Consider the following 57,671-nt stretch of genomic DNA (forward strand, 5'->3'; position numbering starts at 1 on the left):
ACTGTTGCAGCCACCACTCTGCATGAAATCGTACGTAAGTTGCCGGACGGCGCTCTGGTGACCCTGACTGATGATGGCGCATCCGGGCGCCTCACTGTCGAAGCGGGTCGTTCGAACTTCTCTCTCGCCACTCTGCCCCGCGAAGACTTCCCGGTGATGGCGACCTCCGAATACTCGTCGAACTTTTCGGCGCCGGCACCGGTACTGCGCCGCCTGTTCGACAAATCCAAATTTGCGATCTCTACCGAAGAGACGCGCTATTACCTCAACGGCGTGTACATGCACATCGCCGACAGCGAGGGCGGCAAGGCTCTGCGCTGTGTCGCAACCGACGGCCACCGCCTGGCTCGCATCGACGCCGACCTGCCAGACGGCGCCGCGGAAATGCCCGGCGTGATTGTGCCTCGCAAAACCGTAGGCGAGTTGCGCAAGCTGTTGGACGATGACGATATGGAAATCGCGGTATCGGTCAGCGAAACCAAGGTCCGCTTTGCCACCCCGAACATCACGCTGACCTCCAAAGTGATCGATGGCACCTTCCCCGACTACACGCGCGTTATTCCGCAGGGCAACACCCGCAAATTGGAAGTGGACGCCTCTGAGTTCGCGCAGGCGGTGGACCGTGTGGCAACCGTATCCTCGGAGCGCTCCCGCGCGGTAAAACTGCAGCTGGATGAAGACCGTCTGGTGCTTTCGGTGAATTCGCCCGACAGCGGTGCTGCCGAGGAAGAACTCGCGGTGGCCTATGGCGACGAGCGCCTCGAAATCGGCTTCAACGCAAAATACCTTCTCGAGATCGCCTCACAGGTGGACCGTGAGAACGCTGTCTTCATGTTCAATTCCGCAGGCGACCCGACCTTGATGCGCGAAGGCAATGACACCTCCGCCGTTTACGTTGTCATGCCGATGCGCGTGTGATCGACGCCCTAAGTTTTGCATTCAATAGCCCGGTCGAAAGACCGGGCCACGCGCGAGCCGTACAATGACTCTCGCCTTGAGCCGCCTCACCCTTAGCCATTTTCGCTCTCACAAAAAGGGCACGCTGGAAACGGATGGCCGACCAGTGGCCATCTTCGGACCCAATGGCGCGGGCAAGACAAATATTCTGGAGGCGGTCTCCCTATTTTCACCCGGACGGGGCCTGCGCAGGGCCAGCGCCGAGGACATGACCCGCCGGCCCGAAGCTATTGGGTGGAAACTCGCAGGACATCTGAGTACCAATGGCCAGACCTACGAAGTCGACATCCGCTCTGAAAACGGCAGCGCGCGGCAAATCCAGATCGATGGTAAGGCCGCACCGCAGACGCAACTCGCGCGTATTGCGCGGGTGCTCTGGCTCATCCCGTCCATGGACCGGCTGTGGATCGAGGGCGCCGAAGGCCGCCGCCGGTTTCTGGATCGTACGACGCTCAGCTTTTTCCCCGAACATGCTGAAGCATCTTTGTCCTATGAAAAGGCCATGCGGGAACGTAACCGGCTTTTGAAAGACCAGGTCACCGACGCGCATTGGTACGCCGCTCTTGAAAAACAAATGGCCGAAAGCGGCGCCCAAATCCACGAGGCGCGCTCTCAGGCTCTTTCCCGATTGTCAGAAGCCCAGAAGCAGGCTGAAACAGCCTTTCCGGTGGCGGAACTCGATCTGATGCAATCGGAGGGCACGATGCCTGACTCCGCAGAAGACCTGCGCGAAGCATTCGCCGAGAGTCGGTTCCGCGACATCGCCGCCGGCCGCACGCTGGTTGGCCCGCACCGTTCTGATCTGAAAGGTGCCTACGCCGCCAAGGGTGTCCCGGCCAAGGACTGTTCCACCGGCGAACAAAAAGCTCTGCTTGTCAGCCTAATTCTCGCCAATGCACGCGCTCTGGCCGAAGATATTGGGGCACCGCCCATCCTTCTGCTCGATGAGGTTGCAGCCCACCTCGATCCAAACCGCCGCGCCGCGCTATATGACGAGATTTGCGCGCTTGGCGCACAGGCTTGGATGTCTGGCACCGAAACCGAACTTTTTGACGCTCTCGGCCCACGCGCTCAGTATTTTGAAGTCACAGACGAACAAGGCATTTCCAAGGTCACAGCCGCCAGCTGAACCTCGCTGGCGAAGGCCCGGAAATTTATGCCAATTGCGTGACATCCCCTGCCGAAACGGATATAAATTCCTGAAATCAATAAAGGCGGATTGAATGTCTGACAGCGCGCAAAATCCCGAGCAATATGGCGCGGATTCCATCAAGGTTCTCAAAGGCTTGGAGGCGGTTCGAAAACGTCCCGGCATGTACATTGGTGACACCGACGACGGCTCGGGCCTGCACCACATGGTTTACGAAGTCGTGGACAACGGCATCGACGAAGCTCTTGCGAACCACGCCGACCACGTTCGCGTGAAAATTCATGCCGACAGTTCTGTCTCTGTGTTCGACAACGGGCGCGGCATTCCGGTCGATATCCACCCCGAAGAAGGCGTGTCGGCAGCCGAGGTCATCATGACCCAACTACACGCCGGCGGTAAGTTCGACAGCAACTCTTACAAGGTCTCCGGCGGTCTCCACGGCGTGGGTGTATCCGTTGTGAATGCGCTTTCCGTCTGGCTTGAATTGCGCATATGGCGCAATGGCAAAGAGCACTGGGCCAAGTTTGAACACGGCGATTGCACCGAGCATCTGCGTGAAGTCGCGGACTGTGGCGATCAGACCGGCACCGAAGTTCGGTTCATGGCCTCCGCCGACACTTTTTCCAACATCGACTATTCATTCGACACGTTGGAAAAGCGCTTGCGCGAACTGGCCTTCTTGAACTCCGGTGTGCGCATCATCCTCGAAGATGAACGTCCTGCCGAACCGCTCAAGACCGAGCTTTTCTACGAAGGCGGCGTCAATGAGTTCGTGAAATACATCGACCGACACAAGACTTCCCTGATGGAAGCGCCGATCTATGTGCGTGGCGAGAAAGACGACATCGGTGTGGAAGTGGCTATGTGGTGGAACGACAGCTACCACGAAAATGTCCTGCCATTCACAAACAACATTCCGCAGCGCGACGGAGGCACGCACATCGCCGGGTTCCGCGGCGCCCTGACCCGTACTCTTCAAAAATACGCGCAGGAAAGCGGAATCGCGAAGAAAGAGAAGATCACCTTTACCGGCGACGATGCCCGCGAAGGCCTGACCTGTGTTCTCTCCGTAAAAGTGCCGGATCCGAAGTTCTCCAGCCAGACCAAAGACAAGCTGGTCAGCTCCGAGGTGCGTCCGGCCGTTGAAGGCCTGCTGGGTGAAAAACTGGCGGAGTGGTTCGAGGAGAACCCCCAAACCGCCAAGATGATCGTTTCCAAAATCCTCGAGGCGGCCCATGCACGCGAAGCAGCGCGCAAGGCCCGCGAACTCACCCGTCGGAAAACCGCGATGGACGTGAATTTCCTCGCCGGCAAACTCAAGGACTGCTCCGAAAAAGACCCGTCCAAGACCGAAGTCTTCCTCGTCGAGGGTGACTCCGCTGGAGGATCAGCCCAGACAGGCCGCGACCGGATGACTCAGGCCATTCTGCCTTTGCGCGGTAAAATCCTGAACGTCGAGCGCGCACGTTTTGACCGGATGCTGTCCTCTCAGGAAATCGGCAACCTTGTCATGGCGCTGGGCACTGGCATTGGCCGCGATGAATTCAACATCGACAAGCTGCGTTACCACAAGGTCGTCATCATGACCGATGCCGACGTCGACGGTGCCCACATCCGGACGCTTCTACTGACCTTCTTCTATCGTCAGATGCCAGAGCTGATCGAGATGGGTCATCTCTACATCGCCCAACCGCCTCTCTACAAAGTGGCACGCGGCAAATCCGAAGTGTACCTAAAGGACCAGGCGGCGCTTGACGATTACCTCGTCAACCAGGGCATCGAAGGCGCTGTTCTCAAACTTGGCAGTGGTGCCGAAATGGTCGGGCAGGACTTGGCCCGTGTCGTGACCGAGGCACGCCAGCTGAAGCAGGTGCTGGACGCCTTCCCGACACATTATCCTCGTCACATCCTTGAACAGGCCGCCATCGCAGGCGCATTTGTGCCCGGAGCCGTGGACGCCGATCTGCAGGGTGTGGCCGACAAAGTCGCTGCCCGTCTGGATCTGATCGCACTCGAATACGAACGTGGCTGGACCGGTCGCATCACACAGGATCACGGCATCCGTCTTGCACGCATTCTGCGTGGTGTTGAGGAAGTCCGCACCCTGGACGGCCCGATGCTGCGCTCCGGCGAAGCGCGCAAATCCGGCAGTTTTACCGAAAGCCTGCAGGAAGTATATGAAACTCCGGCAACGCTTGTTCGCAAAGACCGCAGTCAGGTGATCAACGGCCCGTTGGACTTGCTGGCAGCTATCTTGGCGGAAGGCGAAAAGGGCCTGACCCTACAGCGTTACAAAGGTTTGGGTGAAATGAACCCGGATCAGCTTTGGGAAACCACGCTTGATCCGGATGCACGCACGCTGCTTCAGGTGAAGGTCGAGGACATGGCCGAGGCCGACGATCTGTTCACCAAACTCATGGGTGACGTGGTCGAACCCCGCCGTGAGTTCATTCAGAAGAACGCGCTCAGCGTCGAAAACCTCGACTTCTGATCGCTTTTCTTTCTCGATACAAAGCCGGCACTCCTTTCGGGAAGTGCCGGCTTTTTCTTTCGGCGCTATGAAGTCACGCACGTCCGCTCGGGCAGATGGTTTACGAACATCCTGCCGCTTTGTTGGCCAGAGCTCCACCCGCAACGGCACCACCCGCCGTCAGTATGTCTGTGCCTTGTCCGTTTCCAAGCTGGTTGCCTATCAGGCCCCCGACCACCGCACCGGTCACTGTGGCACCCGCACACTCGACGCTGCGTTCAGAGGTCGTGGCACACGCAGGAACCACCGCTATGGCCGCCAACAGGGCCGGAATTGCTGCAAATTTCATTTCTCTGCTCCGTCAGAAAATTTATCTGAGTCGAATATAAGGACGCCAAAAGAAACCGACAGACGCGTACTCGTTTACGGGCACAACCGGCAAGGAACCGCGCACGAACCCGCGTTTTTGAGCTCAAATTTCAGCCAAAAGGGCCAAAGACAGCCTTCTCTTCCCCGGCTTTCCTACCTACAAGGGCGCCGGATCGACCTCCTCCCAGCCCGATAATTCAAGGAAGCCCCATGAACAAACGCATCGCCCTGTCCAGTGACCATGCCGCTATACAATTGCGCCAGGCGATCGCCCGACACATCGCCGACAAAGGCTTTGAGCCTGTCGATATCGGCCCGACCACGACCGAAAGCACCCACTATCCCTTGCACGGTAAGGCCGCCGCGGACCTCATCATCAAAGGGGATTGCGAACTGGGCATCATCCTGTGCGGCACCGGACAGGGTATCATGATGGCCGCCAACAAGGTCGATGGCATCCGGTGTGGCGTCTGTTCAGACACGTTCTCCGCTGCAATGATCCGGCAACACAACAACGCCAACATGCTCTCGATCGGCGCACGGGTCGTTGGTGACAGCCTTGCATTGGCTATCGTTGACGCCTTCCTTGAAGCAGAATTCGAGGGGGGCCGTCACGCCACCCGCGTGGACATGATCGAAGCCTAGGACTCAGTTTTTCTTCCGATCGTCGACAATGTTCATCTGGGCAAGACCGCTCTCGCCCAGATCGACCGCCGAAAACGGCCCGCCGTGACACATCTGCGCCGGATCGGTTGAATCTGCAGGCGGTTCTTTCGCCAAAATCGCGTCCGCAAATTGCTCGGCGTTGTCTTTCGGTCGATACCCGAGAAAAGCAGCCTTGTTGTTGTCCACCGGTGACCGGTCATTATTGGACACACCGTAAACGACACTGAAACCAACCGTGGGAGTATCGACCGCCCGCGTCACTAGCTGGATCAGGTCATCATAGCTGAGCCAGCTGCCCAAAGCCCGGGCACTTGTCACCTGTGCACAGCTCAAAATGCGCAGATGCACCGACTCCAGCCCCCGCTTGTCCCAATACATGCGCCCCAGATCTTCAGCGAAACACTTGGCCAACCCATAGAAAGAATCCGGGCGATGCGCGACTTCTGTGTCGATGCACTCGTTTTTGGCGTGCATTCCGACCGCATGGATGGAACTGGCATAGACCACTCGTTTGGCGCCATGCTGATATGCCGCTTCCCACACGTTGTAAGCCCCGACGAAGTTCGGCCCCAACAGCTCCTCAAAAGGCGCTTCGTCGACAATTGCGCCAAAGTGCACAACCATGTCCGCTCCTTCCAATGCCGCGAAGACTTCGTCGTAGTTCGCAAGATCGGCTTTCACATAGGTTTCGCCGGCATAAAGCGTGCCGATATCGTCGACTAAATCCGTGGACACCAGCTCTTCCGCCATCTTCGACAGCGGTTCCCGCAGATAGGATCCCAGCCGCCCGCCTGCTCCGGTCAACACCAGCTTTTCTATCATCGCGCCTCTCCCTGGCCTGCGGCTCAGATAACCGCTTTTTCTACAAACGGACGCCCCTCGACGATCCGCTCGAACCCGAACGGCGTCAGATCGAGCGACCTAAACTCGCCATAGGCAAGCCACTCGGCCGTACCGCGCCCCATCGCCGGTGATTGCTGCAATCCGTGACCGGAAAACCCATTCAGGAACACAAAGTTCCCAACCTCCGGATGAGCACCCAAAATCGCGTTCTGATCCAGTGTGTTATAAGCGTAGTGACCGGCCCATTCCGTTACGACTTTGATCGCCTCGAACTGCGGAATGCGCGTGGCAATGATCGGCCAGACATGATCCTGCCAGCGATTGTGGTCCATATGAAAATCGTCAAACTCGACCGCCGGATCCGGATCGGCCGGGCATCCGGCAAGATAGCTCTGCGGTCCGTCCTGACGGAAGTGCACCCCGGTTGGGTCGATTGTCAGCGGAAGGTCACGGTCCAGCGGCTGTTCGGCGGCAAAAATCCACGTAAAGCGTTTCCGCGGTTCAACCGGAACCTCAATGCCCGCCATCTTGGCAGTGCGCGCGGCGCGCGGACCGGATGCATTCACAATCTGACCGCAGGCAATCACTTCACCGGACTTCAAAGTCACGCTTTCCACACGCGTACCCGCAGCGTTTTTCGTCATCGCCACCACTTCGTTGGCGACATATTCTACGCCCCTCTCTCGCGAACTGCGGCGGAACCAATCGAACACGCCGCCGCCATCGAAATAGCCTTCGTCCTTGGTGTTGATCGAGCCCAGAACAAGGTCTTCAACGTTATAAAACGGGTACTCGCGCGCGATGTCATCAGGCGACAAAAGGCGCGTTTCGGCTCCGTTATCCAATTGCACCTTCTGATTGGCACGCAACACATTGGCAAAGCCGTCATTGTCCGCGAGGTAAAGATATCCGTAGTTCTGGATATCCATCTCCGGAACGCGTGCATCGCCTCCCATATAGCTGCGCAGGTTTTTCACAAAATCCGCGGCGAACTGGGAAATTCGAACGTTCAAAGGGCTGGAAAACTGCTGTCGCATGCAGGAGTTGGTATGCGCCGTCGAGCAGCTTTCGTAGCTTGGATCGCGCTCAACCACCAACACGGACCCGTTAAAGTCCTTGTTGTCGCTCAGGAACCACGCGGTCGACGCTCCCATGATCGCGCCGCCGACAATGACCACATCATAAGACGATTTGGTTGGTGTGCTCGCAAAACCTGCAACCGCCATCAAAACTCCTCCCCACGTCTGGCCCGCGCCAGCACGTCTTCTATGTCCCGTTGCGCCATACCGTAGTCCGAGGCCGCCGCTTCAGCCGAGATATAGCCAAGAGCGAGATCGCGCCTCACCGCCTCATCTGCCCTCTCCTCGGTCGAGCCATAGCCCGCCCCGCCGGGGAACGCCATGTCAACCCGCCCTCCGTGCGGTACAAATTGCTTGCCCTTGCCTTTCATCGCAGCGCCATCTTCGCGTGCGATCACCGTTGGCGCGCCGGCTCCGCCGCCGCGTCGTCCTCGGGCCGGATGATCCACACGGTCAAACATTGCCTGAATATCAAATTCGTGACCCGCGCGCGCACCGACAGACATGAATTGTCCCAAACCGCCGCGATACTGACCCACGCCACCACTATCAGGCCGCAGTTCCTTGCGCCAAATAACAACAGGGCCGACTTGCTCGGTGGCTTCAACCGGCATTGTCATCACACCAGAGGGAAAGGCTGTTGCGTTCATTCCATCAAGCGATGGCCGCGCACCGGAGCCGCCGGAATTGAAGGTCAGCACCTCGGCGCGTACCGCGTCCGATGGCGCAGGCGCGTCCATTCTGGGCCGCAGCGACACCTGAAAATTGCACAAACATCCGGCGCCCTCAGCGGGCGCGACGCCCGGCAGCAGCTTGTCCAGCGCGTCGTAAACCGTGTCTGGCACCATATGTCCGATCACATGACGGAGTGCCACCGGTGCCGGATGCAACGCATGGACGATACTGTTCTCTGGCGCCGTGATTTCAAATGGCTCCAGAGAAGCCGCATTGTTCGGAATCTCGGGCGCAATGGCACATTTCAGGGCATAGCACGCATAAGCCTTTGTATAGACCAGCGGTACGTTGATGCCCTTCTTGTCGAGCCCGCTGGTGCCCGCCCAATCCGTCAATATGCGGTCCTTCTCGATCGTCACTTTGACGCAAAGATCAATCGGCTGGTCATACCCGTCGATCCGCATGTGACCTTCTGCAACCCCTTCCGGCAAAGCATTGATGGCATCCAACGTCGCTTGGCGAGAATGAGTCAGAATAAACCCGGAGATCCCTGCCAGATCCGGCAGATCGAATTCCCTGACCATCTCGATCAGTCGCCGATGGCCAATCTCGTTGCATGTCGCGAGGGCGTGAATATCACCCACCAGCTGATCTGGCTCGCGCACATTCCCCCGGATGATCGCCAATAGCGTCTTATCCACCACGCCCTTGTCGGCAAAACGCATGATCGGGATGTAAAGTCCCTCTTCGTGCACATCGTTCGCATCCGCGCCAAACCCGCGACCGCCAATATCGGTGATGTGCGCCGTGCAAGCAAAAAAGCCGATCAGCTTCTGGCGATGAAACGATGGTGTGACGACGGTGATGTCGTGCTTGTGACCTGTGCCCTCCCACGGGTCGTTGGTTATGTAAACATCTCCCTCAGCCATGGTCTCGGGCCTGATCCTTCGGATGAAATGCCCGACCGCGTCGGCCATTGCATTCACGTGTCCCGGCGTGCCGGTTACCGCCTGCGCAAGCATCTCTCCGGCCGCGTTGTAAACGCCGGCGGACAGATCACCCGCCTCGCGAACCGAAGTTGAAAACGCCGTCCTGACCAACGCCTGAGCCTGTTCTTCAACGACAGAAATCAAACGATTCCACATCACCTGATATAAAACTTTGGACGGCTCACCCATTGCTCCGCTCCTCCGCAAAAACCTCGATCGTTCCATCCGCGTGAACTTTGGCGGATCGGCTCTTGGGCACCACAACTGTGGTTTCTGCCTCGGTAATAACCATTGGTCCCGCCTTTCGCGCGCCGGCACCAAAGTCCCTGCGCAACACAACATCAGCCTCCAGAACCGCGCCCTCGGCCGGGTCGAACAAAGCCCGCGAGCCTTGGCTGGCCGGCGCCTGAGCAGGAGCGCTACTACAAACACGTTCGGCTGCATCCTGACGGGTAAAGGCGTTTACGGACCAAACCGTGATCTCCACCTCCATACCTTCCACAACCCGCCCGAACAGAGCCGCATATTCCGCCTCAAACAGACGCAGATAGGTGGCTGCATCCGGGTTTGCCGCCTGTTTTGCGGTCAGCGGCACGGGAATTTCCCAACCCTGCCCGGCATACCGCATGTACACACGGTGCTCCGCCGCGATCTTGGCCACTGCATCACAGCCACGCACAAATCCCGTGGCTTCCGCCTCCATCTCGGCAAACAGAGCGGTCACTGCCTCACCGTCAAACGCCGACATGCGCATGAACACGGACCGGTTCGCTTCGAAACTGAAGGGCGCCTTGAGAAATCCGATGGCCGAACCGACCCCGGCGCCCTGTGGTACCAGCAGCCGCGAAACCCCAAGTTTTTCGCACAGACGTGATGCGTGCAGAGGCGCCGCACCGCCAAAGGCGATCATCGTATAGTCTGCAAGGTCTTCGCCGTTTTCCACGGCGTGAACCCGCGCCGCATTGGCCATGTTTTCATCAACCACTTCGGCCAGGCCCCAGGCCGCCTCGGTTGCCCCCATGTCAAGACGTTGCCCGATCACTGCTGTCAGCGCCGACGCCGAACGGTCAGGATGCAACTGAATCGACCCGCCGGCAAAGTTGTCAGGGTCCAGCTTGCCCAAAACCAGATCGGCGTCTGTCACCGCAGGCTTGTCACCCCCGCGTCCATAACAGGCCGGTCCAGGCTCCGATCCGGCGCTCTCGGGACCGACTCGAATTTGGTTCATGCCATCGACATGCGCCAGAGAACCGCCACCCGCGCCGATCTCGACCATATCGATCACCGGAATGGAAATCGGCATGCCGGACCCCTTTTTGAACCGGTACGTCCGCGCGACTTCGAATACCCGCGCTGTTTTGGGCGTCTGGTTCTTGATCAGGCAAATCTTCGCGGTCGTTCCGCCCATGTCAAAGCTCAGGACCTTCTCGACACCGTGCCGTGCCGCGATATCGGCAGCGAAGATCGCGCCGCCTGCCGGACCACTTTCCACCAAACGTACGGGAAACTCTGCCGCACTTTCGAGCGACATGATTCCGCCGCCGGAATGCATGAGGAATACGGGGCAATCCGCCCCTTCATCCGCCAACCGATCTTTCAATCGTCCCAGATAGGACGCCATAAGTGGCTTGATATAAGCATTCGCGATTGTCGTATTGAACCGCTCGTATTCGCGCATCTGCGGGGATACTTCGGAACTCAGCGAAACAAGCGCCTCCGGCATCAGTTCCTTTAGCACGTCCGCCACCAGACGTTCGTGAGCATCGTTCGCATAGGAATGCAAAAACCCCACGGCGACGCTCTCGTATCCGCCTTCTCGCAATTCCATGACGAGCGCTTCCACGTCCTTGCGCTCCAGAGGCAAAAGTACCTGCCCCGTGGCATCCATCCGCTCGCGGATCACATACCGACGGTTACGCGGCAACAGCGGTGCTGGCAGCGTAAGGTTTAGGTCATATTGCTCAAAGCGGCTTTCGGTCCGCATCTCGATCACGTCTCGAAACCCCTCGGTCGTGATCAGCGCCGTTTTTGCTCCGCGCCGCTCAATCAACGCGTTGGTCGCCAAAGTGGTGCCATGAATGATCTGACCAATCTGCTCAGGCGCGATGCCCGCCTTCGCGCAAACCTGATGCATGCCGTCGATGATCGCATCTTCCGGCGCGCCATACGTCGTCAGAACCTTCGTGGAATACCACTTGCCCTCGCGTTCAAGCACCACGTCCGTGAACGTCCCTCCTATGTCGACGCCCAATCGTGTTCCGGCTTGCTGCCCCATGCGCATGTTCCCTTTGCTTCGGCAATACGTCAGCCTAGCCCAAGCGGAACAATTCGATCCAACTATTCTTTTAGATCAAAATGATAATAAAAATTGATCACTCACGGATCACACCGAGATCTGCCCAACTGATCTCGGATGCAAGGTCGGCTGCCTCGCGGACAAAATGCGGCGCGGTGTCTTCAAACCGGGCAAAAAAACGCAGCGCATCGGGGCACCAAAGATACCGCAGCGCTTCTAGCTTGCCGGTCGCCAACTCCTGTCGAACCATGCTCTCGGGAAGGCATGCCACACCAAGACCCTCGATTGTCATCTGGATACAGGCCGACATATTCGTGGAAGGCACGATCCGCGCTGACACGTCAGGGAAACCCTCGACGTGATCTTGAATTTGTTCAAATGGCAGTGTGCCGCGGGCGTGCGTGAGGATCGGAAACCGAGCCAGTTCCGGCCAGTTCAATACCCTGCGCCCGATGTCCAGCACAGGTGCCCCCACCCAGATATACGGAAAGCTTCCAAGGGGCAGCGCCGTGGCTGAGGTCCGGCCGAACGGCCCGCTCTGGAGGGCCAAGTCCAGCGACCGGTCAAACAACGCCTCCGACAGGTTGGCCGACAAATCCACCGTCAGATCGACATCGATGTTGGGAAACCGTTCCTTGAGCCCAGACAGGTAGGGCACCAGCCAGCTGTGCGCGATCATTTCCGTAACCCCCAATCTCAGCACCCCGTCAAACAAAGCGTCGTCCCCGGCGCCGGACACGAAATCGTCCATTGCCGCCAGCACCTGTCGCGCTTTGTCCAACATGCTTTCACCGAACGGTGTCAGCCGCACCGACCCCGCGTCTCGGTCCATCAGTTTGCGTCCCAATTGCGCCTCGAGCGCAGCAATTCGGGCGGACACATTTGGCTGGGTTGTGTTGAGCCGTTCCGCGGCCCGCCGGAACCCACCCAGATCAGCGACCTGAACAAATGTTTCCAGCTGCTTCAGATTAATCTGAGCCAATCGTTACTCCAGTGAACTCAATGCAGGACGCTCAAAACGGCTTAGTGCGTCAAGCACCACATCCCGGCAACGCGCGCCTGCCCATCCATCTTTCAGAACCAGATCGGGCAACGCACCGTGCCGCAGCCGCAACCGCCTCCAATGGTGCAATATGGCCAGACGCAACGCTGTGCGCGCCACCAGATCTTCCGGCAACTCGGCTTTCAAAAGCGGCATGACCACCTCGCGCAAGGCATCGTATTCGCTGCTGATATCTTTCGGCGATAAAGCATCCTGCACCCAGTCCGGCGGTGACGCCTCGTTGTAAGGTGTGCACAGCCAGTTTGAAGGAACACCCTCCGCACCGACAACAAGTCCCGAGCGCGATGTCAGCACGGTGCCATCCTCGGGCATCAATTCCGCGAACTCCGGGGCTGCCATCTGGGGCGGTCCGACAATCAGAAAGACGCCACCCGATCGAGTCGGCGCTTCGCCGTAAACATGCGGCCTCACGCGTTCCGTTTCCGCCCAACCCTTGGCCGTAAGCTGATGCCGCGACCTGCGGCCTTCGCGGTGCGTCTCGATCCAACCATCGTTGCGCAACCTGTGCACCGCCACCCTGAGCGCTTGGTTGTTGATCCCCATCGGGGCCACCAGCGCATCCAGTTGCCGCGCACTCAAAGTGTCTGCGGGTGCCTGCAACAGATCGCCCAGAACTGTCACGACAACCGACCAGACCTTGATCGGGCCGATCTCTGCCACACGGGCAATATTCTGTTGCAGTTCAGAGGCTTCCAATGTGATCACCTGAATTCGTTTTGTGCACCTACACTAAGGGAGCCGCTGGGCCGGCTCAAGCCGACCTGCCGGATGCGTCGCACGTGACGTCACAATTTCTGCGACTTGCCGCGACGAAAAGCACGGCACAAACTGGTTTCAAATATCGGGACGGCGTCAGGAGGAGGACCCAACCCATGTGGACCGGACCAAAGGTCACCTCGGCGGACCCCGCGTTTGCCGGAAACCGCGCTGCTATGCTGGCCGCCATAGACGAGTTGCGCTCGTTGGAAAACCGCACCGCACAGAAATCCGAAGAACGCCGCCCCCGCTTTGAGTCGCGCGGCCAGATCACGCCGCGTGACCGGCTTGCACGTCTGCTCGATCCGGGGCAGCCCTTTTTGCGCCTGCACAGTCTCGCCGGCTACATGGCCGACAGTAAGGACCCCGAAAAGTCCCTACCCGGGTCGACCTTCATTATGGGCATCGGCGTTGTCTCCGGTGTCCGATGCATGATCGTGATCGACGACAGTGGCATCAATGCTGGCGCTCTCAGCCCAAAATCCCTGCAAGCCATGCTGTCCGCTCAGGACATCGCGCTGCGGCAGAAACTGCCCTTCCTGCATCTGGTGGAAAGCGCTGGCGCAAACCTGATGAACTATCAGGTCGAGGACTGGGCGCTCGGAGGAGGCGTCTTCCGCAACCTCGCGAAACTCTCGGCAGCCGGACTTCCGACAATCGCCGTCCTGCATGGCCCGTCCACCGCTGGCGGCGCCTACATGCCCGGCCTGTCTGATTATGTGATCGGTGTGAAGAAGAACGGCATGGCTGCGCTGGCGGGTGCCGCGCTGGTAAATGCCGCAACCGGCGAAGTTGCGAAAGACGCAGACCTAGGTGGCGCCGAAATGCACGCCACCAAGTCCGGCCTTGTCGAATATCTTGCCGACGATGACATCCACGCTATAGCACTGGCCCGCCGTGTCATGGCGCGACTGGACTGGAACCGCGACCTACCACCGTTGGACGCCCGCACCTTCGCGGAACCGGCTCACCCGATCGACGATATCGCCGGTGTCGTTCCGGCCGACTGGTCCACGCCTTATGACGCCCGTGAACTGGTTGCGCGCCTTGTGGACGGATCTGATTTTGACGAGTTCAAACCGGGGTTTGGCGCTGCAACGCTCTGCCTACAAGCGCAGGTGCACGGCCATACCGTTGGCATTCTTGCCAACAACGGCCCGATCGATCCAGCAGGCGCCAATAAGGCGACCCACTTCATTCAGGCCTGCGATCAGGCCGGAACGCCGCTCGTTTTCCTCAATAACACCACCGGCTACATGGTTGGCACCGCCTATGAGCAGGCGGGCATGATCAAACACGGCTCCAAGATGATTCAAGCCGTCTCCAACACCCGCGTTCCAAAGCTGACTTTCTACTGCGGCGCATCTTTCGGCGCTGGCAACTACGGGATGTGCGGGGTCGCATACGAACCGGATTTCCTTTTTGCATGGCCCAATTCCCGTTCCGGCGTCATGGGCGGCGCACAGGCTGCCAAGACCATGAGCCTCGTGGCTCGCGCAGGCGCAGCGCGGAAAGGCATCGAGCTGGACGATGACCGTATGGCGCAGCAAGAAGCCGCTATTCAGGGTTTGTTTGACGCGCAATCCTCGCCCTTCGTGACATCTGGCAAGGTTCTGGATCACGGAGTGATCGATCCGCGCGACACCCGCAAGATTATCGCCTTTTGTCTCGACACATGCGGCGAGGCCCGCCGTCGAACCCTCAACCCCAACGCCTTTGGCGTCGCAAGAATGTAAGACCATGACCCAGCCCCCCACCTTGGCCCAGGCCGACGATTTTCTGTCCGAATCTGAAACCCTCTACGCAGCACTCTCGGGCCTTGATGACACGGCGCTGCGCCAAGTCACTCAGTACAAGCGTTGGACCATCGAAGACGTCCTTGTGCACCTGCACTTCTGGAACATTGCCGCTGATCTGTCCGCAACGGACGAGACCGCGCTTCAGGAGCGGGTTGGCGCTGTCATGACGTCACTCAAGGAAACCGGCTCCATGCGATCGGCAGAAAACGCCGCGATTTCTGAGCGTGGCTCGGATTTGCGTGAAGCATGGATCACCAATGCCCGCGACATGGCGGCGCGTTGGCGGGAAATGGACCCGAAATCGCGATTGTCTTGGGTGGGCCCTTCCATGTCCGCTCGCTCGTCAATCACCGCCCGCCAGATGGAAACATGGGCTCACGGATTTGAAGTCTTTGATGTCCTTGGGCGCTCCCGCAGCGAAACTGACCGGATCAAAAACATCGTCGTACTTGGCGTGAACACATTTGGCTGGTCCCATCAGGTGCATTCGCTTCCGGTCCCCGAAAAAATGCCAAGGCTCAGCCTGACGGCCCCTTCCGGCGAAGTCTGGACCTTCGGCGAGGACACAGAAAACACCATCACGGGCCCAGCCGTAGATTTCGCTGCCGTAGTCACCCAGACCCGCGCCATTGCCGATACCAACCTGACCGTCGAAGGCACCGCCGCTCAGATTTGGATGAACAATGCCCAGTGTTTTGCCGGTCCACCGGAAACCCCGCCCGCTGTCGGCAGTCGTCACAAAAAGGGTGTTTAAATGACCAAGGCCATTCTGACCTGCGCGCTCAACGGAGTGCTAACGGACCCAACCCAGCATCCCGTACCAGTGACTCCGGAACAATGCGCAGCATCCGCCCGCGAAGCGATGGACGCAGGTGCCGCAGTCATCCACATCCACTTTCGCCAACAGGAAGCGGGCAAGGGTCACCTGCCGAGTTGGGACCCCGCCGTCGCAACCGAGATAGTCGACGCCATTCGCGCCAGCTGTCCCGGAATCCTGATCAATGCGACCACCGGCGTCGTGGGGCCGGATTATTCCGGCGCTCTGGACTGCGTCCGCGCCCTCAAACCCGAGATCGCCGCCTGCAATGCTGGATCATTGAACTACCTCAAATTGCGTTCCAACGGGGATTGGGCATGGCCGCCGATGGTGTTCGAAAACACCCCTGCCAAAATCCAAGACCACCTCGACGTGATGTCGCAAACCAATACGCTGCCTGAATTCGAGTGTTTTGACACCGGCATCGTCCGATCCGTGGCCATGTATGTCAAAAACGGAATGACAGATCGTGCGCAATACAACCTCGTCATGGGCGTGGCCTCCGGCATGCCAGTGAGCCCCGATCTACTCGAATTCCTGATGCCCTACATTCTGGACGGAAGCAGTTGGCAAGCGACCCTGATCGGACGGGAGGAAATCTGGTCGACGCACCAAAAGGCCGCTGATTTGGGCGGCATGCTGAGAACGGGTGTCGAAGACACGTTCTATCTACCGGACGGTTCGAAAACACGCTCCAACGGCGAACTGATCGAAGCGCTGGCAACATGCGCCGAGAATGCGGGACGGGGGATTGCCAGCCCGGAAGAGGCCCGGCAGATGCTCGGCATCCTCTGAGAAACGGGACCAAGCCTTTCCACAATCCCCGCCTTGACCCTGTCGCCACCCAAGCCATAGTCGCGGCATGTTGGACCTTTTACCCCCCGACCTGTCTCATGCCGCTGCTCTTGCGTTGCTTGCCACCAGCTTCGCCGGTTCGTTCATTACAGCTGCCTTCGGCATCGGCGGTGGCGTAGCCTTTCTAGGTGCCTGCGCAATTCTGTTGCCGCCGGCTGCCATCATCCCTGTGCACGGAGTGGTTCAGCTTGGCTCAAACGGCATTCGGGCCCTGATGTTCTTTCGTCACATCATGTGGTCCACCTTGCCAGCATTTATTGTGGGCTCGCTGATCGGGGTCGCGATTGGTGGCAGCGTGGTGGTCGCCCTGCCGGGGTGGGTGGTGCAATCCGTGGTCGGTTTGTTCATCCTTTGGGTTGTCTTTTCTCACCCGCCTCGCTGGATGTCCCACATGCCGCTCGTTACCGGTTTGATTTCCAGCTTTCTCACGATGTTCTTCGGTGCCACAGGTCCCTTTGTGGCTGGCTACGTCAAAGCGCTAAATCTTGATCGTCACGCCCACACCGCCGCCCACGCAACACTGATGACAATCCAACACGGGCTAAAGGTCGCTATGTTCGGATTTCTTGGCTTTGCCTTTTCCGATTGGGCACTTTTTATCGCCGCCCTGATCGCCACCGGAGCGATCGGCACATGGGTCGGAAAGCACGTGTTGGGCCGCATGACCGATCTTGGCTTCCACCGCATCCTGAACGTGATTCTGGTGCTGATCGCCTTACGCCTGATCTGGGGTGGAACCAGCGCTTACTTAACGATGCCCTGACGCACGCCAACCCTGATAAACCGTACCGACGTTTTGCAGACGTAACACCGACGTTTTACAGAAAGCCGACCGGATCCCGCCCCGATCCCTCACTCGCGACCAAGCGCATTGTCGCCTGTGCGCCTTGGCCGCAAGCCTGCCAACCTTGAAATGCAGGAAAAATGGGCGTAATGGCCCGCTATGTTTACCGTTTGCGCCCTCTACCATTTCACCCGTTTTGACGACCACGCAGCTCTGCGCCCGCCGCTTATGGAACTGTGCCTGAATGAAGGTATCACCGGCACTCTGCTGCTTGCCCACGAAGGCATCAACGGCACCATTGCTGGCCCGCGCAAAGGCATTGAAGCGGTGATTGCTCATATCAAATCTTTGCCCGGTTGCGAGAACTTCGAATGGAAGCTCAGCACAGCCTCCGAAAAGCCTTTTCCACGCATGAAAGTGAAGCTGAAGAAAGAGATCGTTACCCTCGGTCAACCCAACGTCGACCCGACGGCACACGTGGGCAACTATGTGAATCCGGAAGACTGGAACGAGCTGATCCAGTCGCCGGACGTGGTTACCATCGATACCCGGAACGACTACGAAGTGGCCATCGGTACATTTCAGGGAGCAATTGACCCGGAAACGGCATCTTTTCGCGATTTTCCCGCTTGGTGGGAAGAGAACAAAGACCGCTTCCACAACAAGCGCATCGCCATGTTCTGCACCGGAGGAATCCGCTGTGAAAAGTCTACAAATTTCCTGATGAGTCAGGGCGTTGAGGACGTTTATCACTTGAAGGGCGGCATCCTGAAATACCTTGAAGAAGTGCCACAGGAAGACAGCACTTGGGACGGCGAATGCTTCGTCTTTGACGGTCGCGTCTCCGTAGGCCACGGACTGAAGGAAGGTCCACATCTTCTGTGTCACGCCTGCCGTCGACCCATAATGCCTGAGGACGCGAACCGACCTGAATACGAAGCCGGCGTCAGCTGTCACCACTGCGTCGACGAGTACTCCGAAGCGGACAAAGACCGCTTCCGTGAGCGCCAAAAGCAGATGGAACTGGCACGCAAACGCGGCGAGCAACACATCATCGGCGTGGACTGAACCACACTAATGCACATTTCGATCGGCTTTAACCGGTCTGCGTGAGAGCTTTAGGTTCGGTAGAAGTAATAACGGTCAGGCGCGACTGTTTCCGGCCCACGTACTTGCTCGAACCCGACCAACGGCTGACCAGACACCAGCACGCCATTCGTCGCCATCACAGGTGCAATCATGGCCGACAGGCGGGCTGCTTCAGCCACGTCCTTTTCTTTCACGCCAAAACCGAAATCATAATGCGCGAGTGCGACTTTCGCACCTTGGTCCGCCAGTTTGCGCAACATGTCCTCAGCCTCACCCTCAAGGTAATCTTCCTTTGGAGGGATACAGGATTGGTGACAGTTCAACGCACGATCTATCACCCAGATCCGGCGATCCGGCGCAATCTCTCGCATGTGGTCATAAGTCCGACCATTTCCCAGCCCCATTTCGAGGAAGTCGCCTTCCATACTGCCGATTTGGGCGAGACCCCACTCAAGCCCTTCGGCTTGTGCCGCAAGGCGACGCATCATGCTATTGAGACGGCTCATGAAAACCCCTTTGTGTCATGGCGATAAAGCCGGACCGGCCCGTCGCGCATTTCCTGCATAAACTGCTGTGAAAAATTCCAGATATCGGCGTCATGCACAAGGTGGTGCGTGAGATACCCCAGCGGTTCTGCATTGTCCTGCATACCGAGCCTGCGTGCCTGCAAAAGAGCTACGGTTTGCGCCACAAGGTCTTCCGCTGACACCAGACTTCTCGTCCCACGCCAGAAAATCGGATCAACATGAGTATTTATCTGCGTGATCCCCAACATCGGTTCGGCAGCCTTGCGCGGAAGGTACGTCGACAGCGCATCAAATCCGAGCTCGGCGAGTAGCGGAAGCAACGCTGTATCAAACCTGTTCCAGGGCGGCACAAACATCGGAGCCAACCGATCCCCGAAAAGCGTGCGCAGCCGTGTGATGGCCTGTTCCAGATCTGCCCTGGCCGCATCTGCATCCCGTCCCGAACCGAACTCCGCCTTCTTGCCTTCAAGCTGATGGTTTGCGTGTCCCCAACCATGCACCACAGGTACAAAACAGCTGCTGATCCGCGCAGCGAGAGCCTGCGTCGCATCACGGGGTATGACCGCAAGATGAACCGGCACTCCGGTGCTTTCGCTTATGGACTCAAGCCGATCTAGGGCCGAAGTCGGCTCAATCGCATCGTCATCACGCCACCATAGCGGCAATTCCAACCCGGCCGCACGCCACTCGCGAAATTCCTCGCGCAATGGGCTCCAATGCACTTTCATGAGGGCGACTCCGCCACCATCGACTCTACAATCCGTACGCTTTCCGCAGCACCGTCCATACGCAACCCGCCAACGCTTCGTTTGCCTGACTTCAAAACGCGCGCCACTTCCCGTGACAGGGTGTGCGCCGATACGTCCTGTGCCATGAGCACTTCGAAACCACCCTGCGTCGCCAAAGAGCGACCGCGAAGCGTCTGCTCAACTTCACCGCCGTCATCGAAAGGCACGAGCACAGCTGGCACACCACTTTGCAAAAGGTCCATAGCGGTGTTGTACCCACACATACTCACCGAGGCTGCAGCACCGCTCAACATCTGGCGGAAATCAGGGCGCACTGGCTCAATGGTGATTTGCAAAGTGCCAGCGCGTTTTCTAAGCGCAGCAATCCGATCGTCGCGATCAGTACCGCCCACCAAAATGCGCCACGACAAGGGATGCCCTCGCGCCGCTTCGATAGCGGCTTCAAACAAAGCTTGTCCAACAGAGCCCCCGCCCGCGCTTACAACTACTTCGCCCGCGCCCACACCGTCAGGATGCGCGCCAGCAGGCTCTTGCGCTACGTAGCCGGTATATTTCAACAGCGCGCCGACGTCCGCTGTGACTGGCCAACTTTCCGTCAACGCTGTCACGGACGGGTCGGAATGTACCAGCACACCGTCATAATGTTGCAGCAAAATGTCCCGGGCCCGCATCGCTTTCTCAGGCTTACTCGGAGGCGCGAGAATGTCGCGCACCGAACCAAGCACCACCGGTTTCTTATCCATACTCTCGCATGCCGCGAGCAAGGCTAAAAATTCCGCTGACAACGATCTCCGGCCAAACGGAAAAAGCTCGGTAATAAAAACATCAGGCCTCTGATCTTGCAAAGCCGCAACCATATACGAACTGCGACGCTGCAAATAGTCGGCATCGGCCTCGCGCCCGTCATCGCACAACAGCTTGGTAAAATTGGTGCCGTCCGAGGCCAAAGATGGCGCTTGGATCACCTGAACGCCGGTGGCATCCAAATGCGGGGCTGGCCGGCCACCGGTCAGAACAGCCACATGGTGCCCAGCCTTGGAAAACGCGCGGCCCAGCGTCAAAGCGCGCCCCAGGTGCCCGGTTCCAAGAAGGTGCGTAACGGAAATCAGGATGTTCATGAGGCCACCTTTTCCAGCCGCACAATATCGGGATTCGCCACTCTCAAGTGATCGCCGTCAACCTCTACTACAAACAGCCTGTTCCGCTTAACCGCGAACGGAGCAGGACCGTCAAATTTCCAGCCATGCGCCTTTGCGAGGATCATGCGCATGATTCCGATGTGGCACACGGCGAGGCTGTCGAGTGATAGGTTTTTTAGCCACGGTTCTATCCTTGCCCAAACGTCGCGGGGGCTTTCTCCATTCGGCGGACGAAAGTCCCAACCCCATTCCTCAATGTCACGAAATCCGCTGTTAGGGTCCGCCTTGAGATCAATTCCCTTGCGTCCCTCCCAATCCCCCCAGTCCATCTCGGTGATCGCCTCAACCAACATGGGCTTCCGGTTGGACACAATTTCAGCGGTTTCTGCGGCGCGCTGCAAAGGGCTGCTGTATAAATCCACGTCCCGCCAACCGGAAGGCAACTGGAAGCCGCTCAAATCGGCACGCGCTTGATCATCCAGCGGAATGTCCGTGCTGCCCTGAATCTGTCCTGCGCGGTTCCAGTGCGTGTGCCCATGGCGCAGCATAGCAAAACGGATCATTTGGCCTCCGATATCAATGGGCCGATTGCGTCCCAAAGAGTTTGTCTCGCCGCACCCATCAGATGTCGGCTGGAAATATGTTCGCGCGCTGCAAGGGCCCGCGTGGAATGATATGCGTTGTCATTCAACAGATGCGACACCGCGCCTGCAAGGGCTTCCGGATCATCTGCGGCGCAAAGGCCTTCAGGGGTCACCACTTCGTTCACCCCCGGACGATCCTGCGCCACGACGGGCACACCAACGGCCTGTGCCTCGAGATAGACCATGCCAAAGGCTTCGTTCACGCCAGGCCAGAGAAACACGCGTGACCGGCGATAGGCCTGGTGCATCCCATCTGGATCAAGCGCCCCTAGAAACCGAACGCGACCGCCAAAAGGTTCCATTAAAGCTTCCACTTCTTGTCGCGCGGCACCGTCTCCCGCGATTTCTACACGCCAATCCCCTTTTAGATGGGCCAGTGCCGAGGCAGCTATTTCATAGGACTTGAGCTTGTCGCCACTGCGCATCATACCCGCAATCAAGATCGTCGGCCCGACCGGGTTTGCAACCGCCGGCAGATCCTCCCGCGCAAGAAACGGCGGCAAAGATACTAACTTCTGTTCGTCATTCAACTCGCGTCGTAGAGCCACTGCATCACGGTCAGTGAAGTGAAACAAAATGTCCGCCGCGTCACAGGCAGCAGCAGCTTTGCGTTCAAACCGGTCCCATGGCCCGCCCAACCGCTTGGATGCACGCGTTGCTTCTATGGAAACGTAGGGAATGTCCAAAGCCTTGCTCACATAGGGACCAAGCAGGTCCGGTGCTTTGTAATAACTGTGATAGCTTACCCATGCGTCCCAGTCACCTTTGGCCACAAGCCCGTTTGCGATAACTTCGGCTTCCGCAATAAACGCGGCCTGCCGGTCGGCATTACCCACCTTGTCGAGCGGCCTGAACTCGGACACCAGATCAATCTCGCAGCCGGGACGATGCAGCGATTTCATCAAGTTGCGCGCCAATGTGCGTTCGCCAGAAGCCACGGGGTGATTTGGGGATTTCAACGCGGCGTAAAAGGCGATCTTCGGCATCGGCTCACACCAGAGCGCGCAGGCGCTCGTCCAATTTGGCGATCCCCGGCTGCATAAGGAAATGCGACGTCAAACGCCCATAGGCTGCGTCAGCCAGTGTGGCACGTCTCTCAGGATCTCGTGCGAGCGTTTCCATCGCCTCCGCCAGGGCCTCCGGTGCGTCGCTGCTCAACACACCATGCACGCCGTCATCAATGAACTCGGGAATGGCGCTTACAGCCGTCGAAAGCAGACACAGTTTTTGACTGGCCGCTTCCATCAGCACGTTCGGCAAACCGTCACGATCGCCACTCTCGGCAATCCGGCTTGGAAGGACAAACACGTCGGAAGTGCGCATAGCTTCGATAACTTCCGGCTGATCGCACGCGCCGTGCCAGACAATCCGGTCAGCAACACCGGCCGCCTCTGCCTGTTTCCGGAAGCGGCTATCCGATCCCCCCCCACCAATGTGATCCCAACGCCAGTCAAGATCATCCGGCAGCAATGCCAGGGCCGCAATCAACCTGTCGAATCCCTTTTTCTCAACCAGTCGCCCCACACTGAGGAACTTGACTGGGCCAGCGGTGTCTCGAGTTTCAGGAGGGGGCGGAAAACGGGTTAGATCCAGGCCGTGGTAGATCAACTCGACCCGATCCGGTCGATCGGCCAGTTCTGCAAGGTGCTTCGCACCAACGCCGGTACACGTCGCCAAAAACTCCGCACCATGTGTCGCCGCCTGCAACTTCTCCCGTTTCTCCCATTCTGGAGACGTCCAGATGTCCTTGGCATGAGCAGACACAGACCACGGCATATCCCGCAGGATCGCCGCATAACGTGCCACGGACGCGGGCGTGTGCATGAAATGCGCATAAAGCGCATCAATGTCGTCCGAAAGCTCAGTCGCCAAAACACAAGCCTGCCCGAACCGGCGTACACGGTTACGCGTGAGGTCACGACGCAAGTCCTTGAGCCAAGTCCCGCAAGCTGCCCAAAACCCACGGCGCGCCATGGAGCGAAAAACGCCTTTGGCAACCCGCAAGGGTTCCTGATGCAGATACTCGGGGAGGTATGTCACGCGGGCCGTCAAGCGATCATGCAGCGGATGGGTCTTTTTGTCGGTCGGAAAGCGCAATGACCACAATTCGAGGTCATATCCTGCCTCTTCGAGGGCCACCAACTCTTGGGCAATAAAAGTCTCGGACAGCCGAGGCCAGCCTTTGACCGCAACGGCAAGTTTCGGTCGTGTCACTTCGTTCATGCCACCCCTTGCGAGCGCGTAAGACCCAGGATTTCCAGAGCCCGATCAGACACAACCTCCAAGCCGTCCAACAGGCCGGGAACAAACGCCGATGACGGGCTTTGCTGCGTGGCTAGGCCATGAATAGCCGCCGCCATTGCTGCGGGTGTGTGCTCCCCGCGGCTTTCATCAAGCATCCGAACAAGCCCGAGTTCCTCGGCGCGGCTGGCACGGATAAACTGCTCCAGACGAGGCCGGGTTCGAGGAACAATAACCACCGGCTTGTCAAAAGACAGCACTTCGCAAAACGTGTTGTAGCCGCCCATCGACACGATGCCTTTGGCACCGTTCATCAGGTTCTCCATGCGGCTGTCAAAACCAACTGCGTGAACACGTCCGTCAAGCTTAGCAACGCGCGCCTCGAATTGGGCGCGCACCTCACCAGACAAAAACGGACCATAGACCAGCAATGCGCGTGGGCTGAGCGTCGGATCGCTTTCATAGGCCGACAGCACAAGATCCACCATACCTGCGCCATCGCCGCCGCCGCCGGGAGTCACAAGCACATAAGGGTCGCTCGGCACCTCGCCATCAGGTAGTTCTTCACGCCGAAGATATCCCGTGAACCGAGTTTTTGCGCGGAAAGCCGGCGAGAACTCAAGGCCGGCCGTAGGGTCGTGAATCGAGCGCAATCCATAGACCCAACACTCGTCATAATATTGCTCTGACGCGTCCAGAGCGCCTTTGCGTTCCCACTCTGCTGCGAGCGTATCTGGATCATCCAGAACGTCGCGCAAACCCAACACTATGTGTGCCTTGCGCTTCGTACGCAGCCATTCCAGTGCAGGCACCATCTCGCCTCGGAAACCCGTTGGCTCCTTGTCTACAATCACGATATCCGGATCGAAGTGTTTGACAGTTGCGTCAATTAGCCCGGAACGCAGCGCAGTCACTTCATCAATGTGCAAACCAAGGCGTTCACTTTCGTAATTTCCGTCCGGGGTCTTCGTAACGCCGGGCAAACGGATATGGTCTACGTTGTCCGGGAACGAAAAGCGACCGGCAACGGGCGATCCTGTCAGGATAAGGGCGGATACTTCAGGCGCCGCGCGTGTAATCGCGCCCGCAAGGGCCCGCGATCTGCGCAGGTGACCCAATCCGAATGTATCGTGGCTGTAAAACAGAACCCGCGGCGACGTTGTCGCTTGCACTTCCGATTTAGTACCCGTTTCCAACAGTTTGCGCCTCACTTACACAGGTTACAGGCGAAGATCCGACTCGGACTTCTCCAAAACGCCTTTGATATCGTAAAGCAAAGCGTCCGGCTTTCCGAGACCTCTAATGGCCGCGGCACCCATCTCGACAAATTCCGTGTGCCCCACGGCAAGAATAATGCCGTCATAGGCGCCCTGCTCCGGGGCAGACACCAGTGAAATTCCATACTCTTCCGAGACCGCTTCGCCATCCACGCGAGGGTCCCAAATTTCAACTCGCGCGGAATAGCTTTCCAGCTCCGCGACAATGTCCACGACACGAGTATTTCGTGTATCGGCACAGTTTTCCTTGAAGGCAAATCCCATCACCAGAACCCGCGATCCGGCAGGGTTCGCTCCTTTGGACAACATACCTTTTATGGTCTGTTGCGCCACGTATTTGCCCATGTTGTCGTTGATACGACGCCCTGCCAGTATGACTTCGGGGTGATAGCCCAACTGCTCTGCTCGATACGTCAGATAGTATGGATCAACGCCGATGCAGTGCCCGCCAACCAGGCCCGGCTTGAACGGAAGAAAATTCCACTTGGTACCCGCGGCTTCCAGAACTTCCAGTGTATCCAGTCCCATCCGGTCAAATATCAACGCAAACTCATTGACCAACGCGATGTTCAAGTCCCGCTGCGTGTTTTCAATCACCTTCGCGGCCTCTGCAGTCTGGATCGAACTGGCCCGGTGCAAGCCGGCAGTGATCACAGGCTCATAGATCGCCTCAACGCGATCCAGTGTCTCGTCGTCCTGAGCCGAAATCACCTTAACGATTGTCTCGAGCTTGTTTATCGGGTCTCCGGGATTTACCCGTTCCGGCGAATAGCCAAGTTGGAAATCGACCTTCCGCGTCAATCCCGTAGCCTTTTCAAGCGCCTCGCCCAGCACGTCTTCAGTAACGCCTGGATAGACAGTGCTCTCCAAGATCACCAAAGAGCCTTTATGCAGGTGCGGTGCAACCGTCTGCGCAGCACCGAAAATCGGATCAAGGTTGGGTTTTTTGGCAAGCGTGATGGGCGTCGGAACTGTCAGAATAAAAACGGTGCATCCAGCAAGGTCCGCGTCTTCCGCGCTGAACTTGGCCGTTGTCGCGGCAACAGCATCACTTGTTGCCTCACCATTGGGGTCGCTGCCTTCCAACAATCGATCGACAAGGCGCGCATTTGTATCGAACCCGACAACGTCAAAGCCCGCATTTGCAAGCCCAAGCGTCAACGGCAGCCCGACATAACCTTGTCCAAGAACCGCAATCTTTTCTTGTCTGTCTTGCATCACGCGACGTGGCGCCTCTTGCTGGGGGCTCGGCCTGACCGCCGCCCAATAATTCCTAGTCCTGCGCTATCCGTTTTGCTGGACGTTGTCACCCCAAAACAATGCGATACCGAGAGCGGCGCGACCCTCTCGCCACGGTTGCATTCAGCCTCAAATCAACAGTTTGCCCAAGCCGTCATCTCGGGGTAGACCGATCAAACGTGTTACGAAAGGCCCGACTATGCTGCGCTTCCTCTCTGTTCTGTTGGTTTCCCTGTTTCTTCCGCTCGCCCTGATTGCTCAGGAGACGACCGAGAACGCAGCCCCCAATCCAATGACGACCCTCGTAGAAGAAGCGGCCAAGCAAGGCATGACGGTCATCATCATGGACGGCAATGGAGAACCTGTCTCGACCTCAAACTCCGAACAGGAAACCGCTGCTGAAGAACTGGCGGAAGGCGAAACCGGAAACGCCATAATGATGGTCCAGTCCGAGGTAGAACAGTTTCAGGATCTGTTGCAGCGCCGCCTGAATGCATGGCCCGCTTCGGTCAACGAAGTACTGTTCATTTTGCGCGCTTCAAGTCCCGACGGTCAGATCTTTACCTTTGTAGAGGTGCTACTCTGGTGTCTCGCCTTGTTTGTCGTGGGCATCATGGTGGAACGCCATATTTATGGTCGTCGCATCGCGGGACGCTTCGTGATGCCGATGATCAAGGAAGACCCGCAAGGCTACTCGGACAAGCTGCCGTTCCTTGTGGTGCGGTTTATCGCTGGCGTGATTGGCGTGACGGTTTCTATGGCTGTGGCCTATCTGGTTGGCTGGCTGCTTTTTGGCAGTTCTGATGATACCGCCATCCGTTTCACTGTCGCCTCGATCTATTTTGCATATTTCATGGCCCGTGTTGCGGCGCTTATTTGGCGCATGATCCTATCGCCGTTTCTTGACCAGTATCGTATCCCCGCCTTTTCGACACGCGATGCAAAGCGCCTTTACCGCTGGCTGTTCCTGCTTGCGGCAATGGATGTCTGCACGCAGGTGTTTGGTGAATGGTTGAAACAACTGGGCCTGAACTACGACGTTTATGCGCTTCTGACTTTGGGGCTCGTTTCGCTCTTCTCTCTCGGCAACATCCTTATGGCGCTGGTTAACTACAAGCCCGTAGGAAACGCCATCCGCAATGGCAAGGCCATGGAAGATGTCAGCCTGCCCGTGCGCTTGATTTCCCTTTTGTGGGCGCCGGTCTTTATCGCCTACGTAATCTACGGGTTCTTCGATCAGGCATTTGATCTGATCCTCGAAGCCGAGGACGCTGTGCCAGCCCTAGCAGCGGCCTATGGCATCTTTTCTGCAATCATCGTGGTCTACGCGACCATCAACTATTGCATCGAGAAGTTCTTCGATCGAGCGCGCCGCATCCGCGAAATGAACGCCGAACTGGAACTCGAAGAAGGTCAGGTCGAAGAGACCGACGCGCCCACGCAGGAGCAACTCGACGAGATCGAAGAGCTCAAACAGAAACTCGACGGAGCGCACATCCAGACCTACGAGCAATTGGCGAGACGCGTTTCCGGTATCCTCGCAGTGGTTGCTGGCTTCTATGCCGCCGTGCTTGCCTTCGGCGCGGGCGATATGATGAGCGACAGTTTCTCGAACCGGTTCCTTGACGTCGCAGTCATCGTCTTCCTTGGATACATCGTGTTTCACGTGTTCCGCATCTGGGTCGATGGCAAAATCCGAGACGAGCAAGGTGACGAAGAAGAAGGCGAACTGGGTGACGAAGGCGGCGCAAACAGTGCAAGCCGTCTGGCAACTCTGTTGCCTCTGTTCCGGGCAGTCATGCTGCTTGTGATCGTGGTCTCTATCTTCCTGATCGTCCTTCTGGAACTCGGCGTAAATGTCAGCCCGCTGTTCGCTGGTGCCGGTGTGGTCGGCTTGGCCGTTGGTTTTGGCGCCCAGTCACTTGTAAGAGATATCTTCTCGGGAGCATTTTTCCTTTTCGACGATGCCTTCCGCAAAGGTGAGTATATCGACATCGGATCAGTCAAAGGCACGGTGGAGAAAATCTCCGTTCGCTCTTTCCAGTTGCGCCATCACCTTGGCCCGTTGCACACCATTCCGTTTGGCGAAATCCAGTACCTCACCAACTATTCCCGCGACTGGGTCATCATGAAACTCAAGCTGCGTGTGACATATGACACAGATGTGGAACGCGTGCGCAAGCTGATCAAAAATCTCGGCATCGCGCTGCTCGACGACCCGACAATTGGTCACAACTTCATCCAACCTCTGAAATCGCAGGGTGTTGTTGAGATGCAGGACAGCGCCATGATTATACGCGTGAAGTTCATGACCAAGCCCGGCGACCAATGGCTGGTGCGCAAAAAGGTCTATCACGAAATCCGGGAACTTTTCGAACGCGAAGGCATCAAGTTCGCGCACCGCGAAGTCACTGTGCGCATCGCTGGCGACAAAGAAGAAAAAGACCTGACACCCAAGGAGCGTGAAGCTGTTGTAGGTGCCGTAGAAGCTGCAATTGACGAGGACGCCATGGAAGGCGGGCCTGACAACGACCAGTAACAAAGACACATCCGGAACTGCGCCTTTTCTTATAACGGGCTCAGCTCCGAAGGTTTCTACTGCAGTTCACAAAACAGCTTGAACGCAACCGACCCGCGCTGGAGCGGGCAACCGGTCAGGCAAAAGTCGAACTGAGCGTCGCGCGAAAGCTTCGCTCAATTGAAACCTGAATATCAGCTCCGGTTCGGATCCAAGGCGTCGCGCAGGCCATCACCAAAGAAGTTGAATGCCAGCACCACGATCACGATCGGCAACATCGGAATCGCCGTCCACCAGTAGATCTCTATCGACGCAAGGTTCTGCGCGTCATTCAGCATTACACCCCAGCTTACCGCAGGTGCGCGCAAACCAAGACCGAGGAAACTCAGCGCCGTTTCACCCAAAATCATTGCCGGAATCGACAGCGTCGCGCTTGCAATCAAGTGACTCAGGAAGTTGGGCAACAGGTGTTTGCTGATAACGCGACTGGGTTTGGCCCCCATCATTTCTGCGGCCCGCACAAATTCTTCTTCGCGCAGGCTCAGGAATTTTGATCGCACCGCCCTCGCCAATCCGGGCCAGTCAAGTATCCCCAGAATTATCGATATGATGAAAAAGACGGCGACCGGCCCCCAGTGCGATGGCACCGCAGCCGATAAGGCCAACCACAATGGCAACTCTGGAAGACTGCGCAGGATTTCGATCACACGGTTGATGATCCAGTCCAGAAAGCCACCAAAGTAGCCCGCAATTGAGCCCAGTATGATGCCGATCACAAAGCTAACCGTGATCCCGACCAGACCCACCGTCAGCGAAAGCTGCGCTCCATACAGAATCCGCGAGAACACGTCCCTTCCAAGCCTGTCAGCACCCAAAAGGAACACTGTGGCGCCCTCTGGGGCACAGAACAGGTGGGTATTGGAAGGAATGAACCCGGAAAGCTTGTAGTCTGACCCTTCACAAAAGAACTTCAGCTTCATTGGCGTGCTTGTGTCAGGCACGTATTTCCAACTGAAGGTCTCCAGATCCATTTCGGCGGTTGTGCCATAGACATATGGCCCAACCAATTTACCGTCATGAAACAGGCGCACCAGTTGCGGCGGCGCATAGAGGTAATCCTCGAGCCGTTCATTTGGCGTATATGGCGAAATGAACCCTGCAAACGGCAAGCTCAGATACGAAATAAGCAGGAAAAGAGCCGAAATCAGACCCAGCCTGTGCTGTTTGAAGCGCAGCCACAACAACCGAGTGTTGGACATGTCCAGTTCAGCGTGGCGCGCCTCTGCTCCGGTGTCAGTTTCGTAGGGGGCGTCGTCTACAAAACGACCATCTGGCAAAATTGTCATCGCTCGCGCCCTCCGAACCGAATGCGCGGATCAAGCAGCGCCAACAACAAATCAGACACAAGCGTTCCAATCAGCGTCAGCAGCGCTACAAACATCAACACAAAGGCAGACAGGAACACGTCTTGTGATTTTAAGGCTTGCAAAAGCACCGGCCCAATCGTCTGCAATCCAAGTACAACGGAGACCAGAACCGATCCGGAAACCAGCGAAGGTAGCAAGGTACCGATATCAGCCACAAACGGGTTGAACGCGACCCGCAGCGGGTACTTCGTCAGCATTGCACTTTCGCGCATTCCCTTGGCTCGCGCTGTTTCCACATAGGGTTTACCCAATTCATCCAGAAGATTGGCCCGCAAGCGCTGCATCATCGCAGCCGCACCAGATGTGCCGATGACAAATGTGGGAATGATCAGGTGGATCAACACCGACTTCATCTTCTCAAACGACATCGGTTCGCCTTCAAATTTGGGGTCCATCAAACCACCAATCGGCAAATTCAGATATCTGTTGCCGTAGTAGAACAGGATCAACGCCAACAAGAAGTTCGGCGTTGCCAATCCAAGGTACCCGATGAAGGCGGAGGTATAGTCAATCCACGTCTTTGATCGTGCCGCGGCCAACACACCCAGTGGCAAAGCAACTGCGTAAATGAACAGCACGGCCGCGAGGTTCACCAGAACGGTCATCCAGAGCGCGCCGCCGACCAATTCGCTTACGGGCTTGTCAAACTCGAACGACCAACCGAATTCACCCTGCAACAAGCCCGCAAAACCATGCGGTCCTGGCAAGGCTCCGAGCCAAATAAGATATTGTTTCCAGATCGGTTGATCCATCGAGAATTCCTTGCGCAGGAATTCCGCTTTGGCGATGCCCGCCGACTGACCGGTCGCGCGCAACTCGTTGATCTGGTTTGACAAAAAGTCACCCGGAGGCAGATTGATGATCGCGTAGACGAACACCGACACCACCAGGAGCGTCGCCAGCATCGTGATAAACCGGTAAACTGCGAACCGCAGCAGCGCCATTAGTCCGTCCTATTCTGCAAAGAAAAATTCATCGACGCGATAGACGCCAAAATGGGCTCCGGGCGACCATGCCCAAATCGCTTTCTCCGGCACATTGCGCAGGCGGTTGGACACCACCACAGGCTGCGGAGCGCCGTTCAAAACACCAATCGCGAAAACATTTTCGGCATGGATATTGATCATCTGCTGCCAGATCACAGCCCGATCAATAGTGGAATAGGCCTGAGACCATTCGTTGGCCAGGTCGTTCAACTGAACCGCTGCCTCCATATCAGGAGGCTCGCCAGCATCACCACTGGTCTGATGGTACTGCCCCCACTTCGGCCAAGCAAAGAACTCTTGCTGCCAAGGTGCGACGTAGGCCGGTGAAGTATAGGACTGAGGCAAGCCGTTGTCCCAACCAAACCAAACTGCCGCCATGCTTTCACCTGAGTAAACACGGTTGCGCAGAATGTCGCGCTCCAGCGGACGCATCAGAAGTTTGATACCAAGGTCTTTCCAGTTGTCGGTTATGATCTGAAGTGCGTTTTCGACTTCTTGCCGCTCACCGGCTGTCTCGACAACTATCCACATCGGGCGCCCGTCCGGCAAAAGCCGCGTACCTTCCTTGTCACGCTCCGTCAGGCCCATTTCGTCGAGCAATGCGTTGGCCTGATCCACGTCGTACGTCGCCCAGGCCTTGAAGTTTTCTTCGCGGTAAAACGGGCTGGCAGACAAAACAGTCATGCCGCCTTCTTTGGCCAGACCGAAATACAGACCCTTGTTGATGATTTTGCGGTTGATGCCGAGTGACAAAGCCCGACGGAACCGAACATCGCGCATGGTCTCGCGCCAAAGATCATCATTGTAATTGAGGTTCGGATAAATCGCGATTTGAGATGCGGTACCGTTGCCCCAAAGATAGGTTGTGTATTTACCTGAATTTTCGCCCTTCTTCAGAATCGCTGTGTCTTTGAAATCAAGCCCTCGCGCCTGAAGATCCACCTCGCCGGCATTGGCTTTGGCCGCAACCAGACCCGGTGCCACGACCTGCATCTCCACCACGTCGATATAAGGCAGCTGCACACCGTTCGGATCTATGCGGTGGTAGTAGGGATTTCGCACAAACAGGAACCGGCTTTTGCCATCCTTGGTCGCCAACATCCACGGCTGCAAAGTCGGCAAATCGGGATTGTCGAACTTGTACATATTGTCAGACCGGTTGTGCAGTGCCGCCCAACTGCGCACACGCGCCTCGTACAAGCGTTCGCTCAGATCTTCTTCGTTCGCGTAATCCGCATGCAGCGGTTTCAGGAAATGGGCGGGACGATAGATGAACGGAGGGCGCGCCTCGGCCAGTTTCTGAAGGAACTGCGGATTGGGCTTGTGCCATTCATAAATGATGGTGTGCTCGTCCGGAAAAGTAACTGTCGGCAACTCTCCCTCAACCCGCATAAAATCAATCGGGCCCGCGGGCGACAGCAGCTCGTTGTTGGCCACGTCTTCCCACCAGTAGCGGAAATCCTCGGAGGTAAACGGATGGCCATCGGACCACTTGTGTCCCGGGCGAAGGCGCATTGTGAACTTGATATCGTTTTCGTTCTCAAGACTCTCCAGAATGTCGGGTACAATCTCGTAGCGCTCATTGTAACCAACCAATCGCGCATACCCGTAGACCACCATCTGACGAACGTCCTTGGCCCGCGTGACCATCGTCCGCATCGTGCCACCTGCCTTGCCCAACTCGCGGCCACGCAGTTCCAGATCAGGCACCAATGGGACGCTAGGAAGGCGTTCTGTGACGGGTGGCAGATTTCCGGACTTCACCTCTTCCATCCAGAATTCGCCTTCAATCGGCTCGACAGCATGAACCATAGCCGCCAGCATTCCAAAGGCAGCGCAAGAAACGGCAAACAGGGTCTTCTTAAACATAACAACGCACCTTGTGGTTGGGGCCGGTCTGGGTCAGCGGCGGAGCGTCCTGACCATTGAAGCGGAAAGCCTCGGGCCAGCTTGACGGCTCCCCCGCTCCCTGCGACACGATATTGAGGTCGATAGGCCTGTTGATATCCGGCTCTGGCTGCGCTGCGATCAGCGCCTTGGTATAAGGGTGTTGCGGATCATGGAACAACACCTCAGGCGGACCTTGTTCGACAACAAGTCCTGACCGCATCACCGCAACATCATCTGCAATGCGCGCCACAACTGCGAGGTCGTGACTGATAAACAGATAACTCAGGTTCAAACGGTCACGAATGTCTTCTAGCAGTTGCAAAACCTGCTCTTGAACCGACACATCCAACGCGGACGTCGGCTCGTCACACACAAGGAAAGTCGGCCCCAACATCAGGGCCCGCGCAATCGACAACCGCTGACGCTGACCGCCCGAGAAGGCATGGGGATACCGCGTCAGCATGTTTTCACTCAGCCCGACCCAGCGCAGCATTTCCGCCGCCCGCTCAATCCGGTCCTGGCTAGAACCGACACCGTGAATATCCATTGGTTCCACCAACGCATCCTTGACCCGCATCCGCGGGTTCAGCGTCGAGTAGGGATCCTGAAAAACCATCTGCGCCTTACGCTGAAAGGCAAGGCGTCCAGCCTTGTCCAGGTCCTGCAAATTGACCGCGTCAGCGCCGGGTTCTGCGCGGAACAGAATGGACGAACCGGTGTCAGCCACCTCGGCGCCCAGCGCCATTTGCGCCGTCGTTGTCTTACCGGACCCGCTTTCGCCCACAACTGCGAGCGTTTTGCCGCGTTCGACACCAAAGTTCACCCCGCGCACGGCAGGAATTACGGTCTTCGGTTTCCATGCAGACCCACCCTTGAGCACGTAGGTTTTGCTCACCTCGCGCATCTCAAGAATATAGTCTCGGTCTTCTTCCCGCTTCTGTTCTGGAATGGCCTCGGGGATCTCAGGCGCGGCCGCCATAAGGTCGCGCGTGTACCCATGTTTGGGATCGTTCAAAATCAACGGAGCCGGTCCCGCTTCCATCACGCGCCCGCGGTTCATAACGACAACGCTGTCGGCCATATTCGCCACAACGCCAAGATCATGCGTCACCAGCACAACAGCCATACCGTATTCGGCTTGAAGATCCTTGATCAGGCCCAGAACCTGCGCCTGCGTGGTGACATCCAGCGCAGTTGTCGGCTCATCCGCAATCAGGATATCCGGCCGGCCAACCATGGCCATCGCAATCATCGCCCGCTGGCGCATCCCGCCAGACAGTTCAAACGGGTAGCTGTCATAAACCCGCTCGGCATCTTTGAACCCGACACGCTCGAACATCGCCAGAACACGCGACTTACGTTCGGCCTTGCTAATGTTCTTGTGCAACCGCAGCACTTCCGAGACCTGATTTCCGATCCTGTGCAACGGCGACAGAGACCGCATCGGTTCCTGGAAAATCATGGAAATACGTTCACCACGCACGCCGCACATCTTGCGCTCGCTCAGCGACATCAAATCCACATCGGGTTTGCCATTGCGGCCTGCCAATGTGATCTTGCCCGATCGCATCTGCGCCGCAGCCGGTAAAATACGCAAAGCTGACCGGCAACTCAGTGTTTTTCCCGAGCCGCTTTCGCCCACAAGCGCCAGAGTTTTACCGGCGTTCACCGAAAAACTGACATCGTTCACCACCGGTGCGGCATCGCCAAAACCGATCGTCAGATTCTCCACAGTCAAAAGTGCCGTCACGCCAGTCTTCCCTCGCCGCATTTTCGCGGTCTCTCCCCGTACGTCCTTTTGGACGCTTGTCGGAGTGAACATGATTAATCGTTTTGCCGCAAGCGTCTCGCGCTGCTCTGGATCACGTTTGCATGACGCTTTGACGAAACACGCGCAGGAAATTCACATCGAAACACGTTCAAGACGATTAAGAAGGCCGTTTCACCCGCCAGTCAAAGAACCGACCGTCCCAAAGGCGTCTACAAAAGACACGAATGATCGCCGGATTCGGCCAAACATCGGCTTTTCCCGCAAAAATCGCCCTGAAATCATACTTCAAGCGGCAATTCTCTAGACCCAAAATGCGTTACCCGTCATATTGTTTCTGCATGAAAGACCAGCACCCGTTTTCGGAAAGCCCTGAATTCAACTGTTTAAGGCCCTGTTTTTGGCCGCTCCGCGGACGGAGAATTTGATGACCACAAAAGAGAACAGTTTTCTCAATTACGCAGATCGGCGGTTCCGGCTCAGCGGGAAAGCCTTGATCGAAGACGGCCACCCATACTTCGTGCCCACCGACGCTCTCGAGGCCCGCTCAGACGAGTGGAAGGACGGCTATCTTTCTATGTCGCACTACGATTATCTTGGTCTTGCCCATCATCCGGCTCTCACCTCTGCAGCAAAAAAGGCTATTGACGTTCATGGCACAGGCGCTGGTGCGTCCCGACTTGTCGGCGGTGAACGGTTGGCACATCAGGAATTCGAACGCAGCATGGCGGACTTTCTTGGTGTCGGCGCGACGTTGTCGGTAATATCGGGATACCTGACAAATGTTTCGGTGATCCAACTCCTGCTTGGCCCCAAGGATCTTGTGATTGTCGACGAACTTGCTCACAACTCGATCATGGTCGGTGCCAAAAGCGTCAAATCTGACCTTTTGACTTACGCACACAACAATCTGGATGACCTGGAACGCATTCTCAACGAGAAGCGAGAGCAATACAGTCGCGTCCTGATCTGCACCGAAGGTCTTTTCTCGATGGACGGGGATATCACAGACCTACCCCGTCTTCTTGAGATCAAGGAACGCACCGATTGTTGGCTTTTGCTCGACGAAGCTCACTCCTACGGAGTGCTCGGCCCGACCGGACGCGGGTCGTGCGAACATTTCGGAATCGATCCCAGCCGCATCGAGGTGGCCATAGGCACTCTCTCAAAAAGCTTTGCTTCGTCGGGCGGTTTCATCGCTGCCAACGCCGAGGTGATCGAATGGATGCGGTTTTGTCTGCCCGGATTCGTATATTCAGTGGGCCTGTCGCCCGCGACCGTGGCGTCAGCCCACGCTGCGCTCGCCACACTTAGGTCGGAACCTGACAGAGTAACCCGCCTGCGCGGAAATTCTCGCCGCTTCCTGCGCCGTGCCCGCGAGGCCGGACTCAACACCGGCACTGCGGTCGGCGAGGCCGTTGTACCCATCCTTTTTGAGACGCCCGAAGACTGCGTATTTGTCGCCGAAACGCTCATGCAACAAGGGATCTATGCACCGCCAGTAATTCACATCGGTGTTCCCAAAGACCTGCCGCGCATCCGGTTTTTTATCAGCGAAACACACACCGAAGCCGATATAGACCGAGTCATTGCCGCGGTCGCTGACGCCTCTGCCTCCGCCGCCGCAATGCGCAACAGGATCAGCGCAGAATAGCTATGTGGCCCCGCAGGCGACGCATTCTCCAAGCTTTGGCCGCAATTGTCGTGCTGGCTGTTGCACTGCCGATAATACCCCCGGCCGCGCACGCCAAACCGCGCCTGACTTTGGTTTCAAGCACGCCGAGCGTCACTCTTCCGGTTGCCGAAAACAAGTTCCGGCATCCCGCTGATCTCCATCAGGTATTCTTTTTGCAGCGCACCACCAACGCCAACACAATCGTTTATGTGGCTCAGTTTGACGAAAACGGCACATTGGACAGCAGCCAACCGATTGTCGGCTACTGGCGCCGTTTCGCCGGGGCAGGCCACATTATGGAGTTTCGCTGGTACGAACGGGTTTTCGGCTTTGGCGCCAGAACGCGTTTGCTCTCCGCACGAGAAGGCTACGAAGTGCGCTTTAACGGAATTCGGGACCAGAAACTGATTTTACGACAGGAAGGTCCATTCCAGGCAGCTCTCTACAAGCAGCAAAATGGTCAGGACTTCAAAATGATCTATGGTTTCTTGGATATTGACGACTCGGGCCTATTGCCAAAAGTCACGCGATTGCGCCTATATACCTCCGACCCGAACACGGGTCGGTACATGACACACACGATTGCCGTATCCGGTGGAGCTTTCCGCGAATGACTACTGAAATGACCACCTCTCCTATCCGCACCGTGATCGTGGGTGTCGGCAATTGTGCGAGTTCACTCATTCAGGGCGTTTCCTATTGCCGAGCCGTCGGCGAAGCCGCCGTGGGAGTCAGTTTCCCTGACTTGGCAGGGTATGCTCCTGCCGACGTGGAACTGGTTGCCGGGTTTGACGTGGACAGTCGCAAGGTCGGCCTCACTCTGGGCGAGGCTGCATTCGCGGCCCCGAATTGCACCGAACGCTTTCATACCGACGTCGCAGATCAGACCGCACCGGTCCTTCGTGGCCCCGATCTTGACGGGGTCGCAGCTCATATGTTGTCAAAACCCGAAGATCGCAGCTTCCGACTGTCTTCCGAACCAGCTCTCGGCAAAGACGAAATCGTCTCGAAGCTGCGTGAACTGCAAGCCCAGGTCATGATCATCTTTTTGCCTGTCGGATCGCAAAAGGCGGTCGAGTTCTACGTCGAGTGCGCGCTTGAGGCAGGTGTCGCCGTCGTGAACGGTATTCCGGTCTTTATCGCCTCGCATCCTGTATGGGCCGAAAAGTTCACTGCCGCGGGGGTTCCTATTCTCGGAGACGACTTCAAGGCCCAGTTCGGCGCCACGATCGTCCACCGTACGATTACCAATCTGGCAGAAATGCGTGGCGTTGAGATTGATCGGACCTACCAACTCAACGTGGGCGGCAACACCGATTTCCTGAATATGACGGAACATGACCGCCTCGCAAACAAACGCGAAAGCAAAACCGAAGCCGTGCAGGCCGTGATGGAAGAACGGCTCGATGACAACGACATTCGTATCGGCCCCTCGGATTACGTTCCTTGGCTGAACGACCGCAAAGTGGCCTATGTGCGTCTTGAGGGCCGCTTGTTTGGCGGGGCACGCACCAACATCGAAATCCGTCTCGATGTCGAAGATAGCCCCAACGCAGCGGCCGAAGCGCTGGTCGCAATCCGGCTCGCCCGGATTGCTCTGGACCGGAACATGTCCGGCCCGATCGCAGACGCCAGCGCGTTTCTTTTCAAACACCCACCCGAGCAAATTGAAGACACCGACGCCCATGACGTCATTCTGAAGTTTGTGAACGGGGAACAGGGCTAAAGATGCCGGGGCCGGCCTTTGTCACCGGTGGGTCAAGCGGCATCGGTCTTGCTGTCGCCATGCAACTTGCCGCCAAAGGTCACGACATCGCCATTTTCGCCCGTGATCCGAACAAGCTTGCCGCCGCTCGGGAAACTATTCTGGCGCAATCGCCTTCTGTCTCCGTGCACGAGTTTCAGGTGGACGTCTCCAATCGTACGGAGATCACCGCCGCAGTAAATGAAGCTGTTCAATCCATGGGAGCACCAGACTATGCCGTGGCTTCCGCAGGCATCGCAGAACCCGGCCTGTTCCGCGACCAACCCTTGGCGACGCATGAAAGCCACATGCAGGTGAACTATTTTGGCGCGCTCTATTTCGCACACGCCCTTCAAGGTCCGATGCGCGAAAACGGCGGCGGCAAATTGGCCTTTCTCTCTTCGGTCGCAGCCTTTTTTGGCATTTATGGATATTCCGCCTATGCCCCGACCAAATTCGCCCTGTCCGGACTAGGGGAGGTCCTGCATCTTGAGCTGGCAGAAGCCGGTATCTCAGTCACCGTGATGCATCCTTCCGACACGGATACACCGCAGCTGGCTGCCGAAAAGGCCACCAAACCGGCGGCCACCGCCGAAATCGGTGAAGGCGGCGGTCTCTTTCAGCCCGAAGTGGTCGCTGCCTGCCTCATCAAGGCGATGGACAAAAACAAGCCATGGGTTTCCACCGGCAAAGCGATGACCCTGCTCGGCGCTTTTTCAAGCATTCTGAAGCCAATTTTACGCCGGCATCAGCGCCGCATCATCAAAAAGCATCGCCCCGAATGACGCCACTTCTAGTGACAGACATGGCGCGTATCGCCGTTATCCTGATTGCCGCAGGCTACGGCCTTTTGGGCGTGCTCAGCCTCGTACCTGCCACCCGCGCGACGGGCATCGATATCCTGAAGGTTTTCTTCAGTGCAACGCTGATCGCCTGTGTTCTTGTTGGCCTTTTCCTGCTGGGGCCAGTCGCTCTTGTGCCAGCCTTCGCACTAACAGCCCTGCGCATCGGTTTTGAAAGTGCCGCTGTCCGGATGCCCGACGGGCCAGCGCCGCTTCTGATCGGCATCCTATGCGCGGGCCTGACTGTCGCCACGACACTTGACTGGCGCATGGCGCTGGCCACTCTGGGCATATGGTTTCTGCTGCTCGCGCGCCTGATCCTGCTGCCAAACGCTTCCAACCCGCGCACTTCCAAATCCATTCTCGATCTACTGGTATTCCCAATCCTGCCGCTTGGACTTCTGGCTTACGGTGCGATCCAGCCAAACCTCGCCGGCCTGATGCTTGCGACATACATTCTTGTTGAAGTCTTCGACAGTCTTGCGCTGGTCAGCGGGCGGTTGTTCGGACGCACGCCAGCTTTCCCGTCGCTTAGCCCGAAGAAAACCATAGGTGGTCTGATCGGCGGGTCAGTGTGCCTGATGCTTCTCGCGATTTTCGCTGCTGGCCCATTGGGGCAACCCGTCTGGCTTTCTGTCGTTGTTGCCTTTCTAACCGGTATTTTTGCCATTGCCGGCGATCTGGCTGCATCGCGCCTCAAACGCATTGGCGGCGTCAAGGATTTCCCGGTCGTACTCAACCGTCAGGGCGGGCTCTTGGACAGCCTCGATAGTTGGATTGCCGCAGGTGCTGGCCTGACTGCTTGCCAGCTTTTGTGGTGGCCTTGGTGACTCCCTTGCCAGCGCGGCCCACCACTGGGAATATCCGTGCATGAGCGTCTTTCGCCCCTTTTTGCGTCAACCGGTCCTACGCATCCTTGGCTGGCCGATCCTTTGGCGGCTCCTGCTGATCGTCGGGGTGGTCGAGGCTATTTTTCTTGCCGAGGAGTTTACCGGTTTGATGCAACTCGCGTTGCGCAATGACGGGCCACTGTCGGTGATTGGCAAAATGCTGATCTTCCGAATTCCCGAAATCTTTGACCTCGCACTGGCATTCGGCCTCTTGATCGCCGTCTACTTCGCTGTAGGCGAAGCGAGGGACAACGGCGAACTGGTGGTGCTCGCAACCGCAGGAATTCCTTGGTGGCGGGTTGTTACCCTTGTCAGCGCAATTGGCCTTGGTGGGGGTGTTTTGGGATTGCTCAATGCGGGCTACCTTTTGCCGCTATCCAATTTTGCCGAGCGCGTCACAGTCGCGGAATTGCGCAAGGATTACGTGCTGAACAAGATACAGACACCCGGTGACAAAGTGGCGATCCAAACCATCAAGGACACCACCTTCATCGCCAGTCCACCAGACGAAGCCGGTCAGGGAAAAAACGGAAATCTGTTTGTTTATCAGAGGAATGTTGGTGGTGTCTGGCGTGCGGCATCTTCCCGTAACTGGCAGGTTTCAGGTCAGGACAACGACCGTCACATCATCCTGCTCGAAGAACTTGTCGCGCATGACGTCGCGTTGAACAGCACTGTCGAACCACCCCCAATGAACCGCTATGCCGTCAAGGCCGCAGACTTCAACTTTTCCATGTCTGAGGTTGCTCCAGATGTCGACCGCACACCTTTGCAGGCGGAAAAATTGCTGACTTTCCATCGGGACGAAACGCCCCGCATCGCAAACATTGCCGCCCGCGCTCTGATGGTGCCACTGGCCGGGCTCCTTGCGTTGGCTGCACTGGTTGCGGGCCGAACCACTTTGCGTCGGATCGTGGCGTTGCCGCTCGCAGCAGTGGTGATGCTGTCGGTGGATGTTGTTGCCAAGGCCATTGTCGTGAGTTGGGCCAGCTTGCTGCCACCGGGACTTGTCGCAGCGAATGCGCTGTTTTTCTATCTGGCTCCGCCGCTGATCTATCTGGGGCTGCGCAAAGAAGCCCTTATGAAACCAGCAGGTCGCACAGAATGATGTTGCAGGCTTATACTGGAACAGCGGTGCGCATGATTATGCGCTCCTATCTTCAAAGCGTTGGTTTTGTCATGTTTGCTCTGCTGGTAATCGCTCTGTCGATAGACCTGACAAAGACACTCGAGAGCCTGCGAGCCAAAGCTGAAACCTCCGGAACACCACTTTGGCAAATCCTATTGCCCTATATGTCATATCGCGCTGCCGACATCCTGACACGCCTGCTTGGCACGGCCTGCGTGATCGGTGGCTTCGTGGCAGCGCTTTTGCGCCATCTCCGCCGTGAAGACGATGTTTTGGCGGCTGCAGGCATGTCGCCGCGATTTCACTTCACGGCTTTGCTTGCCGTTGCCGCCATTGCAGGTGCGGTTCAATTCAGCTTTCAAAACTGGGTGCGCCCGGCTGCGGTGCAGGCCCAAATTGACGCACAACTCGGCCGTTATGGCCAATGGTTTGGTGAAGCATCACTCTCCGGAAAATGGATTGTCGGAGATAATATGGCGATCCGCGCCACCGTAATGCGCGGCAAAGAAGGACAGCTTCTTGATCTCAAGATTTTTGACGGTCTGGCAGCTCCCTCTCTCACCCGGATCATTGCGGCGGACTCGGCAGTACCGTCACCGGGGCAAAACCAATGGCTGTTAAAAAACGTCACCGTCTGGTCGCAAGAAACCGCTTTTGCGCCCTCGCAGTCCAAAGAGCTTATTATCCAACTGCCGACAAATGCAGCGCAAATTGGGTGGTTTGACATTCACGGCTTTTACTTGCCCAACGCAATCGCGCGACGAATTGCGGAACTTGAAGATACACCCGCGGCCAGTGATGCGGCCACGACACTGGCTTTCCGAAAAGCATCCCTAATTCTTCCGGGTGTACTGATCTTTCTGGGCGCGTCTCTGGCTCAAGCCGGTATCAGCGGCCGGCGTCTGAATCCGCCTCGTCTCTTTGCGCTCGCCGCCATTGGTTATCTCACAGTTGTCATTGTTAAATCTTTTTGGATTCTAGGGATTAACGGCAAGATTGCGCCACAACTTGCCGCAACTCTGCCTTTGGCGATTGCCTTTGGCATTGCCTGCCTCATACAACTGCGCCAATCGGGCTATTTGGTCCGTCCGAAGCTTCCTTCGCAAAGGCACAGCCCGTGAAAATCGTACAGCTGACACCGTATGCCATGGACCGCCCGGGGGGTGTTCAAAGCCACATACGAGACCTGTCTCGCTGGTTGCGCTCCCAAGGTCATGACGTGCGTATTGTGGCGCCTCCCGGCACAGGCCAATTGGCAAATATCGGCAACGTGGTGGAGCTTGGCCGCGTCCGCCAAATCGCCGTCCACGGCACCAAATTCGAGCTCACACGCGCCAGTCGGGCCGACTTGCAAACCTGCGTCGCCGAGCTCCGCTCATGGGGCGCCGAGGTTGCGCATCTACACACACCGTGGACACCAATGCTGCCGTTTCAGGTCTGGCGTGCTCTCGGCATCCCCGGTGTCGCAACGTTCCATGCCACGCTTCCCGAAACTAGCGGATTTGATCCGCTCGCATGGACGCTCAAACGTTCCGCCCATTGGTTCAATCGGCGTCTCAAGGGCATTGTCGTGCCTTCGAAAGCGCCGCAGAACCAGTGGCGCGACAACAACGTTCATCCCGTGCCAGAAGTTTTGGCCCCAACGGTTGACCTCTCCGCATGGCGGGATGCCCGCAAAGCCAGCATTCCCTCCGGTGATTTCAATGTCGTGTGTATGGGCAGGTTGGAAGAACGCAAAGGAACGGCAACCCTACTACGGGCGTGGCGCGACGTGGAAACCAACAGACCAAGCGCGCGGCTGATCATCGCCGGAGACGGGCCGCGCAAAGATGACTTGTTGCACCTGGCACGTGTCCTCAATTTGACGACCGTCGATTTCGTTGATCCTCCGTCCGACGAAATCGCCCGCCGCATGATCGCCGACGCGGATGTCTTTGCCGCGCCCGCACGGCACGGCGAAAGCTTTGGGCTTGTTCTGATCGAGGCGATGGCCGCCGGGACCCTTCCAGTCGCAGCAGCCAATCCGGGATATGCCACAGTTATGACCGGACCGGGCGCCGACCTGTTGGTCCCCCCCGGCGACCCTGACGCGTTGGCCCAAAAGCTCTTGGAACTGGCGGCGCAGCCAGCTTTGCAAAATCGCCTTCTTCGGTGGGCCAAGGGTCACGCAGACCACTTCGACGTTCGTCATCTCGGGCCGTCTTACCTGTCCTTTTTTCGCGCCGCGCTGACTTAACCGAAGGTTGCCAAACGCCGGTCCGCCATGTCAGATCAAGTGGACCGTCAAGAAGCGGCAAAAAGACTTTAAGGGACAGGGCATTGATGCAGGGTGATCTCGTCATCTCGGCAGATTTTGGCACCTCCGGCGTCAAGGTTGGCGTGGTGGATGGCGAACTGAACATCGTCGCCCGCGTGACCGAGCCCTACCCGCTTTCTCTCGCTCCAGGTGGGATTGCCGAACAGAACCCGGATGATTGGTGGTCCGGCCTGACCCGTGCAATCACAGATCTTCGCAAGCAAATTCCGGATTTACGAGACCGCGCCTCGGTGCTGGTCTTTTCGGCTCAGTTGTGTGGCCTGATCTGCGCCGACGAAAAGGGAGAGGCGCTGCGTCCCTGCATGACTTGGCTCGACAAGCGGGCGAGCCCACTTGCACAGGAACTGATTGGCGGTTTTCCACAAGTACACGGCTATCAACTGTTCAAGCTGATGCGCTGGCTTCGGCTTGCGAATGGTGCGCCAGCAAAAAACGGAATGGATGCCGCGTCCAAAATCCTGTGGATGCAGCGCAATGCTCCCGACGTCATGGCCCGCACACGATGGCTGGTCGACGCCAAGGACTGGCTGGTCCACCGCGCAACAGGTGTAATGACCACCAGTCCGGAAAGCGCGAACCTGTCGTGGATGATGGACAGTCGCCCGGGCCGGGAGAACTGGTCACCCCAACTCGCAGCCATGATCGGTGCTCCCCTCGACAAGCTCGCACCGATTGTCACCGCAGACACGGTGGTCGAAACCCTAACGCCACAAGCGGCAGCCGAACTCGGACTTAATCCCAAAACCCAGGTGCTCGCGGGCACATCTGACGTCACAGCGGCGGCGCTTGGCTCAGGCGAAGTAGAAGACGGTGCGCTCCACATCTCACTTGCGACGTCCGCCTGGATTGCGGGTTTCTTTCCGGATCGTCGCCTCAGCGTCCCGAACTCCTACGCCACGGTGACTTCGGGTCTGGACATGCGGCCGCTGCTGATCGCCAGTCAGGAAAACGCCGGTTCTGCGCTGGACTGGGCCGCGGCAATCACTGGTAGCACGCAATCCCGTGTAGAAGCCTTTTCCGATCTCGGCACCGCCTTGTCCGACGATCCCTTTTTCCTGCCGTGGCTCGCGGGCGAACGCGTTCCGGTCGACAACGACGCGCTGCGGGGCACCTTTTTCGGACTGTCCCTTCACCACAACGCGCAAACCGTGCGCCGTGCGGCGGTCGAGGGCATCGCATTGAACCTGAAATGGGCCATGACAAAGGTGGAGCGCGAAAAGAGTTTGCTCAGAAACGGCGCACTTACGTTGGTGGGCGGCGTCGCCGCAAGCCCGCAGGTTGCACAGATGCTGGCGGACGCGCTTAACCGCGACATTCGCGTCGGCGAGGCCCGCCATGCCGGCATGCTCGGCACAGCCACACTCGCGGCCGCGACCATGGGCTGGGCGGACAACCCGGCACAGGCCGCCGCGCGGCTGCGCGGCCACACGACCGCGCACTACACGCCTAACCCGGCCCGCGTCGAAGCGCTCGACACACGTGCGAGACACTTGGACAAGCTACGCCGAACCGCCGTGCGCAGCTATATGAACTCAGGAATCCAGACATGATTGACGGTCTTCTAAAGGACAAGATCGACCCGATTTGGGAGGCGCTTTCCACGCCTCTTGTAAAAGCGGGCCTGACCCCCAATCAGGTCACGGCAACAGGTCTCGTGCTGATTGTCGTCGTATCTCTCGGATATCTTTGGCACGGCTCACCCGCAGTCTATGGTCTGACCCTTGTCGTAGCCTTCGCCTTTGATGCATTGGACGGTGCCGTTGCACGCCGCACGGGGCAGAGCTCGAAGTCGGGCGGCTATTTCGATGCCATAGTCGACCGCTATCAGGAACTTGCTGTACTGGTTGTGCTGGCGCTGGCACACAATCTCTGGCCCTTGGCGCTCGCTTGCTTTTCCGGCTCGGTCCTTACGTCCTATGCAAAGGCGCGCACGGCGATCGAAATGCCCGTATCCAACACCGATTGGCCGGATTTCTTCGAACGTATGGAAAGAGTTATCTATCTGTGCGCGATGCTTTTGCTCGCCGGACTTCTGGGGGATTGGGTCATTACAGTTGGCATGGCCGGGTTTGCGGCTTTGGCTCACGCCACTGCCCTGCAACGCGCGCGCCGGGCCTATGACATTCTTAAGAAGGCCGACGCTCAGGCGAGGGCATCCGACGACCCCCAAACGTAGCGCACCACTGTTGCGATGCAATCCGGCGCAAAGCTCAAAACATAAATCAGAAACGAACTCAAAAGCACCGGTTCCGTGGAAACATAGACCGTGAAAAGCGGCCCGTTCAAAACCCCAAGCTCCACATCCTTGAGCACAAAGCAGACCAGATAAATCACAGCTAGCGCCACCGGCACCCATACGTAAATCCGCCTTACCCGAGCCATCCACGGCAGGACAATCCGCCCGTCAGCCGGCAGTTTGGCATAGGCGTTCGACAAAATCTGGCCAACAAATACAACGGCCGCCTGGCTGAAGAAAAACAGATAACTGCCAGCCATATGCCCGAAATGGTGATCTGGAAACCGGAAGTGACTGAGCATCACCATCCCGACTGATGCCAACGCCTGCAAGATGACGAGCCCAACGCTGACTCGGAAAAACCAACGCAAGGTGGCCTCAGTCTGGGCTCCGTTCCGGCGCAACTCGTGCAAACCGGACCAAACCAGCAGCAGGACGCCGACTAGCAGCACAGGGGCGCAAATCGCCATCCACTCGGCAAAAGGCTCGCCGATACGCGGATCGGAAATTGCCCGGCTGATGGTCGGCGATTGGTGCGCCACCCTGTCTGGATTGGATGCGATAAAGTCCCAGCGCGCCGTATAAATCAACGCGTTGACAACCCAGACCACAAAAGAGGTGCAGACGACCGAGATCAGCAGCCCAACCGTTGCCACGCCATTTGGCCGCTGTCCGCTGCTCACGCCTGTTCCACCCGAGTTGCGGCCATGCGTTCGTCTGACACGATTTGCCCACCCGCCATTTTGATAAGCCTGTCACATTTGTGGAACTGGTGATCATCATGAGTCACCGCCAAAACCAACCGACCTGACCCGCTCAATTCCGGCACCAGCACATCATAGAAAAATGCGCGGTTCGCCGGATCCTGATCCGCTGCAAATTCGTCTAACACGATAATTGGTCGCTGCTCTGCCAGCGCAACCGCCAGCGCCAGTCGTCTGCTTTGACCTGCTGAAAGAGACGTGCTTGAGAACTTGTCATCCAGCATGCTGACTCGTCCACGAAGGTCTAGCCGGTCAATATGCTCTTCCAACGCGGCAAGCTCCTGATCGGAAAAGCCATAAGCACGTTCAAACAGGTGAAAGCCGGAAAAAACGCCTGAAAACAGCTCGCGATAGGCACCCGTCGTTTGTTTGGTCAACGGATGTCCATCAAGCTGCACGTCGCCGCGTGTCGGATTGCGCAACCCCGTGATCAGCGACAACAATGTCGTCTTGCCTGAACCGTTCCCGCCACATACAAAAACCGTTTCGCCCGGATGAAAAGTCAGGTTCACGGGTCCTAAATCAAACGGCTCCGCATCCGCTGCGTCTGCATCTCCCAATCGCGCTTCGACGTTCACCAACGCGATTTCCGAGAAGCTGCGTTTGACGTCTGTGCTGTCGACCATTGCCTGACTTTGGGCGCCGGCCAAAGCACGATCCACCGTCAGAATGCGAAAATAGGCTGTCTCCGATTGGCTCAGAGCAGGCAATGCATTGAACAGCGTTTCAATCGGTGTGTTGACCAGAAAGATGATGGTCAGAACCTGAAAAAGAACGGTGGCATCCGCATTCCTCAACGCAGGAAGCGCGATCACGACAAAGCAGAGCAAGAGAATGATCGCCGCCTGCCCAACTCCCGCACTTGCCGCAAACAAACGTTGGGCATGCATCCGGGCACCGACGTGATCATCAATCAAACCGAGCGTCTCCGCTTCAAGTGCATCCCGGCGCGCCCGACGCAACCGCAACTCCTTCCAGCCTCCCAACATGTCACCAACGCGGTCACAATACTCTGCAAAAAGCCGTGCGGCCTCATGCCCCCATTTACGCGCAGGCCGATCCAAAAGAACAAACCCGGTCACTCCGATCATGACCGCCACCAGTGCTGCCGTGCCGGATTCCGGCGACACGTAGAACAAGTAGGGCAACGCAAACGCCAAAACGATAAATGCGCCGACGATTTCTACGATCGCCACCACCGTTGAGGACAAGCCATTCACCTCACCGGTCATCGCCGAGTAAACCTGTCCGTGTTTTTGCGACAACAGAAAATCGATGTTGGCTCGCAGCAACTGCTTGGACATCCGCTCCCGAAGTTGCCGCGCCACCGAAGTCACCAAAAGGAAGGCCCGCATGCGCTGATAGTATGCAGCAGTGAGCATGGTGAGCGCGCAGATCAGCAAAAGCGATACAGGCCAGGTAGACAGACCACCCCCCATGCGCGCGGTCTCATTGATTGAGAAAATGAGGCCGGACCGCGCGAAACTTGCAATCAGGGTCAAAGCGACAATCGGATCGCGCATCATGCCGCTGCTGGTGGCCAGAAACCGGATCACGATCCAGCGTCGTTGCACCATCGCCTTCAGACTGCCATCACTCGGGTCCGGTATATCCTTGAATTCGATGGTCATTCGCCTCACTCGCCGTCAGGCGTCACGCTAACTGCTTTCCATTGTCCGCGCCAGATGCGTCAGCCGCATCAAAACCGACGTAATACCGACCTTTTGCAGACGAGTTGCAGGCTTGGGTCGGGAGTTACTCTTCCCGCGCCCTGAATTCCCTCCAGCGCAAAACCGCATTGGCGCCCAGATCGCTGAATGGTCGGGGAGGAAGGCGCTTGGGTTCTGCTTCCGAGGCAAAAAACTCCGTGGCCTCGGAGGTTTGTCCAATCGCCATTTCTGCGGCGGCGATACCCGTCAACGTCCCGCGAGCTGTTCCCAATCCATTCTGCACGCAGGCTGAAAATACGCCCTGATCAATTTCCCGTGCCACCGCAACGCCGTTCAGCGACAGGCAAAGATGGCCTGCCCAGGAATAGGCCATCTCCATACCTTCAAGTTGCGGAAAACGTTGATCAAACTTGCGCCGCATAACCTTCTCTGCTCGAACAAGATCCGAGGCTTTCGCCTGCATCCCTGGCCGCAAAACCGCACATGTTCGCGTCACCAACCGATGCCCGCCTTGTCCGGCATCGATCCGTCGCATTGTGGTGCCCATCGGATCGGACGGAGTTATGCCCCATCTGTCGGCACCGCCCAGTCTCGCACGCGCGTCGGAGTCGAGTTCTTTGGTCATCGTTGCGAACAAAAACAGTTGCATCAACCTGCCTTTGGCCACTCCAAAACTCTCCAGATGACCATTCACACCAAGGATAATTCGCCCCGCCGCGACACGTCCCGAAGCCGTATGAACAATCCAATCTGAACCTTGTTTCTCAAAGGCTGAGACCGCGGAATTTTCATAAACTTCAACGCCTTGCTCGCATAGGCCACGCGCCAATCCGCGGATATATCCGGCTGGTTGCAACATAACCGTACCGGGGGTGAACAACCCCGAAACGTAATGATGTGACCCTGTCATCTCCGCCATCTGTCGTGCATCAAGCATCTCGTGCGGCTCGTTCAAGGATTTCAAATGCGCCGCGTAGCTGACGTTATGCCCGTGTCCTGCAGCACTGGCTGCTCCATTCACTTTGCCAACGCAGTCAAAATAGTCTGCCTGGATGCCATATTCGGTCACCGCATCGGCACCGAAAGAAATCGCACGACGATTGAGAGCAGTCACCAGGCCGTCATCGCCAGCACCAGCGTAATCCTCAGACGCAAGGTCGTGAGGAAGATCGATCATGAATCCGGAGTTTCGCCCTGCAGCACCGTCAGCGATCCGTCCGGCGTCCAGCACAACAATACGCGCAGTCGGAGCCAACTGGCGCAATCGCCGTGCCGCAGACAAACCGGCGAACCCGGCGCCGACAATGCAAAAATCCGCAGTAATATTTCGATCCAGCGGGTGCGACGATTTTTGTGGTCCGAGGATCGCATTCCACGCCGCTACACCCCGTTGTACCGGAGTGTGCCGCGCAACATATCGAGTCACGACACGGCCTCGTCTTCGTCGTCGGACAGGTCGACCCAGATTGTCTTCAATTGCGTATATTGGTCATGGGCATGAACTGAATTGTCACGCCCACCAAAACCCGATTGTTTGTACCCGCCAAACGGTGTCGAAATGTCTCCCTCGCCGTACGAATTCACTGTGACCGTACCCGCGCGCAGCATCCGAGCGCCACGAATCGCCCGTTTCGCATTGGCGGTAAACAGGCTGGCGCACAGGCCATAATCCGTGTCATTCGCAATCTCGATCGCTTGATCAAAGCTGTCGACCTCAATCACTCCCAGCACTGGACCAAAAATCTCGTCGCGCGCTAAAACATGATTATTGTCAGGAAGTTGAACAAGCGACGGCGCAACAAACCCGCCCCCAGCCGCTCCTCCAAAAACAACGTCTTCAGCTTTTTTCAGATACCCGCTGACTTTTTTAAAATGCGCCGGAGACACCAAGGCACCCACCCTGGTTTCAGGGTCTAGTGGATCGCCTACATTCCAATGCTGAGCATGATGTTCAATTCGCTCCAACAACTCGGTTTTGACAGCACGATGCACAATCAAACGTGAGGTCGCAGAACAATTCTCGCCCATATTCCAAAAGGCTCCGTTCACCAAATGCTGTGCCACGCGGTCGAGGTTTTCTGCATCCTCCATGACAATGGCCGGGTTCTTTCCGCCCATTTCGAGCACCACTTCCTTGGCATTGCTTTCGGCCGAGTAACTCAGGAACAGCTTCCCGGTCTTAGTTGATCCGGTGAACGACACCATGTCGATATCCAAGTGCCTTCCGATGGGCTCGCCCACATCCGCACCACCGCCTGGTACGACATTCAGAACACCTCGCGGCACGCCCGCCTCGCTCGCCAGCTCGGCCACTCGAAGGGCTGTCAGCGACGTCTCTTCCGCAGGTTTGACAACCACAGAACAGCCCGCCGCGAGAGCAGGCCCAATTTTCCATGCCAGCATCAGAAGCGGGAAATTCCACGGCAAAATTAAACCGACTACGCCGATTGGTTCGCGCACTACCATCGCAACATGATCATCAGAGCTCGGCGCAATCTGGTCATACATTTTGTCGATGGCTTCGGCGTGCCACTTGATGCAATGGATTGTCTCGGGAATATCCACGGTTTCGCAATCATAGATTGGTTTGCCACTGTCGACGCTTTCCATCACCGCCAACTCTCGGGCATTGCGGGTCAGAAGTTTGGCAAAACGGATAAGAATGTCTTTGCGTTCAGAGGGATGCATGCGCGACCAGCGGCCGTCATCAAAAGCTTCACGTGCTTTTGCGACGGCAAAATCCACGTCTTCGCTTCCGCATGCGGCCACGTCAGTGAGCACCTCGCCCGTCGCAGGATTACGTGTTGCAAACGTCTTTCCGGACATCGCCGGGCGATAAGCTCCGTCGATGTACGCCGTGTTCGGAAAATCCATGTCAGCCGCGATTGCCGCGTATTCGTCCTTTGTCAGCAGATCCATGTCTCAGCCCTCCGCCTGAATATTTGCAATCGTGGTTTTCAGCACTCGGACAACCTGTTCCAGTGCGCGTTTATCGTCCTTGTTCAGCCCTTTCAGCGGCGCCCGAACAGGGCCGGTATCCATCCCGTTGAGAGTCACACCGTACTTAATCGTCTGGATGAACTTCCCCCCCTGCTCGAGCACCCTCATCAAGGGCATCATCGCACTCATGATCCTGCGCCCTTTCTCGAAGTTCCTTTCGACAATACAGGCCTGATACAGCGCGATGTGTTCGTCCGGCAGGAAGTTTGATCCGCCACACACCCAGAATGGTGCGCCCCACGCAAAAAATTCCAGCGCCTGATCGTCCATGCCGCATCCCAGTTGGATATGCGGATAGTCCCTCGCCAGAAGATGCACGCGGTTGATATCGCCAGAACTTTCCTTGATTCCGCAGAAATTCCGGCTACGACCGACCCGATCAAGGAACTCTTCTCCCATCAACGTGCCGGTTCGATGCGGGTAATTGTACAGCATCACAGGAAGATTGGCGGCCTTATCAATTGCGAGCGCGTTCAGCGCATTTTCGCGATCCGTCGGAACGGCATAAGGCGGGCTAGCAAGTAGTATGGCGTCTGCGCCCATCTCACGTCCCGCGACAGCCAGCGATTTGGAATCATCCGTGAGCATCGCGCCCGTGCCCATAACAAGCGGCACACGGCCCTTTATCTGATCCGCAGTAAATGTCGCGATCTCAACGCGCTCTGCAACCGTCTGGGCATAGTTTTCACCAGTCGATCCGCCCGAGATCAATCCGTGTACTCCACGCGAAATCAGGTGTTCGATGACATTGGACAAGGTATCGAAATTCACAGTGCCATCATGGTGGTAAGGCGTCACCACGGGTGTGTAGATGCCTTCAAATTTGAAAATTGGTGTCATCATAGTCCTCTATGCAGTACGCGCTCCGGGCAGTTCGCCCAAAGGCATATCCAGCCCTGCGGGCATCACAAAAAGTTCGATCTGCCCGCGCGACAAGTTCCAGTGGTCAACCGCCAGCTGAGCACAAGCGGCCTCGTCGCGGGCTTCGATTGCCGCGATGATTGCGTCGTGCTGGTCGGCCGCATCGGATACATTGCGGGCCATGCTCTCATCCTGCGGACGATAGAAAGTCATCGAAATTCGGGCGTGATCGATCAAAAGGCGCTGAAAGCTGGGCAACAAATATATGTTGTCTGCCATCTCCCCTGTGACTTCGTGAAATCTGTTGTTTGCGAGCGCGCGATCCGTCCCCGACCCGCTGCGCAATGCGGCGCGGAAGTCTTCCTGCGAAGCTTTCAAAGCCTGTATCTGAGAGTCTGTGCGATTGACTGCCGCGAGCCGCATGACAGCCCCATAAATCATCGGAGCAGCAAGAAAGAAGTCGCGCAAGGTCTTGTGACTCATTTCACTGACGCGCGCGCCGCGGTTTTCTCGAAGATCCAGATAACCTTCGCCTGCGAGGTTTCGAAACACCTCCCGCAACGGTGTTCGCGACAGGTTAAACTCATCGCTCAGCGCTGTCTCATCCAGATCCGAACCAGGTGGCAATGCCAACGTTAATACAGCGGATTTGAGCGACTGATAGAGTGCTTCTTTACGAGAACTTGGATTCGCCGACACATGTTTCTCCAGCATGGAATCACCAACCTACCAGTGACGCTAGACTCAAAAATACAATATGTATACAAAAAGAATTTCTTTGTCGCTTTCGCCGTGTGTTAGCCTAATCCCATGCCTATGACCGAACGATTTGCCATACTTTTGGTACCAGAATTCACGCACATCGCCTTTTCCTGCGCGATTGAACCATTGCGCATTGCCAACCTGATCTCGGGTGAAACGCTTTATGAATGGGTTTTGGCCAGCAAGGATGGTACCCGCGAGACCTGCTCAAACGGTACCGTCTCGCTGGTCGACTACAGCTTCAGGGATCTGCCGAAGTGCGGCCGGCTTTTTGCTCTTTCCGGAATTAACATGCACAACCATGTGGACGGCGATTTACTCGCGGCGCTGCGCAAAGGGCGGGCCCAAGGCGCCAAAGTCGGCGCGCTCTGTTCGGCGGCTTACATTCTTGCAAAAGGCGGAATGCTTGACGGTATGCGGGCAGCAATCCACTGGGATTTTCATGACAGCTTTCTCGAGGACTTCCCGGACGTGAACCTTGTTAGCAGCGTATTTGTTGCTGACGAGCCAATAATAACAGCATCCGGCGGCACTGCGACAGCGGATCTTATGCTGCATTTGATCGGTGAAACTCATGGCTCGGAACTTGCAACTGCGGTCGCAGACCAAATGGTCTACAACGCCGTACGCGAAGGCACTGCCGAGCAACGCGTGTCGCTTCAAAGTCGCCACGGCATGCGAAATCCACACCTCGTCAAGGCGATTCAAATCATGAACGACAGTATTGAACGTCCACGGTCACCGTCCCTGATCGCAGATGAAATTGGCATCTCTACGCGCCAACTTGAGCGGATTTTCGGACGGTACCTGAATTGCTCGCCGAAGAAATACCTGATGGATCTGCGCCTGAATCGTGCCCGCAATCTCTTGGTGCAAACCGACCAGTCCGTCACCGAAATCGCGCTCGCTTGCGGCTTTGAAAGCCCCGGGCATTTTGCGCGCGTTTATCGCGGAAAATTCGGAATCACACCCACAGCACAACAAAGCAAGATCAGCTGACGGTGAACCAGGTTTTCATGCCGGCGGTTTGATGCGACAGCATGTGGCAATGGACCAACCACTTACCTGGGTTATCTGCGATAAATGCAAAGGCTCTTTCTTCGCCTCGCATCAACAGCACAGTGTCTTTGTGTGGTCCAAATCTGCCGTCCGGCAAAACTTCCTGAAAATGCATTCCGTGCACATGCATTGCATGGGGAAAAGCGGTGTCATTGCGCATTTTCAGCACAATCGTCTCACCTCGGGCCGCTTGAAACAATGGCTCGGCCGGCAAGCCTGCAACGCCATTCAGGGCCCAAACCTGCCCCCTTTCCACGAGCGCTCGCATCTCCATTTCTTCACCCTCAAAGGTCGCACTACGCAACCCTCCCATGGCGCCGCCTCCCATCATCACCGGAACCGTTCGGGCTCCCTCAATTGAGGCGATTTGCGAAATTGGGTTTGGTGGCAATGCGACAACCGCATCTCGGGGCGCGCGTGTGCCGGCAAGCACAGGGAACTGCGTCAAGACATAGCCTTGGTCACCTTCCCGGAAAGCCAAAAGGACCTCGCCGCCAGCGCCAGCGGTCACATCCACGATGACGTCCACACGTTCTGCAGGCCCAAGCGTGAGTGGACCGATGGTTTCCGGAACGGCCAGGGGCATACCGTCGCGAGCCACAACCCACCCTTCAACGCCTCTTAGAACCATCGGCATAATCCGATCGGTCGCGGTGTTCACAAACCGAAGTCTCAGACGCTGGTTTGCCTGAAGTCTGGCAGGCATGGGTTCAACAACCGCATGAATATAATTGCCAAGCCGCCCCCCGTGGCTCAGATCATGCATATTCCCGAAATCATCTGTAATCTGTGCCTCCGGCGAAAGTCGCCAGTCATCCAGCACAACCACGAGATCATGGTCCACGTCCGGCGGTGCGGTCTCCTCGACAACCACAACGCCATAAAGCCCCTTGGATACCTGCTCTAGCGAGCGGTTGTGACTGTGGTACCAATAGGTTCCAGCATCTTTCAGGGCGATGTCATATTCAAAACTACCTTGTGGTGGCACGGGGTCCATTGTCATGCCGGGCACCCCATCCATCGCGTTTTGGACCCGCATTCCATGCCAGTGCACTGCCGTGTCCTCGGACAGTCCATTGATTAGACGCACACGCATACGTTCGCCCTGTTTGCCTCCGAGCATTGGCCCTGGCACAGAGTCATTGAACCCCCAGACGGTCGTTTTAGGATAGTTGCCCTCGACAAGCTGAACCTGCGTTTCAAAAGCGCCAATGTCGATGAATCCGTCCGCATCGGCGAGAGCCATACGCGGTAGTCCGGCAAGCGCAAAGCTACCTAAAATCATGTCGCGTCGATTGATCGAAAACATCGCAGCCTCCTGTTTCAAACGTCGCCGGCTTCCGGAAAACTGACTCGGAAAATTGTGCCGGTTCCGGCTTCACTTTCAGCTTCTATGCTGCCGCCATAAAGCTCAACCAACTTACGTGTGATAGATAGTCCCAACCCTGTCCCTTCGCCTTTCTTGGTTGTGAAGAAAGGGTCAAAAATACGCGCCAGAACATTGGGCGACATTCCAACACCAGTATCCTGAACCGCGATCGCTATTCCATCGTCCGCATCCAGCACCGACAAGGTCAAGGTCCCGCCTTCCGGCATTGCATGGATCGCATTGACGATCAGATTGATGAACACCTGCTGCAACTCGGTGCGATTAATCGCGACAGCTTTCTGGCTTGGCGTGTTTATCACAAGTGCTATCTCGGCCTTGTTCAACAGGTGCTGCACCAGTGGAATCGTGTCGGCCATCACATCTGAAGGGCGGTGGTGCTCCATACCTTCTGCATATTCATCGGGTCGCGTGAATTGCAGCAATTTGTTCACGATGAGAAAAATGGAGTGAACCTGTTCGTCGATCAATCGGAGTTCGGTACCAACCCGATCCGCATCACCGCCCAACTCAACCCGCATCACGTCAAGATTGCCTTGAATCACCTGAATTGGGTTATTGACCTCGTGCGCAATACCGGCCGCAATTTCGCCAACCGCAGCCAGTTTCTCTGAAACAACTAGCTGGCGTGTCGTCGCTTCCAATTGCTGATTGGCGATTTCCAGATCTTTGGTGCGCGCTGCCACACGCCGCGTCAGTTCCCGGTCCCGCTCCTGGATCTGTTCCAGAAGTTCGTCCATTTGTGCCGCAACGCGGCCGATTTCGTCACCGGTATTTCCCACCCCGGTTCGCGCACCGAGATCGCCGCGTTCGACTCGTGTGATCGTCCGCAACATTCGCTCGAGGGGTTCAAAAATCTGACGCGCCCAGCGCAAAAAAATTGGAACCGACAACAAGACAATCACAGCGAACGCCACTGCAAACGTCAGAATTGTTGAAAATTTTGCGTCCCGAAACGGTTGATCCAGAAATCCGACATACAGCATGCCGACCCGATCTCCATAGCTGTCTGTCAAAGGCTCATAAGCTGAGATGTACCAGTCATTCACCACAAACGCGCGGTCCAGCCAAACCTCTCCTTTCTCCAGCACTGTTTCACGCACAATCGCCGAGACGCGCGTCCCGAGCGCACGCTCGTTTTCAAACAAGCGCACGTTGGTTGAAACGCGGACATCGTCAAGGAACAAGGTCGCCGTGCCCACCGACCCTTCTGTGAGGCTCGCGCTGGGATACACCAGATCGTTGATCGTATCGATGAATTCGAGGTTTCGGTTCAGCAAAACACCGCCAACCAATGCCCCCCCGCGTCCGACGTTCACAGGGGTCGCCGTGTGCACCACCATGCCTCGGGTTTCTTCACTGCGGTTCGTAGGAACTGCCGCTTCGGTCGGCACAAGTCTAATACGCGCCCTTTCCGCTAGTTCAGCCGTAATTCCAGCCAAGTCAGACTGCGAAAAAATGTCGATATGGCTTGCCGACACCCCTGACAGAGCTTGGCTCACAACAGGCCATTGCGCCAAGTTTCCGGTTTCGGAAAACCGCGGCGACGACAAAACCTCTCCATCGCCATTCATGTAGTAGAGAAAATCAAGTCCAAGCGCGCGTCGCTTGGCTTCGAGGATTTTTGCCAATGGACCGTCCTGATCACTTTCCGCCCATAGAACGAACTCTGCAGACTCGGCAACTGCCCGAACCTGAAGATCACTCTTTTCCAGAAGTTGAGACAGGAACTGATCCGCAATTGTCAGTTCTCCATTCACCTTGGCAATCAGCAAGTTGTCAAAACGACCGCCCCAGTTGACGGCCGTCACCATGAAAAATACCGGCATGATCACGAGCGTTGGCAATAGCGCGATCGCCAAAAGGCGTATGCGCACTGACCGCGCGCGGGTCACCACCTTGGCCGCTGGCTCACTCATTCCACATGGCGCACTTCCGGTCGATGGTCTTGCGTGACACACCAAGCCGACGCGCGGCCTCCGCTCGGTTCCCGTCGCATGCATCCAGAACCGTCAAGATATGCCGCCGTTCAACGGCTGCCAAACTATCCACCGCAGCGACTTCTTCATCGCTACCCGTTGCAGCAAATTCTGCCGGCCACTCGCCGACGATCAAAGAACGCTCAATCAGGTTGCGAAGCTCGCGGACATTGCCCGGCCAGTCATAGCGCGACATATGCAGTAGGACCCCTTCTGATAGCGCCAATGGTGGCACCCCGAGGCTCTGCGAAATTTGCTGAATGAACATCAAAGCCAGTTCCTTCAGATCGCCGA

The 57,671-nt window shown here is 57.2% G+C and carries 49 protein-coding genes (2 of these 49 cut by a window edge); 21 read left to right on the forward strand and 28 right to left on the reverse strand.

Going from position 1 to position 57,671, the window contains the following annotated elements; translation table 11 throughout:
* The 3 genes from dnaN to gyrB form a co-directional block, all read left to right on the forward strand.
* A protein-coding gene (gene dnaN / locus BXY66_RS13740) for a DNA polymerase III subunit beta (protein ID WP_132860873.1) crosses the window boundary here: on the forward strand, positions 1-918 show its 3' portion. 201 nt of this gene lie to the left of the window's left edge; the window shows 918 of its 1,119 coding nt (coding positions 202-1,119); the start codon falls outside the window, past its left edge; the stop codon is at positions 916-918.
* A 64-nt stretch (positions 919-982) separates the two neighbouring features.
* A complete protein-coding gene (gene recF, locus BXY66_RS13745; RefSeq protein ID WP_132860875.1) occupies positions 983-2,086 on the forward strand; it encodes a DNA replication/repair protein RecF in 1,104 nt (367 codons plus the stop codon).
* A gap of 94 nt (positions 2,087-2,180) precedes the next feature.
* Positions 2,181-4,598 carry a DNA topoisomerase (ATP-hydrolyzing) subunit B gene (gyrB, locus tag BXY66_RS13750; protein ID WP_132860877.1) on the forward strand — a complete coding sequence of 806 codons (2,418 nt, stop codon included), beginning with the start codon at positions 2,181-2,183 and terminating at the stop codon, positions 4,596-4,598.
* A 100-nt stretch (positions 4,599-4,698) separates the two neighbouring features.
* On the opposite strand, the gene BXY66_RS13755 is transcribed toward gyrB, so the two are convergent.
* Positions 4,699-4,926 carry a glycine zipper 2TM domain-containing protein gene (locus BXY66_RS13755; RefSeq protein ID WP_132860878.1) on the reverse strand — a complete coding sequence of 76 codons (228 nt, stop codon included), beginning with the start codon at positions 4,924-4,926 and terminating at the stop codon, positions 4,699-4,701.
* A 230-nt stretch (positions 4,927-5,156) separates the two neighbouring features.
* Here BXY66_RS13755 and rpiB point away from each other — a divergent pair, with 230 nt between their 5' ends.
* The gene (rpiB, locus tag BXY66_RS13760; RefSeq protein WP_132860880.1) at positions 5,157-5,591 is read left to right on the forward strand and encodes a ribose 5-phosphate isomerase B; all 435 of its coding nucleotides are present in this window, start codon (positions 5,157-5,159) and stop codon (positions 5,589-5,591) included.
* 3 nt (positions 5,592-5,594) lie between these two features.
* Here rpiB and BXY66_RS13765 read toward each other — a convergent pair whose 3' ends face one another.
* The 6 genes from BXY66_RS13765 to BXY66_RS13790 all read right to left on the reverse strand — a co-directional run bounded on the left by BXY66_RS13765 (position 5,595) and on the right by BXY66_RS13790 (position 13,262).
* A complete protein-coding gene (locus BXY66_RS13765; RefSeq protein ID WP_132860882.1) occupies positions 5,595-6,434 on the reverse strand; it encodes an NAD-dependent epimerase/dehydratase family protein in 840 nt (279 codons plus the stop codon).
* 23 nt (positions 6,435-6,457) lie between these two features.
* Complete coding sequence (locus BXY66_RS13770) at positions 6,458-7,681, reverse strand: NAD(P)/FAD-dependent oxidoreductase (protein WP_132860884.1); 1,224 nt, start codon at positions 7,679-7,681, stop codon at positions 6,458-6,460.
* On the reverse strand, positions 7,681-9,387 hold the full coding sequence (locus BXY66_RS13775) for a hydantoinase B/oxoprolinase family protein (RefSeq protein ID WP_132860885.1): 1,707 nt from the start codon (positions 9,385-9,387) through the stop codon (positions 7,681-7,683). Before BXY66_RS13775 ends, BXY66_RS13770 begins: the two co-directional genes overlap by 1 nt.
* The gene (locus tag BXY66_RS13780) at positions 9,380-11,473 is read right to left on the reverse strand and encodes a hydantoinase/oxoprolinase family protein (RefSeq protein ID WP_132860886.1); all 2,094 of its coding nucleotides are present in this window, start codon (positions 11,471-11,473) and stop codon (positions 9,380-9,382) included. Before BXY66_RS13780 ends, BXY66_RS13775 begins: the two co-directional genes overlap by 8 nt.
* Positions 11,474-11,570: 97 nt before the next feature.
* On the reverse strand, positions 11,571-12,476 hold the full coding sequence (locus BXY66_RS13785) for a LysR family transcriptional regulator (RefSeq protein ID WP_132860888.1): 906 nt from the start codon (positions 12,474-12,476) through the stop codon (positions 11,571-11,573).
* A 3-nt stretch (positions 12,477-12,479) separates the two neighbouring features.
* Entirely contained in the window at positions 12,480-13,262 is a 783-nt protein-coding gene (locus BXY66_RS13790) for a PaaX family transcriptional regulator C-terminal domain-containing protein (protein ID WP_165929186.1), read from the reverse strand.
* Positions 13,263-13,429: 167 nt separating this feature from the next.
* Here BXY66_RS13790 and BXY66_RS13795 point away from each other — a divergent pair, with 167 nt between their 5' ends.
* From BXY66_RS13795 to trhO, 5 genes are all read left to right on the forward strand, one after another.
* A complete protein-coding gene (locus BXY66_RS13795; RefSeq protein WP_132860891.1) occupies positions 13,430-15,049 on the forward strand; it encodes an acyl-CoA carboxylase subunit beta in 1,620 nt (539 codons plus the stop codon).
* 4 nt (positions 15,050-15,053) lie between these two features.
* The gene (locus BXY66_RS13800; RefSeq protein WP_243694388.1) at positions 15,054-15,866 is read left to right on the forward strand and encodes a TIGR03084 family metal-binding protein; all 813 of its coding nucleotides are present in this window, start codon (positions 15,054-15,056) and stop codon (positions 15,864-15,866) included.
* Positions 15,867-16,724, forward strand: coding sequence for a beta-keto acid cleavage family enzyme (locus tag BXY66_RS13805; protein ID WP_132860893.1), 858 nt, complete (start codon positions 15,867-15,869; stop codon positions 16,722-16,724).
* 67 nt (positions 16,725-16,791) lie between these two features.
* On the forward strand, positions 16,792-17,547 hold the full coding sequence (locus tag BXY66_RS13810) for a sulfite exporter TauE/SafE family protein (RefSeq protein ID WP_132860894.1): 756 nt from the start codon (positions 16,792-16,794) through the stop codon (positions 17,545-17,547).
* Positions 17,548-17,727: 180 nt separating this feature from the next.
* Positions 17,728-18,636, forward strand: coding sequence for an oxygen-dependent tRNA uridine(34) hydroxylase TrhO (gene trhO / locus BXY66_RS13815; protein WP_132860896.1), 909 nt, complete (start codon positions 17,728-17,730; stop codon positions 18,634-18,636).
* Positions 18,637-18,686: 50 nt separating this feature from the next.
* On the opposite strand, the gene BXY66_RS13820 is transcribed toward trhO, so the two are convergent.
* The 8 genes from BXY66_RS13820 to BXY66_RS13855 are packed head-to-tail and all read right to left on the reverse strand — an operon-like array spanning position 18,687 to position 26,452.
* Positions 18,687-19,163 carry a class I SAM-dependent methyltransferase gene (locus BXY66_RS13820; RefSeq protein ID WP_132860898.1) on the reverse strand — a complete coding sequence of 159 codons (477 nt, stop codon included), beginning with the start codon at positions 19,161-19,163 and terminating at the stop codon, positions 18,687-18,689.
* Positions 19,160-19,912: a polysaccharide deacetylase family protein gene (locus BXY66_RS13825; protein WP_132860899.1), complete on the reverse strand. Its 753-nt coding sequence runs from the start codon at positions 19,910-19,912 to the stop codon at positions 19,160-19,162. Before BXY66_RS13825 ends, BXY66_RS13820 begins: the two co-directional genes overlap by 4 nt.
* Positions 19,909-21,051 (reverse strand): glycosyltransferase family protein, encoded by a 1,143-nt coding sequence (locus BXY66_RS13830; RefSeq protein ID WP_132860901.1) that lies wholly within the window; start codon positions 21,049-21,051, stop codon positions 19,909-19,911. Before BXY66_RS13830 ends, BXY66_RS13825 begins: the two co-directional genes overlap by 4 nt.
* Positions 21,048-21,635: a histidine phosphatase family protein gene (locus BXY66_RS13835; protein WP_132860902.1), complete on the reverse strand. Its 588-nt coding sequence runs from the start codon at positions 21,633-21,635 to the stop codon at positions 21,048-21,050. The genes BXY66_RS13830 and BXY66_RS13835 overlap by 4 nt, the downstream gene beginning before the upstream one ends.
* Positions 21,632-22,702, reverse strand: a complete 1,071-nt coding sequence (locus BXY66_RS13840; protein WP_132860904.1) for a glycosyltransferase family 4 protein — start codon at positions 22,700-22,702, stop codon at positions 21,632-21,634. The genes BXY66_RS13835 and BXY66_RS13840 overlap by 4 nt, the downstream gene beginning before the upstream one ends.
* Positions 22,703-22,706: 4 nt before the next feature.
* Positions 22,707-23,939 (reverse strand): glycosyltransferase family 4 protein, encoded by a 1,233-nt coding sequence (locus BXY66_RS13845; protein WP_132860905.1) that lies wholly within the window; start codon positions 23,937-23,939, stop codon positions 22,707-22,709.
* Positions 23,936-25,156 carry a glycosyltransferase family protein gene (locus BXY66_RS13850; RefSeq protein WP_425057075.1) on the reverse strand — a complete coding sequence of 407 codons (1,221 nt, stop codon included), beginning with the start codon at positions 25,154-25,156 and terminating at the stop codon, positions 23,936-23,938. The genes BXY66_RS13845 and BXY66_RS13850 overlap by 4 nt, the downstream gene beginning before the upstream one ends.
* Before the next feature lie 21 nt (positions 25,157-25,177).
* On the reverse strand, positions 25,178-26,452 hold the full coding sequence (locus BXY66_RS13855) for a nucleotide sugar dehydrogenase (protein WP_132860906.1): 1,275 nt from the start codon (positions 26,450-26,452) through the stop codon (positions 25,178-25,180).
* A 220-nt stretch (positions 26,453-26,672) separates the two neighbouring features.
* Here BXY66_RS13855 and BXY66_RS13860 point away from each other — a divergent pair, with 220 nt between their 5' ends.
* Positions 26,673-29,012, forward strand: a complete 2,340-nt coding sequence (locus BXY66_RS13860; protein WP_132860908.1) for a mechanosensitive ion channel family protein — start codon at positions 26,673-26,675, stop codon at positions 29,010-29,012.
* 173 nt (positions 29,013-29,185) lie between these two features.
* On the opposite strand, the gene BXY66_RS13865 is transcribed toward BXY66_RS13860, so the two are convergent.
* Genes BXY66_RS13865 through BXY66_RS13880 form a run of 4 tightly spaced genes read right to left on the reverse strand, consistent with a single transcriptional unit; the run spans position 29,186 to position 35,044 of the window.
* Entirely contained in the window at positions 29,186-30,337 is a 1,152-nt protein-coding gene (locus BXY66_RS13865; RefSeq protein ID WP_132860909.1) for an ABC transporter permease, read from the reverse strand.
* A complete protein-coding gene (locus BXY66_RS13870) occupies positions 30,334-31,362 on the reverse strand; it encodes an ABC transporter permease (RefSeq protein ID WP_132860910.1) in 1,029 nt (342 codons plus the stop codon). Before BXY66_RS13870 ends, BXY66_RS13865 begins: the two co-directional genes overlap by 4 nt.
* 9 nt (positions 31,363-31,371) lie before the next feature.
* A complete protein-coding gene (locus tag BXY66_RS13875) occupies positions 31,372-33,273 on the reverse strand; it encodes an ABC transporter substrate-binding protein (RefSeq protein ID WP_132860911.1) in 1,902 nt (633 codons plus the stop codon).
* Positions 33,266-35,044: an ABC transporter ATP-binding protein gene (locus tag BXY66_RS13880; RefSeq protein WP_132861087.1), complete on the reverse strand. Its 1,779-nt coding sequence runs from the start codon at positions 35,042-35,044 to the stop codon at positions 33,266-33,268. Before BXY66_RS13880 ends, BXY66_RS13875 begins: the two co-directional genes overlap by 8 nt.
* Positions 35,045-35,489: 445 nt before the next feature.
* Here BXY66_RS13880 and BXY66_RS13885 point away from each other — a divergent pair, with 445 nt between their 5' ends.
* From BXY66_RS13885 to BXY66_RS13930, 10 genes are all read left to right on the forward strand, one after another.
* Positions 35,490-36,716: an aminotransferase class I/II-fold pyridoxal phosphate-dependent enzyme gene (locus BXY66_RS13885; RefSeq protein ID WP_132860912.1), complete on the forward strand. Its 1,227-nt coding sequence runs from the start codon at positions 35,490-35,492 to the stop codon at positions 36,714-36,716.
* Between the two features lie 35 nt (positions 36,717-36,751).
* The gene (locus tag BXY66_RS13890; protein WP_165929187.1) at positions 36,752-37,351 is read left to right on the forward strand and encodes a DUF4833 domain-containing protein; all 600 of its coding nucleotides are present in this window, start codon (positions 36,752-36,754) and stop codon (positions 37,349-37,351) included.
* Between the two features lie 8 nt (positions 37,352-37,359).
* The gene (locus BXY66_RS13895) at positions 37,360-38,463 is read left to right on the forward strand and encodes an inositol-3-phosphate synthase (protein ID WP_132860915.1); all 1,104 of its coding nucleotides are present in this window, start codon (positions 37,360-37,362) and stop codon (positions 38,461-38,463) included.
* Between the two features lie 2 nt (positions 38,464-38,465).
* On the forward strand, positions 38,466-39,266 hold the full coding sequence (locus tag BXY66_RS13900; protein WP_132860916.1) for an SDR family oxidoreductase: 801 nt from the start codon (positions 38,466-38,468) through the stop codon (positions 39,264-39,266).
* On the forward strand, positions 39,263-40,153 hold the full coding sequence (locus BXY66_RS13905) for a phosphatidate cytidylyltransferase (protein ID WP_165929188.1): 891 nt from the start codon (positions 39,263-39,265) through the stop codon (positions 40,151-40,153). Before BXY66_RS13900 ends, BXY66_RS13905 begins: the two co-directional genes overlap by 4 nt.
* Before the next feature lie 40 nt (positions 40,154-40,193).
* Positions 40,194-41,321, forward strand: a complete 1,128-nt coding sequence (locus BXY66_RS13910; RefSeq protein ID WP_132860919.1) for an LptF/LptG family permease — start codon at positions 40,194-40,196, stop codon at positions 41,319-41,321.
* Entirely contained in the window at positions 41,318-42,463 is a 1,146-nt protein-coding gene (locus BXY66_RS13915) for an LptF/LptG family permease (RefSeq protein WP_132860921.1), read from the forward strand. The genes BXY66_RS13910 and BXY66_RS13915 overlap by 4 nt, the downstream gene beginning before the upstream one ends.
* A complete protein-coding gene (locus BXY66_RS13920; RefSeq protein WP_132860923.1) occupies positions 42,460-43,578 on the forward strand; it encodes a glycosyltransferase family 4 protein in 1,119 nt (372 codons plus the stop codon). The genes BXY66_RS13915 and BXY66_RS13920 overlap by 4 nt, the downstream gene beginning before the upstream one ends.
* Before the next feature lie 86 nt (positions 43,579-43,664).
* Entirely contained in the window at positions 43,665-45,209 is a 1,545-nt protein-coding gene (locus BXY66_RS13925) for a xylulokinase (RefSeq protein ID WP_132860924.1), read from the forward strand.
* A complete protein-coding gene (locus tag BXY66_RS13930; RefSeq protein ID WP_132860925.1) occupies positions 45,206-45,835 on the forward strand; it encodes a CDP-alcohol phosphatidyltransferase family protein in 630 nt (209 codons plus the stop codon). The genes BXY66_RS13925 and BXY66_RS13930 overlap by 4 nt, the downstream gene beginning before the upstream one ends.
* Here BXY66_RS13930 and BXY66_RS13935 read toward each other — a convergent pair.
* The 6 genes from BXY66_RS13935 to BXY66_RS13960 form a co-directional block, all read right to left on the reverse strand.
* Positions 45,802-46,578, reverse strand: a complete 777-nt coding sequence (locus BXY66_RS13935; RefSeq protein ID WP_132860926.1) for a Frag1/DRAM/Sfk1 family protein — start codon at positions 46,576-46,578, stop codon at positions 45,802-45,804. The two genes, BXY66_RS13930 and BXY66_RS13935, sit on opposite strands and share 34 nt — an antisense overlap.
* A complete protein-coding gene (locus BXY66_RS13940; RefSeq protein ID WP_132860927.1) occupies positions 46,575-48,290 on the reverse strand; it encodes a cyclic peptide export ABC transporter in 1,716 nt (571 codons plus the stop codon). Before BXY66_RS13940 ends, BXY66_RS13935 begins: the two co-directional genes overlap by 4 nt.
* A 124-nt stretch (positions 48,291-48,414) precedes the next feature.
* Positions 48,415-49,755: an NAD(P)/FAD-dependent oxidoreductase gene (locus tag BXY66_RS13945; protein ID WP_132860929.1), complete on the reverse strand. Its 1,341-nt coding sequence runs from the start codon at positions 49,753-49,755 to the stop codon at positions 48,415-48,417.
* Positions 49,752-51,248, reverse strand: a complete 1,497-nt coding sequence (locus tag BXY66_RS13950) for an aldehyde dehydrogenase (RefSeq protein WP_132860930.1) — start codon at positions 51,246-51,248, stop codon at positions 49,752-49,754. Before BXY66_RS13950 ends, BXY66_RS13945 begins: the two co-directional genes overlap by 4 nt.
* Positions 51,249-51,251: 3 nt before the next feature.
* Positions 51,252-52,169, reverse strand: coding sequence for a dihydrodipicolinate synthase family protein (locus tag BXY66_RS13955; RefSeq protein WP_132860931.1), 918 nt, complete (start codon positions 52,167-52,169; stop codon positions 51,252-51,254).
* A 9-nt stretch (positions 52,170-52,178) separates the two neighbouring features.
* A complete protein-coding gene (locus BXY66_RS13960) occupies positions 52,179-52,904 on the reverse strand; it encodes a GntR family transcriptional regulator (protein WP_132860933.1) in 726 nt (241 codons plus the stop codon).
* 96 nt (positions 52,905-53,000) lie between these two features.
* Here BXY66_RS13960 and BXY66_RS13965 point away from each other — a divergent pair, with 96 nt between their 5' ends.
* Positions 53,001-53,951 carry a GlxA family transcriptional regulator gene (locus BXY66_RS13965; RefSeq protein ID WP_132860934.1) on the forward strand — a complete coding sequence of 317 codons (951 nt, stop codon included), beginning with the start codon at positions 53,001-53,003 and terminating at the stop codon, positions 53,949-53,951.
* Here the strand turns inward: BXY66_RS13965 and BXY66_RS13970 are convergent.
* The 3 genes in view from BXY66_RS13970 to BXY66_RS13980 are tightly spaced (at most 14 nt apart) and all read right to left on the reverse strand, a layout consistent with a single transcriptional unit that may run on beyond the window.
* Positions 53,944-55,320, reverse strand: coding sequence for a multicopper oxidase family protein (locus BXY66_RS13970; protein ID WP_132860936.1), 1,377 nt, complete (start codon positions 55,318-55,320; stop codon positions 53,944-53,946). The genes BXY66_RS13965 and BXY66_RS13970 overlap by 8 nt on opposite strands.
* 14 nt (positions 55,321-55,334) lie before the next feature.
* A complete protein-coding gene (locus tag BXY66_RS13975) occupies positions 55,335-57,317 on the reverse strand; it encodes a sensor histidine kinase (protein ID WP_132860937.1) in 1,983 nt (660 codons plus the stop codon).
* Positions 57,310-57,671: the final stretch of a sigma-54-dependent transcriptional regulator gene (locus BXY66_RS13980; protein WP_132860938.1), read on the reverse strand. It continues 1,021 nt past the right edge of the window; 362 of the gene's 1,383 nt are visible here — the last part of the coding sequence; the start codon falls outside the window, past its right edge; it ends in the stop codon at positions 57,310-57,312. Before BXY66_RS13980 ends, BXY66_RS13975 begins: the two co-directional genes overlap by 8 nt.

It is taken from the genome of Shimia isoporae, from assembly GCF_004346865.1.
In the GTDB taxonomy this organism is placed as follows: domain Bacteria; phylum Pseudomonadota; class Alphaproteobacteria; order Rhodobacterales; family Rhodobacteraceae; genus Shimia; species Shimia isoporae.

Bases quoted from the DNA above. Each gene is read 5' to 3' on its own strand.
- recF (WP_132860875.1), top strand. From the start codon at position 983: ATGACTCTCGCCTTGAGCCGCCTCACCCTTAGCCATTTTCGCTCTCAC.
- gyrB (WP_132860877.1), top strand. From the start codon at position 2,181: ATGTCTGACAGCGCGCAAAATCCCGAGCAATATGGCGCGGATTCCATC.
- BXY66_RS13755 (WP_132860878.1), bottom strand. From the start codon at position 4,926: ATGAAATTTGCAGCAATTCCGGCCCTGTTGGCGGCCATAGCGGTGGTT.
- rpiB (WP_132860880.1), top strand. From the start codon at position 5,157: ATGAACAAACGCATCGCCCTGTCCAGTGACCATGCCGCTATACAATTG.
- BXY66_RS13765 (WP_132860882.1), bottom strand. From the start codon at position 6,434: ATGATAGAAAAGCTGGTGTTGACCGGAGCAGGCGGGCGGCTGGGATCC.
- BXY66_RS13770 (WP_132860884.1), bottom strand. From the start codon at position 7,681: ATGGCGGTTGCAGGTTTTGCGAGCACACCAACCAAATCGTCTTATGAT.
- BXY66_RS13775 (WP_132860885.1), bottom strand. From the start codon at position 9,387: ATGGGTGAGCCGTCCAAAGTTTTATATCAGGTGATGTGGAATCGTTTG.
- BXY66_RS13780 (WP_132860886.1), bottom strand. From the start codon at position 11,473: ATGGGGCAGCAAGCCGGAACACGATTGGGCGTCGACATAGGAGGGACG.
- BXY66_RS13795 (WP_132860891.1), top strand. From the start codon at position 13,430: ATGTGGACCGGACCAAAGGTCACCTCGGCGGACCCCGCGTTTGCCGGA.
- BXY66_RS13800 (WP_243694388.1), top strand. From the start codon at position 15,054: ATGACCCAGCCCCCCACCTTGGCCCAGGCCGACGATTTTCTGTCCGAA.
- BXY66_RS13805 (WP_132860893.1), top strand. From the start codon at position 15,867: ATGACCAAGGCCATTCTGACCTGCGCGCTCAACGGAGTGCTAACGGAC.
- BXY66_RS13810 (WP_132860894.1), top strand. From the start codon at position 16,792: ATGTTGGACCTTTTACCCCCCGACCTGTCTCATGCCGCTGCTCTTGCG.
- trhO (WP_132860896.1), top strand. From the start codon at position 17,728: ATGTTTACCGTTTGCGCCCTCTACCATTTCACCCGTTTTGACGACCAC.
- BXY66_RS13820 (WP_132860898.1), bottom strand. From the start codon at position 19,163: ATGAGCCGTCTCAATAGCATGATGCGTCGCCTTGCGGCACAAGCCGAA.
- BXY66_RS13825 (WP_132860899.1), bottom strand. From the start codon at position 19,912: ATGAAAGTGCATTGGAGCCCATTGCGCGAGGAATTTCGCGAGTGGCGT.
- BXY66_RS13830 (WP_132860901.1), bottom strand. From the start codon at position 21,051: ATGAACATCCTGATTTCCGTTACGCACCTTCTTGGAACCGGGCACCTG.
- BXY66_RS13835 (WP_132860902.1), bottom strand. From the start codon at position 21,635: ATGATCCGTTTTGCTATGCTGCGCCATGGGCACACGCACTGGAACCGC.
- BXY66_RS13840 (WP_132860904.1), bottom strand. From the start codon at position 22,702: ATGCCGAAGATCGCCTTTTACGCCGCGTTGAAATCCCCAAATCACCCC.
- BXY66_RS13845 (WP_132860905.1), bottom strand. From the start codon at position 23,939: ATGAACGAAGTGACACGACCGAAACTTGCCGTTGCGGTCAAAGGCTGG.
- BXY66_RS13855 (WP_132860906.1), bottom strand. From the start codon at position 26,452: ATGCAAGACAGACAAGAAAAGATTGCGGTTCTTGGACAAGGTTATGTC.
- BXY66_RS13860 (WP_132860908.1), top strand. From the start codon at position 26,673: ATGCTGCGCTTCCTCTCTGTTCTGTTGGTTTCCCTGTTTCTTCCGCTC.
- BXY66_RS13865 (WP_132860909.1), bottom strand. From the start codon at position 30,337: ATGACAATTTTGCCAGATGGTCGTTTTGTAGACGACGCCCCCTACGAA.
- BXY66_RS13870 (WP_132860910.1), bottom strand. From the start codon at position 31,362: ATGGCGCTGCTGCGGTTCGCAGTTTACCGGTTTATCACGATGCTGGCG.
- BXY66_RS13875 (WP_132860911.1), bottom strand. From the start codon at position 33,273: ATGTTTAAGAAGACCCTGTTTGCCGTTTCTTGCGCTGCCTTTGGAATG.
- BXY66_RS13885 (WP_132860912.1), top strand. From the start codon at position 35,490: ATGACCACAAAAGAGAACAGTTTTCTCAATTACGCAGATCGGCGGTTC.
- BXY66_RS13895 (WP_132860915.1), top strand. From the start codon at position 37,360: ATGACCACCTCTCCTATCCGCACCGTGATCGTGGGTGTCGGCAATTGT.
- BXY66_RS13900 (WP_132860916.1), top strand. From the start codon at position 38,466: ATGCCGGGGCCGGCCTTTGTCACCGGTGGGTCAAGCGGCATCGGTCTT.
- BXY66_RS13905 (WP_165929188.1), top strand. From the start codon at position 39,263: ATGACGCCACTTCTAGTGACAGACATGGCGCGTATCGCCGTTATCCTG.
- BXY66_RS13910 (WP_132860919.1), top strand. From the start codon at position 40,194: ATGAGCGTCTTTCGCCCCTTTTTGCGTCAACCGGTCCTACGCATCCTT.
- BXY66_RS13915 (WP_132860921.1), top strand. From the start codon at position 41,318: ATGATGTTGCAGGCTTATACTGGAACAGCGGTGCGCATGATTATGCGC.
- BXY66_RS13925 (WP_132860924.1), top strand. From the start codon at position 43,665: ATGCAGGGTGATCTCGTCATCTCGGCAGATTTTGGCACCTCCGGCGTC.
- BXY66_RS13930 (WP_132860925.1), top strand. From the start codon at position 45,206: ATGATTGACGGTCTTCTAAAGGACAAGATCGACCCGATTTGGGAGGCG.
- BXY66_RS13940 (WP_132860927.1), bottom strand. From the start codon at position 48,290: ATGACCATCGAATTCAAGGATATACCGGACCCGAGTGATGGCAGTCTG.
- BXY66_RS13950 (WP_132860930.1), bottom strand. From the start codon at position 51,248: ATGGATCTGCTGACAAAGGACGAATACGCGGCAATCGCGGCTGACATG.
- BXY66_RS13955 (WP_132860931.1), bottom strand. From the start codon at position 52,169: ATGACACCAATTTTCAAATTTGAAGGCATCTACACACCCGTGGTGACG.
- BXY66_RS13960 (WP_132860933.1), bottom strand. From the start codon at position 52,904: ATGCTGGAGAAACATGTGTCGGCGAATCCAAGTTCTCGTAAAGAAGCA.
- BXY66_RS13965 (WP_132860934.1), top strand. From the start codon at position 53,001: ATGCCTATGACCGAACGATTTGCCATACTTTTGGTACCAGAATTCACG.
- BXY66_RS13970 (WP_132860936.1), bottom strand. From the start codon at position 55,320: ATGTTTTCGATCAATCGACGCGACATGATTTTAGGTAGCTTTGCGCTT.
- BXY66_RS13975 (WP_132860937.1), bottom strand. From the start codon at position 57,317: ATGAGTGAGCCAGCGGCCAAGGTGGTGACCCGCGCGCGGTCAGTGCGC.